The organism is Micromonospora humida (genome assembly GCF_016901255.1).
Lineage (GTDB): Bacteria > Actinomycetota > Actinomycetes > Mycobacteriales > Micromonosporaceae > Micromonospora > Micromonospora wenchangensis.
In genome coordinates this window covers 1-56,515 of record NZ_JAFEUC010000022.1, presented here as the reverse complement: position 1 = coordinate 56,515, position 56,515 = coordinate 1, and the positions used below count along the sequence as shown (strand labels likewise).

Here is a 56,515-nt window from a genome sequence, read left to right as displayed (position 1 = left end):
CCGCGACCTCCACCCGACCGTCGGCCGGGTCGCCGGCGGTGAGCAGCGGCAGCGAGTCGAGGGTGGCGTAGCCGCCGGCGTTGCCGATCGCGCAGGCCAGGATCGGGTCCGCGCCGTCGGAGAGCACCGCGTCGTCCACCTCCACCCGACCCCGCCAGTGCAGCGGCCGGCCCGCCTCGTCGGCGGCACCGAGCAGCGCCCCGTCCAGGGTCACCGAACCGCCGTCGTTGCGCAGCAGGTCGAGCCGGCGTACGCCGCCGTCGAGCACGGCCGCCGCCACCGCCGCCGGGTCCCGGGGCAGGCCGAGCTGCGCGGCCAGGTCCCGGTGCGGGCCACCCCGGGCCGGATCGAGCGGGAGTACGCCGATCGGCGGCAGGTCGGGCACCGTACGGTTGCCGGCCAGTTCGGCGGGACGGCGGCTGGGCGGTGGGGCGTACCGGCGGACGAGCCGACGCACGACGGCGCGCAACTGGGCGTCGCTGGCGACGGCGACGACCAGCCTGGTCTTGCTGTCCGGGTCGGGCCAGGCGAGGCCGTCGGGGCGGGCCGGGGCGTCCAGCCGGGCCAGCACCTCGTCGACCTCGGCGTCGGAGCGGGCGACGACGGTCTCCACCCGGGCACCCCGTGCGGTCAGCGCGTCCGCGCAGGCCAGCACCGGTACGCGCGGCGTCTCGCAGCGCTGTCCGTCCGGCGGCGCGGCCGGTTTGCCGGTGGCCTCGGGAGCACCGCCGCAGCAGGCGTCGCCGCTGCCGCAGCCCCCACCGGGAGCGTCCCGCTCGGAGCCGAGGGTGAGCAGCACCACGTCGTACACTCCGGGCCTCCTGCCTCGCGACGTGAACCCCTGCCGGCCACGCCGTTTCTACTTGTTAGCCTGACACCCCGGGCTCGCCAACCGGTCGCCACCTGGCACCCGAGCCTTCTGGAGGCGGAAAAGATGCCAGCGATCGTGCTCATCGGTGCTCAGTGGGGCGACGAGGGCAAGGGCAAGGTTACCGACCTGCTGGGTGAGCGGGTCGACTACGTCGTGCGCTACTCCGGCGGCAACAACGCCGGCCACACGGTGATCACGCCGGACGGGCAGAAGTACGCGCTGCACCTGATGCCGTCAGGCGCGCTCTCCCCGAGCGCGATGATTGTCATCGGCAACGGGGTGGTGGTCGACCCGAAGGTGCTGCTCGCCGAGATCGATGGGCTCGCCGAGCGGGGGGTGGACGTGTCCCGGCTGCGGATCTCCGGCGACGCGCACCTGATCATGCCGCACCACCGGGCGCTGGACCGGGTGGTGGAGCGCTACCTCGGCTCGGCCCGGATCGGCACCACCGGGCGCGGCATCGGCCCGGCGTACGGCGACAAGGTCGCCCGGATGGGCATCCGGCTCCAGGATCTGCTCGACCCGGGCATCCTGCGCAAGAAGCTGGAACTCGCGCTGCGTGAGAAGAACCAGCTGCTGTTCAAGGTCTACAACCGCAAGGCGATCGACGTCGAGGAGACCGTCGAGGAGTACCTGCGGTACGCGGAGCGGCTGCGGCCGTACATCGCCGAGACCCGGGTGATGCTCTGGGACGCCCTGGACCGGGGCGAGACGGTGCTGCTGGAGGGTGCCCAGGCCACCATGCTCGACATGGACCACGGCACGTACCCCTTCGTGACCTCGTCGAACCCGACGGCCGGCGGGGCGTGCGTGGGTGCCGGCATCCCGCCCACCGCGATCAACAGGGTGATCGCGGTGAGCAAGGCGTACACCACGCGGGTGGGTTCGGGCCCGTTCCCGACCGAGCTGTTCGACGACAACGGCCAGCACCTGCGCAAGGTCGGCCACGAGTACGGCACCACCACCGGCCGGGAACGCCGGTGCGGCTGGTTCGACGCCGTCGTGGCCCGGTACGCGTGCCGCCTCAACGGCGTCACCGACCTGGTCGTCACGAAGCTGGACGTGCTCACCGGCCTGTCCAAGGTCCCGCTCTGCGTCGGGTACGAGATCAACGGTGAGCGGTTCGACGACATGCCGATGACGCAGACCGACTTCCACCACGCCACCCCGATCTACGAAGAGCACGACGGTTGGTGGGAGGACATCAGCAAGGCGCGCACCGAGGACGAGCTGCCGGAGAACGCCCGCCGCTACATCGCCCGCATCGAGGAGATCACCGGCACCCGGGTCAGCGTGGTGGGCGTGGGCCCCGGCCGCGAGGAGAACGTCGTCCGCCACCCCCTCCTCCCCTAACCCCCCCCGCCTCCCTCCCCCGCTTCCCGCTCCCGCCGTGCCCCGGTGATCAAGAGGTTTGCGTCACGGATTCGCCGTCCGATGACGCGAACCTCTTGATCACCTGTGGAAATCCGGAGGTTGTCCACAGGGTTATCCACAGGGGTGGAAGTGGGGGTGGGCGGGGCGTGAGGGTGGCGGGGTGATGCCGCTCGAAATTCTCCGTCGGGTCGCCCTCGGGCAGGACGGCATGGTCACCATGTCGCAGGCCCTCGCGGCCGGGCTGACCCGGCACCATGTCCGGCAACTCTGCCGCTCCGGGCGGTGGAGGCGACTGTCCCGTGGTTGCTACGCCCCCGCCGGGCAGCCACCGGACGCGATCGCCCGGCGGGCCCGCATCCGGGCGGCGGTGACGAGCCTCGGCCCCGGAGCCTTCGCGGTCCTCGACAGCGCCCTCGCGCTGCACGACATCGCCGGGCCACGCCGATCCGCCGTCCACGTGTCGGTGCCGGTGGACCGGCCCCGGCCGCAACGGCACACCGACCCGATGCTCGTCGTCCACCAGTTCACCGTGGCCCCGGGCGACGTCGTCGACGTGGCCGGCATTCCCACGACCTCGCCGTTGCGCACGGTGACGGACATGATTCTCCGGCTCGACCGGTACCCGGCGGTGTCCGTGCTCGACTCGGCACTGAACCGGGGGCTCGTCACCCCGGAGGACCTGGCCACCGCTCCGGCGCTCGTCCGGGGCCGCCGGGGTGCCCCGGCGGCCCGCAGCCACCTCGCCGAGGTGGACGGTCGCGCCCAGTCACCGCTGGAGACCTGGTCGCGGCTGCGCTGCGTCGACGGCGGAGTCCCGCCCGACGTGCTGCAACAGGAGGTCCGGGACGGGGACGGTCACCTGCTCGGCATTGGTGACCTCGGGTGGCGGGCGGCGCGGTTGATCGCCGAGGCCGACGGGGCGGGCCCACACGGCACCCCGGAAGCCCTGTTCGCCGACCGCCGCCGGCAGAACCGCCTGGTCAACGCCGGTTGGCGGGTGCTCCGGTTCACCTGGTCCGACGCGCTGCGCCCGGACTACATCCCGCACACCGTCCGCCAGGCCATGGCCTTCGGCCACTCCCGCCCCTAGGCCCTCGGCTGCCCCGTCCCGGCACCGCCCTGTGTCTCGGCACCGCTCCGTCTCGGCATTGCCCCATCCCATCCCGCTCTGCCCAGTCTCGGCACAGCCCGGCCCGGCCCCGCCCCGGCATACCGCCCCGCCCCAGCTCAACCCGACTCCACCTCGCCTCACCCCTGACCCCTGACCCCTCGGACGGTGATCAAGAGGTTTGCGTCAGCTGACCAAGAGGTTTGCGTCAAAGTCGATCTTCAACGTGACGCAAACCTCTTGATCAGCGGGGCAGGGCGGGGCGGCACGGGGCGAGGGTGGGGCGAGGGCGGGGCGAGACGGGCAGGGTGGGATGGGATGGGGCGGGGGCGAGGGCAGGGGGGTGGTGGGGGTGGTGGGTAGGATTCGTCGCCGTGCGCGTACTTCTTCTGGGTGGTGGCGGGCGGGAGCATGCGCTCGCGCTCGGGTTGGTCGAGGACCCGGCGGTCGAGGCCCTGCTGGCGGCGCCCGGTAACCCGGGGATCGCGGGTGTGGCGGAGCTGCGGCAGGTCGATCCGGCCGATCCCGCCGCGGTGGCCGGGTTGGCGGTGGAGGTCGGTGCCGACCTGGTGGTGATCGGGCCGGAGGCCCCGCTGGTCGCGGGGGTCGCCGACGCGGTACGCGCCAAGGGCGTCCCCGTCTTCGGCCCGTCGGCCGCGGCGGCCCGGTTGGAGGGCTCCAAGACCTTCGCCAAGGAGATCATGACGGCGGCCGGGGTGCCGACCGCCCGCGCGTACACCTGCACGGACGCGGAGAGCGTCGGGCGGGCGCTCGACGAGTTCGGCACGCCGTACGTGGTGAAGAACGACGGGCTGGCCGCCGGCAAGGGCGTGGTGGTCACCGATGACCGGGACGTCGCGCTGCGGCACGCGCAGGAGTGCGGTCGGGTGGTGATCGAGGAGTACCTGTCCGGCCCCGAGGTCTCCCTGTTCGTGGTGACCGACGGTGAGGCGGCCCTGCCGCTGCTGCCGGCGCAGGACTTCAAGCGGGCCGGCGACGGCGACGCCGGCCCGAACACCGGCGGCATGGGGGCGTACGCGCCGCTGCCGTGGGCGCCGCCGGGTCTGGTCGACGAGGTGCTGGCCGACGTGGTCCACCCGACGCTCGCCGAGATGCGCCGCCGGGGCACCCCGTTCGCCGGGCTGCTCTACGTCGGGCTGGCGCTCACCGCCGCCGGCCCCCGGGTGATCGAGTTCAACGCCCGCTTCGGTGACCCGGAGACCCAGGTCGTGCTGGCGCTGCTGGAGACCCCGCTCGGCGGGCTGCTGCACGCCGCCGCGACGGGCACGCTGGCCGCGCATCCGCCGCTGCGGTGGCGGGACGGTGCGGCCGTCACCGTGGTGGTGGCCGCCGAGGGCTACCCGGCGACCCCACGTACCGGTGACGTGATCACCGGCGCCGACCACCCGGGCGTCATCCACGCCGGCACCGCCCGCCGGGCCGCCGACGGCGCGTTGCTCTCCGCCGGCGGCCGGGTCCTCTGCGGTACGGCCACCGGCCCGGACCTGACCGCCGCCCGGGACGCCGCCTACGCCCTGGTACGCGGCATCGAGCTGGCCGGCTCGCACCACCGCACCGACATCGCCGCCACCGCGATCGACGGCCGGATCACCGTCCCGGACTGACCACAGCCGGGGCGACTGCCGCAGCGCCCGCCCGACGCCGGGCGCGGCACGACACGGGAGCGGACGGCCACCCTCCCGGCCCGACCACCACCGCGATCAACGGCCCGCAGTGCCGGCCCCGGTCGGGTCGTGCCCCGTCGGGTCGGCGGTCAGAGCAGGGACAGGGCGGCGGCGATCACCCGTTGGGCGGTGGCGCTGAGGTCCTCGCCCTTGGCGTCGGTGCTGGTGATCGAGTATTCCACCCGGAACCGGCCGTCCCGGGTGGAGGCGACCCCGGCGAGGTAGCCGTACCGGGAACCGGTCTTGATCCACAGGGTTTCGCCGTCGGGCAGCGGGAACGCGGTGAGCCCGGCGCTGTAGCGGGCCGGCCCGCCGCCGATGTCCGGCACGCCCGGCAGGGTGAACATCGTGCCGAGCTGGGCCGGTGGCACCACCCGGCCGGCGAACAGCGCGGTGAGGAAGGTGTCCAGGTCGGTGAGACTGGAGATGATGTTGCCGGAGGCCGGGGTGAAGGTCTGGCTCCAGGTGGTGGCGTCGACGAGTTCGGTCCGGCCGTCCCGGTCGACGGCCTGGTAGCCGTGGGCGTGCGGGCCGCGGATGCGCGGGTCGTCGCCCGGTGCGTAGGTGTCCTTGAGGCCGAGCGGTTGGGCGATGCGCCGGTCCAGTTCCGTCGCGTACGGGTGGCCGGTGACCTTCTCGATGATCATCCCGGCGACGATGTAGCCCATGTTGGTGTAGTGCTGCTTCGTGCCGGGTTCGAACTCGCGGGGGTTGTCCAGGCCGAGCCGGACCAGCTGTTGCGGGGTCCACCTGTCGTACCGGTGGGCGAGCTGCCACTCGATGCCGTCCGGCATTCGTGGGCTGGGCAGGCCGCTGGTGTGGTCGAGCAGTTGCCGGACGCTGACCGTCGGGTAACCGGCGGGGAGCAGCCCCGGCAGGAGCCGCTGCACCGACGCGTCGAGGTCGATCCGGCCCTCGGCCATGAGTTGCAGCACCATGGCCGCGGTGAAGGCCTTGGTGACGCTGCCGACCCGGAACCGGGCGTGTGGCGGTACGGGTGCCTGGCTGCGCAGGTCCCGTACGCCGGTGGTGCCGGTCCAGCAGCCGTCGGGCGTGGTGATCCGGACCTGGGCGCTGGTGGCGTCGGCGTCGGGTAACCCGGCTATCGCCTGCGCGACGGGGGTCGGGTCGAGGGTGCCGGGCCGGCAGCCCGCAGCCCCGCGCCGGTCACCGGCGGAGGCGGGAGAGGGGGCGGCGACGGCGAGCGTCCCGGGGGCGGCGACGGCGAGCAGGGCACCGAGTGCCGTGGCGACGAGCACGACCGGTCGATTCATGATCTTCATGGCGTCGAGCCTGCCGGTGACGGGGCGCGACGACATCGGGGAGAGTCCCCCGCCACACCCCGATCGTCGGCTCGGGGAGACCACCCCGGGGAAGATCAGCCGTAGTAGCGGCGCAGTTCCCGGGTGAGCACCTTGCCGGTGGCGTTGCGGGGCAGGTACTTCACGAAGATCACGTCCCGGGGGACGGAGAACCGGGCCAGGTAGCGCCGGACGTACTCGCGTACCGCCTCCGGGTCCAGGGTCTCGCCGGGGTGCAGGGCGAGGAACGCGGCCAGCCGTTGCCCGTACTGCGGGTCCGGCACGCCGAGCACGGCCGCCTCGCGGACCTGCGGCAGCCGGGTGAGCAGATCCTCCAGCTCGGACGGGAACACGTTCTCCCCGCCGGAGACGATCATGTCGTCGGCGCGGCCGTCGACGAAGAGCAGTCCGTCGGCGTTGACCCGGCCGAGGTCGCCGGTGTCGAGCAGCCCGTCGTGGGTCTCCCGACGGGCCCCCGAGGTGTAACCCTCGAACAGCATCTCGTTGCCGACGAGGATCCGGCCGACCCGCCCGACCGGCACCGGCTTCCCGTCGTCGTCGACGATCTCCAGGCGGGTGCCGTGCGGGGGGCGACCGGCGGTGGTGGGGGCCTGGCGCAGCTCGGCGGGGCCGGCGATGGCGGCCCAGGAGACCTCCGTCGAGCCGTACAGGTTGTAGAGGACGTCGCCGTAGGTGTCCATGAACCGGGTGGTGAGGCCGCCGGGCAGCGCCGAGCCGCTGACCGCGACCACCGTCAGCGCCGGTCGCGGGTCCGGCGGCGGCACGTCGAGCAGACGCTGCACCATCACCGGTACGGCGAACAGTGCCTGGCAGCGGTGCGCCACGAGCGCGTCCAGCGTGGCGGCGGGGTCGAACCGGCGGTGCAGCACGATGGTGGCGCGCAGCGCGAAGGCGACCTGGAGTGCCGCGTACCCCCAGGTGTGGAAGATCGGGGCGGCGATCAGCACGGTGTCGTGGGTGTGCAGCGGGATGCGGTCGATGATGGACACCAGCGGGCCGAAGCCGTTCGGGACGGGCCGGCGGGCGCCCTTGGGTGTGCCGGTGGTGCCGGAGGTCAGCACGATGGTCCGGCCGTCGTGGGCGGGCGGGGTGAGCCGGTCGGCGGGGAGCGCGGCGGCGATCAGGGCGTCGAGGCCGGGTTCGTCGACCCGGTGCACCTCGGCGGGGACACCGAGGACCCGCTCGGCGAACTCGGTGTCGTGCACCAGCACCCGCAGCCGTTGTTCCTCGGCGACGGTGGCGAGCTGCGCGGCGGACAGTCCGGTGTTGACCAGCACCGCGTCGGCGCCGAGCAGGGTGGCGGCGACGATGCCCTCGATCAGCCCGTGGTGGTTGCGGCACAGCAGCCCTACCCGGTCCCCGGCCTGTACGCCGAGCACGCTGCGCATCGACCGGGCGAGCCGTTCGGCCCGGTCGAGCAGTTCCCGGTAGGTGAGTTCGTGGCCGTGCTCGTCGACGACGGCGACCCGGCCGGGGTCGCGGGCGGCGGCCTGCCGTAGTTCGCCGGCCATGCCCCAGCCCCACTGGCGCAGTGCGGCGAGTTGCGAGGCGACCCGGACGGGGTGCCCGGGGGTGAGCAGTCCCCGCCTGGTCAGTGTGGCCACGATGAACGGCAGGTCCATCCGGCGACCTCCTTCGGGGTGTGACGTGGGGCCGGCCGGGGCCCTCACCAGGGATTCCTTTCCGATCATGCGTCGTCGCCGGCCGACCGCCCAGTCGGTGTCGCCCGCGGTGGACGGGCGGTGACCGGGCGGTCGCCCGGTGGCGACGGTCAGCGGATCTGGACGCCGGAGATGGCGCGGGAGATGACCAGCCGTTGGATCTCGGAGGTGCCCTCGAAGATGGTGTAGATCTTGGAGTCCCGGTACCAGCGTTCGACCGGGTGGTCGCGCAGGAAGCCGGCCCCGCCGAGGAGCTGCACGGCCCGGTCGGTCACCGCGACGGCCACCTCGCCCGCCTTGAGCTTGGACATCGAGCCCTCGCCGGCGGTGAACGGCCGGTTGTTGCGGCCCATCCAGGCCGCCCGCCAGACCAGCAGCCGGGCGGCGTCGATCTCCATCTTCATGTCGGCCAGGGCGAACGCGACGGCCTGGTTCTCAATGATCGGCCGGCCGAACTGGACCCGGTCCCTGGCGTAGTCGAGGGCGTACTCGTAGGCGGCGCGGGCGACGCCGAGCGCCTGCGCGCCGACGGTCGGCCGGGACAGCTCGAAGGTGCGCATCGCGGCCTGGCCGCTGGCCCGTTGCCCGGACCGGGCGCGGGCCAGCCGCTCGTCCAGCGCGTCCTTGCCGCCGAGCAGGCAGCGTCCGGGCACCCGGACGTCGTCGAGGAAGACGTCGGCGGTGTGCGAGGCGCGCAGTCCCAGTTTCTTCAGTTTCCGGGTCGCGTGCAGCCCGGCTGTCCCCGGCGGTACGACGAACGCGGCCTGCCCGCGCGAGCCCAGCTCGGGCGCGACGGAGGCGGTGACCACGTGCACCCCGGCGATCCCGCCGTTGGTGGCGTACGCCTTCTGCCCGCTCAGCACCCACTCGTCGGTGGCCTCGTCGTGGACGGCGCGGGTACGCATGGCCGAGACGTCGGAGCCGGCCTCCGGTTCGGTGGTGCAGAACGCGGCGACGGCGGGGGCGTCGACGGTGCCGAAGCACTGCGGCACCCATTCGACCATCTGGTCGGGGGTGCCGGTGCCGTAGATGGCGGCGACGGCGAGCGAGCTGCCGAAGATGCTCAGCCCGATGCCGGCGTCGCCCCAGAAGAGTTCCTCACTGGCGATCGGCAGGGACAGCCCGGTGGGGTCGGCCCAGCAGGTGGCGAGGAACTCGAAGCCGTACAGGCCGATCTTCGCCGCCTCCTGGATGATCGGCCAGGGGGTCTCCTCCCGGGCGTCCCACTCGGCGGCGGCCGGGCGCACGACCTCGGCGGCGAAGCCGTGCACCCAGTCCCGCAGATCCCGCTGTTCCTCGTTCAGGTCGAGCGAGAACTCGGCCATCGTCAGGCCTTGGGGATGTCGAACAGGTTGGCGATGTTGGCGGCCAGGCCCAGGTCACCCTTGGCCTTGAGCTTGCCGGTCATGAACATCATCACCGGGTTGGCCCCGCCGGAGACGATCCTCAGGAACTCGACCGGGCCCATGGTGAGGCTGAGCTTCGGGTCGCGGGTGGGGGTCTCCGAGACGGTGCAGGTGCCGTTCTCGATGACGATCTCGTAGGTGTCGGCGCCACCGTCGGGGCGGCCGGTGATGTTCCAGTGGATGACCGCGTTGGTGGCGCCGGCGCGGTCGGCGCGGAAGATCTGCGGCATCCGGCTGAAGACCTCGCTGAGCACCTTGCCGCGCAGGTCGCCGGACATCACCTCGGCGATCTTGTCGTCCGGGGTGGACTTGACCAGCTGGGCGAACTCCTTCGGGCCGAAGTTGGCGAAGTTGGCCGGGTCGAAGTCAGTCATGGAAGTTGCACCTCTCGGGGCGGACCGGTTCTGGTTACTCTCGCGTAACCCTACGCACGAGTAGGTATGCTCGCAAGGGTGTCCAGCACGCCGAGCTTCAAGCGCCTCCCCCGCGCCGTACGCGAGCAGCAGATGCTCGACGCGGCCGTCAAGGTCTTCTCCCGGCGGGGGTTCCACGCCGCCAGCATGGACGAGATCGCCGAGGACGCGGGCATCTCCAAGCCGATGGTCTACGCCTACCTCGGCACCAAGGAGGAACTCTTCATCGCCTGCCTGCACCGGGAGACCGCCCGGATGATGTTGGCGATCGCCGGGGCCGCCGCCCCCGACCTCCCGCCCGACCAGCGGCTCTGGCGCGGCCTGCGGGCCTTCTTCGGCTTCGTCGGGGCGCACCGCGACGGCTGGGCGGTGCTCTACCGGCAGGCCCGGGGCTCCCAACCGTTCGCCGCCGAGCTGGCCGCGATGCGCGCCCGGCTGGTCGACGTGGTCGCCGGGATGCTCGACCACGCGCTGCGCGCCCGGGACCGGGAGGTCGCCGCGACCGAGCTGGAGGTCGTCGCGTACGCCCTGGTCGGCGCGAGCGAGTCGCTTGCCGACTGGCTCGCCGACCACCCGGAGGCCGAACCGGAGAAGACCGCCACCCGGATGATGAACGTCGGCTGGCTCGGCGCGGCCCAACTCCTCGACGGCGTCACCTGGCGACCCCCGGCGGACTGACTGCCCCCACTCTCCCGGCGCGGCTCACCGGTCCCGGCGCGGAGTGGTCAGCGGTTGGCGGCGGCGCGACGGCGGGCCCGCAGGCGCATCCAGCGGACCAGCTCCAACACCCCGGTGACGGCCAGCGAGAGCCCGACGCCGACGAGCAGTCCCCGGAGCGGATCGCGTTCGAAGGCCAGCCCACCGAAGTAGCCGAGCAGCCCGCAGTACAGGCTCCAGATCGCGGCGGCGACGGCGTCGAACACCAGGAAGCGCAGGAGCGGATACCGGACGGCCCCCATGGTCAGGGTGACGGCCGTCCGGCCGCCCGGCACGAAGCGGGAGGTGGTGAGGATCGAACCGCCCCGCCGGTCCACCGCCCGGCGGGCCCAGTCCGAGCCACTGCGGCGGCGGCTGCCGTCGGGCAGCCGGGCCAGCCGCTCCGCGCCGCCGCCCCGGCCTATGCCGTACGACACGTGGTCGCCGGCGAGCGCGCCGAGGGCCGCCACCGCGATCACGGCCACCAGGTTCGGGTGGCCGCTGGCCGCGAACACCCCGGCGGTGATCAGGACGGTTTCGCCGGGCACCGCCGGGAAGAACGCGTCGACCGCGGTCACCACGAAGATCACCAGGTACACCCAGGGCGAGGTGACGGTGTGGTGGAGCAGGTCGAGCACCGACTGCATGCCCTCATGCTCGACGCTGGGCCCCCGGCCGGGGGCCCAGTCGCCGGATCAGGCCACCCGGGGAACCGGCAGCGGACCGGCGGCTGACCTGCCGTGCTCCCGCTTGTCGGCGGCGGTGGGGCCGTGCGAGGTGAGCACCACCGGGGCGGCCAGCGCCTCGGACACCGCCGCCGGCCAGTCGGTCGGTGGGGCGTCGTACACCGGGCGGGTGGTCAGCAGGCGGGCGGTGAGGGCCGCCTGCCGCTCCAGGTCACCGGGTGGGCCGGGGCGCAACCGGTCGGTCCCGTCGTAGCGGCGGCACAGCTTCAGCGCCGGGCGGGCCGGGTCGGGGCGGGTCAGGTCGAGGTGGGTGAGGGCGAGGCCGTCCACCCCGCCGGCCACGTCCAGGGCGTACCGGTGGGCGACGGCGTCGAAGTGACCGAACCGGAACCGGCCCTGCCACGGGTTGGTCGGGTTGCGCGGGTCGGTCAGCGGCAGCGTCCGGTCCTCGGTGACCAGCGGACCGGGCCCGTGCCGGGTGGTCACCGTCCGCACCACCCCCAGCCGGTACGCCGACCCGGCCGCCCCCGCCTCGGCGAGCAGGTCCTCGGCGTTGGCGAAGGTGGTGGTGCTCCACGTGGTGTACGGGTGGAAGCCGTGCCACTCGTCCAGCAGCACCCCCTGCGCCCCCTCGAACACCACCGTCCCCGCCCGCAACACCCCGGCCAGGTACGACCGGTCGGCGATCGCCACCCGGTCGGCGAAGGCGGTGAACGCCGGCAGGCAGTCCGCCACCGGCGGGGCGTCCAGCGGGCCGAGTTCGGCGGTCAACCGGTCCCGCAGCACGGTGAGCCGGCGGCGCAGCAGCTCCCGGTCCCGGCAGTCGGCCACCCGGGGCGCCTCGTCGGGGTGGGCGAGCCCGTACCGGACGGACTCGCCCACCCCCAGCCCGCAGGAGCCGTGCCGGGCGGCCCCCCGGGCGATCTCCCGGAGCCGGTTGGCGGCCCGGTGGTACGGCGTGGCCAGCAGCGCCTCCCCGTCGACGGTCAGCCGGTCGAGGGCGTCGGGCACCCCGACCGAGGCCAGGTGGTCGGCCTCGGCGGCCAGCGCCAGCGGGTCCACCACCTGCTGCCGGGCCAGGTGGGTACGCACCCCCGGGCGGAACGTCCCCGCCCCGAACTGGGCGAACGTGTGGTGCCTGCCGTCGGGCAGCACCACGTTGTGGGCGGCCTGCGCACCCCCGTTGAACCGCACCACGGTGTGCACGTGGCGGGTCGCGCAGAGCCAGTCCACGACGGTGCCCTTGCCGGCGTCGCCGTAACCGAGGTCGACCACGATCACGTGCCGGCCGGGTTGTCCGGGGTCGGGGAGCGCGGTCACAGCCGGGTCACCCCACCGGCCCGGCGCGACGTGGCAGGCAGCGTGGAGACCTCGGCCCGCCGGCCGCCGCCCAGCGGGGCCAGCGCCTTGGACACGGTACGGCCGGCGGTGGAGCCGGCCCGGTCCAGGTCGCGCAGCCCCTCGTCCAGGTCGATGGCCTGCTCGCCGAGGCCGACGGTGAGCGCGATGGTCTCGCAGACCGCGTCCAGGTCGTCGAGGACGACGGCACGCTGTCCGAGCAGGTCCCGCCAGAAGTCGAGCACCGTGGCGTTGCCGGCGTAGTGGCTGCCGGCGGGGAGCAGGTAGTAGGTGTCCCAGCGGCGGGTCACCTCGTCGACGATCTGCCGCAGCGGCACGTCCTCGCCGAGGTCGTCGCCGATCAGCCGGCTCACCTCCCGCCGGCTCACCCGGGGGTACGCCAGCTCGTCGCCGATGATGAACAGGTAGCCGCGCCGCCCGCGCTTCTCCCAACTGTCGGTGACCGTGTGCCGGGCCATGAAGTACATCGCCAGCTCGTACGACTCGGTCATCTGACCGCCGCCGCCGCCCTCCAGCACGATCCGGCCGAGGTCGTCGTCCATCCGGTTGTCCGACTCGAACTGCCCCACCTGCAACGGCACCCGGTCGCAGGTGGCGTCGCCGATCGCGCCGAACAGCACCTGCGGGTCGCGGGCGTAGCCCTGGCGCAGCAGCAGCCCGAGCAGTTGCGGCAGCTTGGCCTGGAGGGTGCGGGGCACGTGCCCCATCGAGCCGGTCACGTCGAACAGCACCGCGATGGGTGTCGACTGCGGGTGCTCGGCCGAGTCCCGGCTCTCCCGCACCGCGCCGCGCGGGTCGAGCGCCGGGTGCACGGTCCGGGCCCCGCCGTCGCTGTAGGAGAAGGCGCTCTTGCCCTTCTTCTTCCGGTAGCGGTCGGCGGCGTCGTACACGTCGGTGGACCAGATTCCGCTGCCCATGGCAGCCTCCCTAGGGGTTGAGGGTGAACGGTCGGAAGGTGCGCGGCCCGTAGAGCCGGTCCAGCACCTCGTCGAGTTCGCCGAGCAGTCGCCAGGCGTCGTCGGGTCGGGCGGCCAGCGCCGGGCGGCGGCAGCCGTCGGCGAAGGCGCGCAGTTCACGGGGGGCGCGGTCGCCCATCAGCCAGCTCATGCACGTCGCGGCCATCGCCAGGTCGGTGCCGGGGCCGGCGGGCCGCCGCGCGGTGACCTCCGGCGGGTACCAGTCCTCGTGACCGGGGACCAGCGCCGGGACACTGCCGCCGTCGACTGCGGAGAAGCACCAGTCGACGAGCACCACGCCGTGCGCGTCCGGCTCGATCAGCACGTGCCGGGGGAGCACCGCGCCGTGCACCACGCCGGCCCGGTGGGCCAGGCCGAGGGCGACCAGCAGCCGCCGCCACATCCAGGCCGCGTCCCGGGCGTCCAACCCGTCGGGGTACGCCCGGCGTACCGCGTCGAGGTCGTGCAGCCCGGGTACGGCGGCGAGCACGCTGATCCGGCGTTCCGCCCCGCTGGCGGCGTCGCGGTGCCGGAAGCTGTCCACGAGCCGGGGCACGTACGGCAGGTGGCGCGGGTCGCCGCGGTCCTCGATCTGCCGCAGCGCGTACGCCTCGCGGGCCATCAGGTCGTTGTCGGCCGGGTCGCGGGGCAGCTTGAGCAGTCGGTCCGCGCCGACGTCGTAGAGGTCGGCGAGGTCACCGGCGTGGGCGAGCGCCCCGAGCCGGTATCCGCCGAGCACGACCGTCGCCGGGTCGGCTGTGCCGGTCGCCTGCCAGCGGGTGGTGACCTGGACGAAGGCGTCGGTGGCCGCGGCGCGTACCCGGGCGTCGAGCGTGCCCAGCCGGTCGGGGTGCAGGGCCGCGACCAGCTCGCGGTAGCGCCGGGCCGGGCTGTCGACGCCGAACAGGTCGGCGTCGGTGCGGGCCGCCGCGACCAGCCGGATCGCCTCGTCGGTCCTCACCGGATGGTCTCCTCCCGGGCGGGGCGCAGCAGCGCCGGGTGCAGAAGTCGGGCGTCGCCTGCCCGGTAGAGCCGGGCCCGGGGGCCGCCCCGGGCGCCGCCGCGTTCGGTGTTGCCGCCGGTGCTCTCGACGAAGCCGGGGACGGAGAGCACCTTGCGGTGGAAGTTGCCGGCGTGCAGCGGGTGCCCCCAGACCGTCTCGTAGACGCCGCGCAGCTCGGCGATGGTGAACTCGGGGCCGAGGAAGCGGGCGGCCAGCGGGGTGTACTCCAGCTTGGAGCGGGCCCGTTCCAACCCGTCGTCGACGATCCGGGCGTGGTCGAAGGCGAGCTCCCGGCTGGGCAGGGCGGTGACCGGCAGCCACCCGGCCTCGTCGGCGTCGCTGTCGGCGACCGGGTCGGGCAGGTCGGGGGCGAAGGCGAGGTGGGCGACGGAGACGATCCGCATCCGGGGGTCCCGGTCCGGTGCGCCGTAGCTGGCGAGCTGTTCGAGGTGGACGCGGCGCAGCCGGTCGCCGCCGAGGCCGGTCTCCTCGGCGAGTTCGCGGCGGGCCCCGGTGGCGAGGTCCTCGTCGGGCTGGACGAATCCGCCGGGCAGCGCCCAGTGCCCCTGGTAGGGGGGCTGGCCACGCCGGATCAGCAGCAGGTGCAGCGCGCCCTCGCGGATGGTCAGCGCCACCACGTCCACGGTGATCGCGGTCGCGGGGTAGGCGCTGGGGTCGTACCCGGCGAGGAAGTCCTGCTCGTTCACGGCGTCCCTCTCAGGTTGAGAATTACTCGATCTGAGAACAACCTAGCTCACGAAAAAGTGCTCCGCAACCGGTTGATCCGGCCCGGCACCCGACCGGTGCTGTGCGTCCTGTCACGCCGGCCGCCCGGCACCGGGCGGTGCCGGGCGGCGTCCGGCCTCAGCGGACGGTGCCCACCAGGTGCGGGCGGCCGGTCCGGGCGTCGTGCAGGGCGAAGTCCCAGCCCGGGACGGCGCTGAACGCCACCGTCGAGGGCAATGGCACCGGCAGCTTGAACGCCACCTCCACCGTGTACGCCTCCGGCAGCCGGCTCTCCAGCGCGGCCAGGCAGCGGGCCTTGCTCCACATGCCGTGCGCGATCGGCCGGGGGAAACCGAACAGCCGCGCCCCCAGCCGGGAGGTGTGGATCGGGTTGTGGTCCCCGGAGACCCGGGCATAGTCCGTACCCACCCGGGGGGTGACCCGCCAGTGCGCGGTGGCGGCCGGCGGCGCGGGCCGCTCACCCGGGTCGCGCCCGACGCCCCCGCCGGCCCCGCGCTCCCGGCCCAGGTACGTCGACACCCCGCGCCACACCTCCGCACCGTCGACCGAGCCGACGAGGACGACGTCGACCTGCCGACCCCGGGCGTGCGGCCGCAGATTCTCGGCGTACGCGACGAAGTCCCACGGCACGTCGGCCGGAACCGGCCGGTGGACGGTGATCCGGTTGCCCACGTGCACCACCCCGGCCAGCGGGAACGGGAACTCCGGCAGGGTCATCAACCGCAGTGCCAGCGGGAACCCCAGCACGTGCGGGTAGGTCGCCGGCAGCGTGTCGGCCAACCGGAAACCGCACACCCGGTCGTACCCGGCCAGGTGGGCCCGGTCCACGGTAACCCCGGCGACGGCCAGCTCGACCGGGGGCGCGGCGTCCGGGCGGCGGGAGCGGCCGATCCCGGGCAGCGCGTCGCGCAGCGCCCGCCGGCGGAGCGCGCCCGGTCGGGGGAGCCCCGGCAGCACCACCCGGGGCCGCGCCGCCGGCCCGCCGTCGTGGCCGCCCGACCGGCCCGTCAGATCCTCGGTGCGGTCCGTGCCGGCCGGGGGTGTCAGGTCCCGGGTGGCGTACGCCGACAGGTCGTGGGTCTCGTCGACGCTGCGGTCCGGGCCGGCGGCGCGGGCGGCGGCCAGCGCGGCAGGTGAGATGACCTCGGTCGGCCCCTCGATCAGGTCGCCGACCGACAGCTCGCCGTCGCCGGACTCCTCGGGTCGGTTCCTGCGCCGTGCCATCACGCCCCCAGCAGACTCTGGCCGCAGACCCGGACCACGTTACCGCTGACCGCCGCCGAGGCCGGCCACGCCAACCAGCCGATCGTCTCGGCGACATCCACCGGCAGGCCGCCCTGGGCCAGGCTGTTCATCCGGCGACCCGCCTCCCGGATGACCAGCGGGATGCGGGCGGTCAGCCGGGTCTCGATGAACCCGGGTGCGACCGCGTTGACGCTGATCCCCCGCCCGGCCAGCGCCGGGGCGAGCGCGTCGACCAGGCCGATCACCCCGGCCTTACTGGTCGCGTAGTTGGTCTGCCCCCGGTTGCCGGCGATCCCGGCGATCGACGAGACGGCGACCAGCCGGCCCCCCTCGGGGATCAACCCCCGCTCCAGCAGCACGTCGTTGATCCGCTCCTGGCTGGAGAGGTTGACGTCGAGCACCGCGTCCCACCGGTCGGCGTCCATCCGACCCAGCGTCCGGTCCCGGGTGATGCCGGCGTTGTGCACCACCACGTCGACCCGGCCGTGCCGGTCGGCCAGGTGGTCGGCGAGCCGGGTGGGGGCATCCGCGCCGGTCAGGTCGAGCTGTACGGCGGTGCCGCCGATCTCGTTGGCGACCGCCGCGAGGGCGTCGCCGGCCGCCGGGACGTCCAGCGCGACGACCTGCGCGCCGTCGCGGGCGAGCACCCGGGCCACCGCCGCGCCGATGCCCCGGGCCGCGCCGGTGACCAGCACCACCTGCCCGGCCAGCGGCCGGTCCCAGTCCGCCGGGACGGCGGCCGGCCCGGTGCCGACCCGGACCACCTGCCCCGAGACGTACGCGGAACGGCCGGAGAGCAGGAACCGCAGGGTCGCCTCCAGGCTGGTCGCGGTGCCGGCGTCCCCGTCCGGGGTGACGTACACCAGTTGGGCGGTGACACCCCGGCCGAACTCCTTGCCGATGCTGCGGGTCAGCCCCTCCAGGGCCCGCTGGGCGGTGGCCTCCCGGGCCGGGCCGCACTCGGCCGGCGGGGTGCCCAGCACGATCACCCGGCCGCTGGGCAGCACCGATCGGGCCTGCGGGTGGAAGAAGTCGTAGAGCTGGCGCAGACCGGTGGAGTCGGTGATGCCGGTGGCGTCGTAGACCAAGGCGCCGTTCCCCGGCAGCCGGCCCGTGGCCGGGTCCGGGGTACTGCTCGCCGGGGTGTCGCGCAACTCGACCCCGGCGTCCAGGAGCATCCGGCCCACCTGCACCGCCAGCCTCGATCCGCTGGCCGCGCCGAGCAGGACCGGGCCGGGCAGCAGCGGATCGCCGACGGCGTACCGGCGCAGTCGCGGTGGGTCGGGCAGCCCGAGGCGCTTGACCAGCGCGCGGCCGGCCCCCGATTGGACGAAGCTCGCGTACCTGTCGGTCATAGGCGTAGCCTACTGGCCAGTAGGTTGTGGGCAAGTCCTGAAACGGAGGCGGGATCGTGCAGAGCATCCGGCGGGTCGCGGTCATCGGCGGCAACCGCATCCCCTTCGCCCGGTCCAACTCCCGGTACGCCAGCGCGTCCAACGCCGACCTGCTCGGCGCCGCGCTGGACGGGCTGGTCGCCCGGTTCGGGCTGGCCGGGCAGCGGGTCGGCGAGGTGGTGGCCGGGGCGGTGCTCAAGCACTCGAAGGACTTCAACCTGACCCGGGAGGTGGTGCTCGGCTCGAAGCTGGACCCGCACACCCCCGCGTACGACATCCAGCAGGCGTGCGGCACCGGCCTGGAGGCGGCGATCCTGGTCGCCAACAAGATCGCTCTCGGGCAGCTCGACGTGGGCATCGCCGGTGGGGTCGACACCACCTCCGACGCGCCGCTGGCGATCAACGAGGACATGCGCCGCACCCTGCTGAAGCTCAACAGCGCCCGGACCCTCGGCGAGCGGCTGAGGATCGCCGCGAAGCTCCGCCCGCACCAGCCGTTCCGGCCCGAGTTGCCGCGTAACGCCGAGCCCCGCACCGGGCTGTCGATGGGCGAGCACGCCGCCCGGACGGCGCTGCGCTGGCAGATCGACAGGCAGTCCCAGGACGAGCTGGCGCTGCGTTCGCACCAGCGCCTCGCCGCCGCGTACGAGCGGGGGTTCTTCGACGACCTGATGACGCCGTACCTGGGGCTGACCCGGGACCAGAACCTCCGCCCCGACACCAGCCTGGACAAGCTCGGCGCGCTCCGGCCGGTCTTCGGCACCCGGGGCCCGGACGCCGATCAGGCCACCATGACCGCCGGCAACTCGTCCCCGCTGACCGACGGCGCGTCCACCGTGCTGCTCGCCTCCGAGCAGTGGGCGCGCGAGCACCAGCTCCCCGTGCTGGCCTGGTTCTCCTGGTCGGAGACGGCGGCGGTGGACTTCGTGCACGGCGACGAGGGGCTGCTGATGGCCCCGGCGTACGCGGTGCCCCGGATGCTGGACCGGGCCGGGCTGACCCTCCAGGACTTCGACTTCTACGAGATCCACGAGGCGTTCGCGTCGCAGGTGCTGGCCACCCTGGCGGCCTGGGAGTCGCCGGAGTTCGGCAAGGACCGGTTGGGGCGGGACGCCCCGCTGGGCGCGATCGACCGGGACCGGCTCAACGTCACCGGCTCGTCGCTGGCCGCCGGGCACCCGTTCGCCGCCACCGGTGGCCGGATCGTGGCCACGCTGGCCAAGCTGCTCGCCCAGAAGGGCAGCGGTCGGGGACTGATCTCGATCTGCGCGGCCGGCGGGCAGGGCGTGACCGCCATCCTGGAGCGCTGACCCCGGGCTCCACCACCCGGCGGCCGGGCCTCGGCATCGCCGCCGGGCGGCGGGATCGCCCCCCCATCGGGGGACGAACCACCCAAAGGCTCACTTTCACGTGCTGACCTCCACAGGATGAGGGCGATACTCGTCCCGTTCCAGGAGGTTTATGGTGAAACGCAGCCGTTGGCTTCTCGCCGTGCTCTCCAGCGCGGCCCTGGCCCTCCTGCCCGGGGCCGCCCCGTCGGCCGGTACGCCGGGCAGCACGGCCCGGACCGCCACGCTTGTCGACGACGCCTCCCGAGGGTCGGACGGCGACCGTTCCGGCTCCCCGGGGGCGGACGGCAACCGCTCCGGCCACGGCGGGCAGCCCACCGCCCGCGCCGCGCACAGCCGCACCCCGCAGCCGCCGCCCGACACACCGAGCCTGTGCCGGCCCGGCCTGCCGCCGGACGCCCCGCAGACCACCCGGTTCTACGACGACAACCGGCTGCTCGGGCCGGCCGTGCTGCCGACGGAGAGCCCGGTCGGCCCGCTGCTCGCCGGCTACCGGCGGTTCGGTGCGCAGACCGAAGCGCAGTGGGTCGGCAACTACACCGTGAACGGGGCCGGCACGACGCTGGTCTTCCCGCCCGAGAACGGCTTCTTCCTCGGCCCCGACGGCAAACCGGTGAAGCAACGGCAGACCATGCTGCCCGGCTACCGGCTCGACCGGTTCGGCTTCACCGGTGGCAGCTTCCTGGCCCCGCTCGGCACCCCGTTCAACTCCCGCTCCCTCGCCCCGCAGAGCCTGAACACCCCGCCCACGCCGCCGGCCACCACGCCCGCCGCGCCGCTGGCGAACTACCACACCTACTGCGTGCTGATGCCCTTCGACGTGGACTCCGGCCCGATCGCCCCCTGGTTCGCCCAGCCCGGCATGGGCACCCAGTTCCAGCTCAACCCGGCGTACGTGCCGGAGGCCGGCAACCTGCTCACCGTGCAGTGGCTCCTCGACCACCACGTCATCGTCGAGGAGTATCTCGGGGGGAGCACCCCGCCGTGCGCGGCCGACGCCGTGCCGCGTCAGGGTGGGCGGGGCGGCGGACCGCGTACCGCCCCGGTGTGCTGATCCGCCGCCCCGACCCGGTCGGCTCCTGCCGTGCCCGGCCCGGCCGTTCGGGCGACCGCCGGGCCGCCCGGCCTGTTGACGCACCCTGGAGGTCACCGTGGACCGGCACGAGCTGCGTAACGCCCTCTTCGCGACCGGGATCTCCCCGGACGCCTTCGAACTGGAAGGGGTGCACGAGCACGTCCCCCTGCCACCCGACTTCTGGTTCCTCCGCCGCTGCGCCGACGGGCGGTGGGAGATCGGGGCGTACGAACGCGGGGTGTACGACGTCCGCCTGACCTACGACACCGAGCAGGAGGCGTGCGCGGGGTTGTGGCGGGCACTGACCGGTCGGTCCGAGGACGCGGGCTGAGGCTCAGCCCGACCAGGGTGATCCACTCATCGGAGGCGAAACTGCGGGTCGCGCGGGCCGGGACACCGCAGTTTCGCCTCTCGGGAGTCGATCACCCCACCCCCGGCGGCCCGACCAGGGCGGCGGTCGTCGGGTAGGAGAGAATGAGGTACGTGACGACGATCCCGAACGTGCTCGCCCACCGGTACGCCTCACCCGAACTGGTCGCCCTCTGGTCCCCGGAGGAGAAGGTCCGGATGGAGCGGCGGCTCTGGCTCGCCGTGCTCCGCGCCCAGCGGGACCTCGGCGTGGCGGTGCCCGACGGCGTGGTCGAGGCGTACGAGCGGGTGGTCGACCAGGTCGACCTGGCCTCGATCGCCGAGCGGGAGCGGGTCACCCGGCACGACGTGAAGGCCCGGATCGAGGAGTTCAGCGCGCTCGCCGGGCACGAGCACGTGCACAAGGGGATGACCTCCCGCGACCTCACCGAGAACGTCGAGCAGCTCCAGGTCCGCGCCTCGCTGGAGCTGATCCGCGACCGGGTGGTCGCCGCGCTGGCCCGGCTGGCCTGGCTCGCCCACGAGCACTCCGGCCTGGTGCTGACCGGCCGCTCGCACAACGTCGCCGCGCAGGCCACCACGCTGGGCAAGCGCTTCGCCTCGGCGGCGGAGGAACTGCTCATCGCGTACGAGCGGCTGGAAGACCTGATCAACTGGTACCCGCTGCGCGGGATCAAGGGTCCGGTGGGCACGGCCGCCGATCAGCTCGACCTCTTCGACGGCGACGCCGCGAAGGTCGCCGAGCTGGAGCGTCGGGTGGCCGAGCATCTGGGCTTCTCCCGGGTGCTGGACAGCGTGGGCCAGGTCTATCCGCGGTCGATCGACATGGCGGTGCTCGCCGCGCTGGTGCAGGTGGCCGCCGCGCCGTCGTCGCTGGCCACCACGATCCGGCTGATGGTCGGTCAGGAGCTGGCGACCGAGGGCTTCAAGCCGGGCCAGGTCGGCTCCAGCGCGATGCCGCACAAGATGAACACCCGCTCGTCGGAGCGGGTGAACGGCTTCGCGGTGATCATCCGGGGTTACCTGTCGATGGTCGGCGAGCTGGCCGGCGACCAGTGGAACGAGGGGGACGTCTCCTGCTCGGTGGTCCGCCGGGTGGCCCTGCCGGACGCCTTCTTCGCCGCCGACGGGCTGTTCCAGACCTTCCTCACCGTGCTCGACGAGTTCGGGGCGTACCCGGCGGTGATCAGCCGGGAGCTGGAGCGCTTCCTGCCCTTCCTGGCCACCACCAGGATCCTGGTCGCGGCGGTACGCCGGGGCGTCGGCCGGGAGGTCGCGCACGAGGTGATCAAGGAGCACGCGGTCGCCGTGGCCCTCGCGATGCGCGAGAAGGGCGCCCCCGACAACGACCTGTTCGACCGGCTGGCCGCCGACTCCCGCCTCGGTCTCACCCGCAGCGAGATCGACACCCTGGTCGCCGACCCCGCCACCTTCACCGGTGCCGCCCAGGCCCAGGTGGACGCGATCACCCGCCGCATCACCACGGTCGTCACCGCTCACCCCGAAGCCGCCACCTACTCCCCACCCCCCATCCTCTAACCCCCCGTGCGCCCCGCGCGTTCCCCCGCCCGCCACGCCCACCCTTGCCCCGGTGATCAAGAGGTTTGCGTCACCAATGAAGATCGAATTGGCGTAAACCTCTTGATCACCGAGGTCACAAGGGGCGGTGGGCGGCAGGGACGTGGGTCAGGAGTCCCGGGTGGGGGTTTCGGCGGCGGAGGAGAGGTTGGGGGCGCTCGCCGGTTCGGCGATACCGCCGGGGGCCTCGGCGAACCCGGGGTCGTGTGCGGTCTCGGCAGCGACCAGGGGTTGGTCGTGCGGCATGACGTCGGGGACCTTGGGCACCACGATCACCGCCGTGCCGTAGGCGCAGATCTCCATCCACATCTCGCCGCAGTCCCGACTGTCGAAGCGCATCCCCACCACGGCGTTGGCGCCGATGCGCAGGGCCTCCTCGCCGAGCCGGGCCACCGAGTCGGTGCGCCAGCGGGTGAGGTTGTCCGGGGCCATCGGGTCGTACGCACCGCCGCGCAGGTTCTTGACCCCCTCGCGGTACGGGTTCCGGGTCCGCGCCATCGACGACACCACTTCGCCGAGGATCTGGCGGATCTCGTAGCCGGGCAGTTGATCCGTCGTCACGACCAGCACGGTTCCGATGCTGTCAGTAGCGCTACGGCGTCGAAGCGTGCCGTACGCACCTGGTCGGATGCTGCAAAACCAGGCGGCGCGGACGGCCGGCACGCGACCGGCCATCCGCACCGCCTGCGGTGGTAACCGTCAGACACCGGCCGTCGAGGTGATCCAGGCCCGGTTGTACGCGACGCTGCCGTAGTTCTGGATGCTCGACCCGTCGGCGGTGGAGGCGACCCCGACCTGCCGGCCGTTGTAGAACTGCGGGCCGCCCGAGTCGCCGCGCCACGCGTTGCCGTTGATCCGGGTGCTGCGGATCGCCTGGCCGCCGTACGCGTCGGTGGCGTTGGTGCTGGTCACCTGCACCGAGGCGGTCTTGAGCTGGCTGGACGCCCCGCAGCCGCTGTAGCAGGTCATGCCCCAGCCGTAGATGGTGTTGGTGGAGCCGACCGGCGGGTTGCTGCTGGCCAGGCTGACCGCGGTGGTGCTGACCGTGCTGGACAGCCGCAGCAGGGCGAGGTCGTTGCGGGTGTAGGAGGCGCTCACGGTGCGGGTGGTGCCGCCCGAGGCGTAGTAGACGCTGCCGACCCGGACGGACATGGTGCCGCTGACGCAGTGCCGGGCGGTGAGCACCCACTGGGCGGAGATGACGCTGCCGGAGCAGGTGAACGACCCGTTGCTGAAGACCGCAGCGGCCCAGGGGGCGGAGGAGACGGTGCTGCCGCCGATGATCGGTTGTGGGCCGGCCGGGGCGGCGGTGGCCCCGGAGGCGGCGACGAGGACACCGGCGAGGGCGGTGGTGAGCACCGCGAGCGTGGAGCGGAGACGCATCGGGGGGACTCCTTCGGGTCGGGCCCGGGGTGGCCGGGCGGGGGCCGGCGTCGGGGTGGGGGTGGCCCCTCGGGGACGCCGGCCAGACATCGATGTGTCTCGATGAGGCTAGGGGGTGGTGAGCGGCTTCACAAGGGTGCCATCGAGATCAACCAATGTGACAGGAATGACCGGGATCTGCTCGTCCCTGTTTGTCGGATACCGGTCGCAAATCTGGCGTTGAGCCGTGTATTGCCTGCTCAGATAGGGTGTGTCGGAGCGACGCGACGACAATCGGCAACAAATCCGTATCAGAGCGGCAACGAACGGATCTCGACCACACGTCCCGGCGACCGGTAACGTCGGTCACTGCCTGAACTGCGCCCGGCCGGTGCGTCCGGACCGGAATCTGCCAGGTACGCTGGCTGCGCTCGCCCGTAGTGGGCCGGCACCCAACTGCGTACACAGTCAGGAGTGCCCAGTGCCTCGCGTCGTCGTCGACGTCATGCTCAAGCCCGAGATCCTCGATCCTCAGGGCCAGGCCGTCGCAAACGCGCTGCCGCGGCTCGGCGTCGGTGACGTCGCCTCCGTCCGCATCGGCAGGCGGATCGAGATCGAGTTCACCGGCGAACCGGACCTGGACCGGGCCCGGGAGATCGCCGACAAGCTGCTCGCCAACCCCGTCATCGAGGACTTCACGGTCCGGGTCGAGGCCGACGAGACCGCGGACGCGAACTCGTGACCGCCCGCGTCGGAGTGGTGACCTTCCCCGGCTCGCTGGACGACGGGGACGCCGCCCGCGCCGTGCGGATCGCCGGCGCGGAGCCGGTCCGGCTCTGGCACGGTGACCCGGAGCTGCACGGGGTGGACGCCGTCGTCCTCCCCGGTGGCTTCTCCTACGGCGACTACCTGCGCTGCGGGGCCATCGCCCGGTTCGCCCCGGTGATGGAGACCCTGGTCGACGCCGCCCGGGGCGGCCTGCCGGTGCTCGGCATCTGCAACGGCTTCCAGATCCTCTGCGAGGCCCACCTGCTGCCCGGCGCGCTCACCCGCAACCAGCACCTGCACTTCCGCAACCGCGACCAGGTCCTGCGCATCGAGTCGGTCGGCACCGCCTGGACGAACACCTTCCAGCCCGGCCAGGAGATCCTCATCCCGGTCAAGAACGGCGAGGGCTGCTACGTGGCCGACACCGCCACCCTCGACGCGCTGGAGGCCGAGGGGCGGGTCGTCGCCCGCTACGTCGGCGGCAACCCGAACGGCTCGCAGCGGGACATCGCCGCGATCACCAACGCCGCCGGCAACGTGGTCGGCATCATGCCCCACCCCGAGCACGCGGTCGAGGCGCTCACCGGCCCCTCCCTGGACGGCCTCGGCTTCTTCACCTCGGTGCTCAAGCACCTGGTGGGGACGCCGGCGTGACGGTGCTCGGCGGCAACATCGGTCGGCTCCACCGCCCCACCGGCGGGTACGAGCGCAGCGAGGAGAGGTCATGACCACCCACCAGGACCCGGCGGTTCGGGCAGTCGCGGGCGTCGCCCCGGCGGAACCGCACGCGGCCGTCGCGCCGCCGGCCGACGCCGGTCGGCCCAGTGGTCCGACGCCGGCCACCGACTGGGCCGACGGCGTGGACACCGTGCAGCGGGCCGCCGGCACCGGCGACGAACTCCAGCCGTACGCCGAGCTGGGCCTGCGCGACGACGAGTACGACCGGATCCGGCACATCCTCGGCCGCCGCCCCACCCAGGCCGAGCTGGCCATGTACTCGATCATGTGGAGCGAGCACTGCTCGTACAAGTCGAGCAAGGTGCACCTGCGCCAGTTCGGCGAGAAGGCCCCGCCCAGCGACCGGCTGCTCGCCGGCATCGGGGAGAACGCGGGCGTCGTCCGGGTCTCCGACACGCTGGCCGTCACCTTCAAGGTCGAGTCGCACAACCACCCGAGCTTCGTCGAGCCCTACCAGGGCGCGGCGACCGGTGTCGGTGGCATCGTCCGGGACATCCTCGCGATGGGCGCCCGCCCGGTCGCGGTGATGGACCCGCTGCGGTTCGGTGCGGCCGACCACCCGGACACCGCCCGGGTGCTGCCCGGCGTGGTGGCCGGCGTCGGCGGCTACGGCAACTGCCTCGGTCTGCCCAACATCGGCGGTGAGCTGGTCTTCGACCCCTGCTACCAGGGTAACCCGCTGCTCAACGCGCTCTGCCTCGGCGTGCTGCCGGTCGACCGGTTGCAGAAGAAGGACGCCGCCGGCCCCGGCAACGTCGTGGTGCTGCTCGGCGCGAAGACCGGCCGGGACGGCATCGGCGGCGTGTCGGTGCTGGCCAGCGCCACCTTCGACGAGGGCAGCGAGCAGCGCCGTCCGTCGGTGCAGGTCGGTGACCCGTTCATCGAGAAGCTGTTGATCGAGGCGTGCCTGGAGCTGTACGACGCCGAGCTGGTCGTCGGCATCCAGGATCTCGGCGGCGCGGGCCTGACCTGCGCGCTCACCGAGACCGCCGCGTCCGCCGGCACCGGGATGCGGGTCTGGTTGGAGCGGGTCCCGCTGCGCGAGCCGTCGATGGAGCCGCACGAGATCCTGGCCAGCGAGTCCCAGGAGCGGATGCTGCTGGTCGTCACCCCGGACAAGCTGGAGGCGGTGCTCAAGACCGCCGAGAAGTGGGGCGTGCTCGCGACCGCGATCGGCGAGGTCACCCCGCCCGCGCCCGACGGCCGGCCGGGCCGGCTGCTGGTCACCTGGAACGACCACGTGGTCGTCGACGTGCCGCCGGGCTCGCTTGTCGACGACGGCCCGGTCTACGCCCGCCCGATGCGGGAGCCGGCCGACCTGATCCTGCTCCAGGCCGACCGGGCCGAGACGCTGCCCCGGCCGAGCAACCCGGAGGCGCTGCGGGAGACCCTGCTGCGCATGATCGCCTCGCCGAACCTGGCCGACAAGACCTGGGTCACCGAGCAGTACGACAGGTATGTGCTGGGTAACACCGTGCTGGCCCAGCCGGAGGACTCCGGTGTGATCCGGATCGACGAGCAGAGCGGCCTGGGTGTCGCCCTCTCCGTCGACGGCAACGGCCGGTACGCGCGCCTCGACCCCTACCAGGGGACGAAGCTGGCGCTCGCCGAGGCGTACCGGAACGTGGCGGTGACCGGCGCGAAGCCGATCGCCGTGACCAACTGCCTCAACTTCGGTTCGCCTGAGGACCCGGGAGTGATGTGGCAGTTCGCCGAGGCCGTCCGCGGCCTGGCGGACGGCTGCCTGGAGCTGGGCATCCCGGTGACCGGCGGCAACGTCAGCTTCTACAACCAGACCGGTGCCGCCGCCATCCACCCGACCCCGGTGGTCGGTGTGCTGGGTGTGCTGGACAACGTGGCCGACCGGGTGCCGATGGGCTTCGTCCCCCGGGCCAACGGCGACCACGACCAGGTCTACCTGCTCGGCGACACGCACGTGGAGCTGTCCGGCTCGGAGTGGGCCTGGGTGACGCACGAGCACCTCGGTGGTATGCCGCCGCAGGTCGACCTGGGCCGGGAGCGCCAGCTCGCCGAGCTGATGGCCGAGGCGGCCCGGGTGGGTCACCTCAGCTCCGCGCACGACCTGTCCGACGGCGGCCTGGCCCAGAGCCTGGTCGAGTCGAGCCTGCGTCGGGGTGTCGGGGTCCGGATCGGTGTGCCGGAGCGGTTCGCCGACGGTTCGCTGCCGTTCGTCTTCCTGTTCAGCGAGTCGGCCGGCCGGGCGCTGGTGACCGTGCCCCGGGGGCACGAGAAGGCGTTCACCGCGCTCTGCGACGAGCGGGGCGTGCCGTGGGAGCAGATCGGCGTGACCGACCCGGCGAGCGGTGCCCTGGACGTGCACGGCCAGTTCCGGATCGGCCTGGACGAGCTGCGGGCCGCGCACACCGCGACCCTGCCCCGGCTCTTCGGCGGCCCGGAGGCGGCCCAGGTGCAGGTCGAGGCGGTCCGGACGGGTACCACCACGATCGCGCCGGCCACCGCCACGCAGCCGGTGGACGTGCCGCAACGGCAGCAGCCGGCGGACGCGGACGACCCGGCAGCCGAGGCGGTGGCCGCTCCGACGACCGACGCCCCGGTGTCGGACGGGTCGACGTCGACCGGCCCGGTGTCGGACGACCCGGCGGCCCGCGCCGCCTCGTCGGACGACGCCGCAGGCTCCGCGCCGGCACCGGACGCCCCGGCGGGCTCCGCGCCGACGTCGGACGCTCCCGCGGGCCCGGCGACCGGGTCCACCCCGCAGGTCGACGCGGCGACCTCCGACGCCGGTGACGGTGACGGGCAGCGCCCGACGCCCGAGCAGCGCTGAGGCGGTGGCCTCGGCCGTCCACGTCCAGCCCGGGTCGGGTGCCCGCTTCGACTGGGGGCTGACCGGGGCGGCGGAACTCGGCCGGGTCTGTGCCGTACTGGTGGTGGTGGACGTCCTGTCGTTCACCACCGCCGTCGAGGTCGCGGTCGCCCGGGGGGTGCGGGTCCACCCGTTCCCCTGGGGTGAGCAGGCGGCCGACTACGCGCGACGGGTCGGTGCGGTGGCGGCGGTGGGCCGTCGGCAGACCACCACCGCCCACCCGTGGTCGCTGTCCCCGGCGGCCCTGGCCGGCGCACCCGTCGTCGGCGATCTGGTGCTGCCGTCGCCGAACGGCTCCGCGATCAGCGCCGCCGCCAGCGCCACCGGCCGGCCGGTGGTCGCGGCCTGCCTGCGCAACGCCAGCGCCGTCGGGCGGTGGCTGCACCACCAGGGGTACGGCACGACGGACGCCCCGGTCGGGGTGATCGCCGCCGGTGAACGCTGGCCGGACGGCACCCTGCGTCCCTCGGTGGAGGACCTGCTGGGCGCGGCCAGTGTGCTGGATGCCGTCTCCGGGGTGCCCGGTGGGCTGTCCGTGGAGGCGGCGATGGCGCTGGCCGCCCTGGCCAGCACCCCGGACGTGCCGGCGGCGGTACGCGGCTGCGTCTCCGGCCGGGAGTTGATCGAGAGCGGCTTCGCCGGGGACGTCGAGGCGGCCGTGCAGCGGGACGTCTCGACCGTGGTGCCGGTGCTCCGCCAGGGTGTCTTCTCGGCCGGCTGACCCGGCCCGCGAACGACGGTGGCCGCCCCGATGCGCATCGGGGCGGCCACCGTCGTTCGCTGTCGTCGGTCCGGATCAGTCGTCCAGCCAGTCGAGGCGGCGTCCGCCACGCTCCGGGGGCGGGCCGTCGGGCCGGGCCCGACCGGACGGGGGCTGCTGGTCGCGACCGGGCTGGCCCTGCTCGCCGTAGTAGCCACCCTGCTGCTGGTCGTAGCCCTGCTGGTCGTAGCCGCCGCCGCGCTGCTGCGGGGGTTCCTGGCCGTAGCCGCCCTGCTGCTGCTCGGCACCGTAGCCACCGGCCTGACCGTAGCCGCCCTGCGGGGCACCGTAGCCGGGCTGCTGGTCGTACCCGCCGCCGCGCTGGTCGTAGCCGCCCTGGTGGGCACCCGTGGGCTGGTCGTAGCCGCCCTGGTGGGCGCCACCCCGCTGGTCGTACCCGCCGCCGCGCTGGTCGTAGCCGCCCTGGTGGGCACCCGTCGGCTGGTCGTAGCCGCCGTGCTGGCCACCCTGGTGGGCACCGGGCTGCTGGTCGTAGCCGCCACGCTGGCCGCCGCCGTAACCCTGGTCCGGGCCGGCGTCGTACCCGGCCTGCTGGCCGTATCCGCCACCGGCGTAACCACCGGTCGGCTCGGCACCCCGACCGTAGCCACCCCGCTCGGACTGGCCGTAGCCGCCCGCGCCCGGCTGGCCGTACGCGTCCGGCTCCGGCTGGTAGGTGCTCGTCGGGTACGGGTCGGCAGCCGGCGCGTACGAGGTGCTGTCGCCGGTGTACCGGCCGGTGGGCTCGTCGTAGCGCTGCTCGCCGCCGAAGCCGCCGGCCTGCTCCTGCGCCGGGTAGCCGGCACCGGCGGTCGCGCCGTAGTCCCGGCCGCCGTAACCGCCACCGGAGGCGGGCGCGTTTCCGTAACCGCCACCCGACGCGGGGGCGTTGCCGTAGCCACCACCGGAGGCGGGCGCGTTGTCGTAGCCGCCGCCCGATGCGGGGGCGTTGCCGTAGCCACTCCCGGAGGACGGTGCGTTGCCGTAGCCGCCGCCGGCCGGGTTCGCCGCGCCGTACGCGCCTGCGGCGGCACCCGCCGCTCCGGCCGCGCCGTAGCCGCCGCCGGAGGCGGGTGCGGCGCCGTAGCCGCCCGGCTGGCCGCCGTAGCCGCCCGGGCCACCGGGCTCGTCGCCGTAGCCGCCGGCACCGGCCCAGCTGTCCTGCGGTGCGCCGTAGGGCTGCGGTGGCGCGGCGTACGGGTCCGGCGGGACGTCGTCGACGACCGGTCGCTGCAACATCGTCGGCGCGTCGCTCAGCGCGGAACTGCCGACCATCGTCGGGTCGGGGCCGGCACCGACCCGGTTGACCACCCGGGTCTGGTCGTCGGTGCCGCGTGGGCTCCGGGGGCCGGGGACGTCACCGGCCGCAGCGGCGCCGGCCGGTCCGTTCCCGTCGTCGTCGGCGTTCCTACGGCGGATCCAGAGCAGCACGATGGTGCCGACGCCGGCCGCCACCAGCAGACCGCCGAGCAGGATGATCAGGAAGGAGCCGAACCCGCTGTCGTCGTCCTGCGACGCGGCCTGCTGCTGCCCGCCGGTCGGTTCGGTGCTCTCCTCGGTGGTCTCCGCGGTCGTCTCGTCCGAGGGGGTCGGCTCGGCGGAGGTCGACGGGGTGGCGCTCGGGCTCACCTCGACCTTCAACGCCAGGCTGATCCGCTGGTTGCTCAGGCTCTGCCCGGCCCCCGCGCTGATCGGCTTGGTGGCGACGACGCCGTCCTTGCTGGCCCCGAGCACCATCGAGCCGGGCGCGATCGGGTTGGAGCTCGACCCGGTGATCCGGAAGTTGCCGCTGCCGTCGCTGGTGGTGTTGAACTGCTTGCCGGTCGAGTCCTCCAGCCCCACCACCGCGTTGGGCACCGCGTCGCCGGTGGCCGCCACGACCACCTTGCCGGAGATCGACTTGACGGTCGGCTTGTCCTGCGGCGGGGTGGTCTGCGGCGCGGCCTTGGCCACCAGGGTCACGGTCGTGCTGGCCGAGTTCTCGGCGCCGTTGGCGTCGACGGCCTTCACGGTGATCGTGGCGGACCCGCTCGACGCGTCGTCGGCGAGGGCGAAGCTGGCGCTGGAGCCGCCGCTCTGGTCGACCCTGTTGCGACTGCAGCCGTCGACGCAGCGGAGCTTGCCGTTGCTGGAGGTGACGGAGACGTCGACCGGGGAGCCGTCACCCACGGTGAGCGAGTAGTTGACCCGGGTAGTCTTCCCGGCCTCGACGGAACTCGGGGACGCCGACACGTTGTTGACGCTCGGAGCGGCGAAAGCGGGTGTGGCGGGGACGGTGAGCAGGGCGCCGGCCACCAGCGCTACGACCACACCGGCCCGCTGCGTCCAGGCACGTCGGTGTGTTGACACGTCCACCGCCTTCCGGTCTGACCTCCCCGGCGGGGGCCGGGGATCATCACGGTACGAATACGCCGTCGGCAACTATGCCTTGTCTGACCGGATCGGCGCGACCCAGGGGCCAGCGTGGCACTCCGCGGCCAGGGGTCGTATCGTCCCGTCGTGTCCTCTCCGCACATTAAGTCCGCCGCGGTGCTGGCGGCGCTGACGGCGCTCGATGAGGGGCGTATCCCCGAACGACAGGTGTACCGCGAGGCGGTCCGTGCCCTTCTGACCGCCCTCGCGGAGCGTGCCCCCGGCCGATCGGTGGAGGTGCGTGTCCCACCTTACGGTGCAGTTCAATGCGTGCCCGGGCCCCGACACACCCGGGGTACCCCGCCGAACGTGGTGGAGATGGCGCCGGACACCTGGCTGGCGCTTGCCACCGGACGGTTGTCGTGGGCGCAGGCGGTCACGGACGGTCGCGTACAGGTGAGCGGAAACCGGGCGGATCTCGCTGACCATCTGCCGCTCTAGCTGCACCGTTCCGCTCGACGGGGTGACGGGGTGGAGGCAGATCGTGACTTTCTGTATTGACTCGTGTTCGCGTACACTGTCAGGCGACGACAGTGGTCCAGGGCCGAAAGGTGCGGAGCAGCCCCCCGGCTCCGCCAGGCCAGTCCAGACCAGCATGAGGGAGCGGCAGTGCCCCGAGGCGATGGCCGGCTGAGCCACGACCTTGACCCCCAGCGACCCGGCCCCCAGGACGCGTGTGGCGTCTTCGGCGTCTGGGCCCCGGGTGAAGAGGTCGCCAATCTCACCTATTTCGGACTCTACGCACTCCAGCACCGGGGCCAGGAGGCCGCCGGCATCGCCGTGAGCGACGGCTCGGGAGTGGTGGTCTACAAGGACCTCGGCCTGGTGGCCCAGGTGTTCGACGAGCCGACCCTGAAGAGCCTGCGCGGCCACCTGGCCATCGGGCACGCGCGTTACTCCACCACCGGCGGCTCGACCTGGGAAAATGCCCAGCCGACCATCCGGTCGACCACCTCCGGCACCACGATCGCCCTGGCGCACAACGGCAACCTGGTCAACACCGCCGAGTTGCAGAAGGAGGTCGCCGAGCGCGGCCTGCTCGACGACGGGGCCACCAACGACACCTCACTGGTGACCATGCTGCTGGCCAGCCGCCCCGATCTGTCGGTGGAGGCCGCCGCGCTGGAGGTGCTGCCGCAGCTACGTGGCGCGTTCAGCTTCGTCTTCATGGACGAGTCGACCCTCTACGCCGCCCGCGACCCGCACGGCGTCCGCCCGCTGGTGCTCGGCCGGCTGGAACGCGGCTGGGTGGTGGCCAGCGAGACCGCCGCGCTGGACATCGTCGGCGCGAGCGTGGTCCGGGAGGTCGAGCCGGGCGAGCTGATCGCGATCGACGAGGAGGGCCTGCGCTCCAGCCGGTTCGCCGCGCCGGAGCCCAAGGGCTGCCTCTTCGAGTACGTCTACATCGCCCGCCCGGACGCCACCATCGCCGGCCGCAACGTGCACGCCGCCCGGGTGCAGATCGGCCGGCAACTCGCCAAGGAGCACCCGGTCGAGGCCGACCTGGTGATCCCGGTGCCCGAGTCGGGCACGCCGGCCGCCATCGGTTACGCCGAGGCGTCCGGCATCACCTACGGCGCCGGCCTGATGAAGAACCCGTACGTGGGGCGGACCTTCATCCAGCCGTCGCAGACCCTTCGCCAGCTCGGCGTGCGACTCAAGCTCAACCCGCTGCGGGAGAACGTGCGGGGCAAGCGGCTGGTCGTGGTCGACGACTCGATCGTGCGCGGCAACACCCAGCGGGCGATCGTCCGGATGCTCCGCGAGGCGGGCGCGCTGGAGGTCCACGTCCGGATCTCCTCCCCGCCGGTGAACTGGCCGTGCTTCTACGGCATCGACTTCGCCACCCGGGCCGAACTGCTGGCCAACGGGCTGGACAACGAGGGCATCCGGCGCTCGATCGGCGCCGACACCCTCGGTTACGTCTCGCTCCCCGGTCTCATCGCCGCGACCGAACAGCCCAGGAGCAGGCTCTGCCGGGCCTGTTTCGACGGGGAGTACCCGATCGACCTGCCGGCCGGGAACCTGATCGGCAAGCACGTGCTCGAAGGGGTGGGCCGGCGGGTCGCCGACGCCCCGGACACCTCCTCCGAGCACCACACACCGCTCGTCGCCACTCCGGGCGGCGCGACCGCCCACCGCCCGTAGCACACCGGGGTCGCCCGGCCACCGTCGGCGCGGCACCGAGAACCACAAAGGGGAGAACCGTGACCTACGTGTCCGAGCGCAGCGGCGCAGGAAGCAGCCCGAGCGGTGCCGGTGGCGACCGCCAGCCCTGGACGGCGGGGACCGGCCGCACCACCCGCAAACGCTCGGTCTCGTACGCCGACGCCGGGGTGTCGATCGAGGCGGGCGACCGGGCGGTCGAGCTGCTCAAGTCCAAGGTGAAGGAGACCCGGCGGCCTGAGGTCATGGGTGACCTGGGCGGCTTCGCCGGCCTGTTCCGGCTGGACACCAAGAAGTACAAGAACCCGATCCTGGCGTCCTCCACCGACGGGGTGGGCACCAAGCTGGTCATCGCCCAGCAGCTCGACATCCACGACACGATCGGCATCGACCTGGTCGCGATGGTCGTCGACGACCTGGTGGCGTGCGGGGCCGAGCCGCTGTTCCTGCTCGACTACATCGCCACCGGCGAGGTCGTGCCGGACCGGGTCGCCGAGATCGGCGCGGGCATCGCCGACGGCTGCCGGTACGCCGGCTGCGCGCTGCTCGGTGGCGAGACCGCCGAGCACCCGGGCGTGCTGCGTCCCGACGAGTACGACGTCTCCGCCACCGGGGTCGGCGTGGTCGAGGAGAGCGAGATCCTCAGCCCGGACCGGGTCGAGGTGGGCGACGTGGTGATCGCGATGCGCTCGTCCGGCCTGCACTCCAACGGCTACTCGCTGGTCCGGCACGTGCTGCTCGGTGCCGGCCGGATGCGGCTGGACGTGGTGATCGACGACTTCGGCCGGCAGCGCACGCTCGGCGAGGAGCTGCTCACCCCGACCAAGATCTACGCGCAGGACTGCCTGAAGCTGATCACCGAGGCGGAGGTGCGCTCGATCGCCCACGTCACCGGCGGCGGCATCCCCGGCAACCTGGTCCGGGTGCTGCCCGAGCACGTCGACGCGGTGGTCAACCGGGCCACCTGGAAGCCGCAGCCGATCTTCGACCTGATCCAGTCCAAGGGCCGGATCGAGGACTCGGAGATGGAGTCGACGTTCAACATGGGCATCGGCATGTTCGCCATCGTCTCCGCCGAGGACGCCGACCGCGCGCTGGCCACCCTCGCCGGCCGTGGCGTGGACGCCTGGCAGGCCGGCGAGATCATCGAGGGCACCGGCAACGTGCAGATGATCGGCCAGCACACCCGGGGCTGAGCGGCGTGGCCGCTCGGCCGGCTGCCTGGTCGGGGGTTCACCCGAGCGGCCGTCGCCGCCTAGCCTGAAGGACACTTCGGGCACGGGGGAGGAGGGTCGATGGCTGCTCGGTGCCGGTCCGTGACGGGCATGCGGGGGATCGCGGCGGTCCCGTCGTACGTGGTGATGCAGCCGACGACGCTGTGCAACCTGGACTGCGCGTACTGCTACCTGCCGCACCGGGCGGCCGACCGGCGGATGCCGGTGGCGGTTGCCGAGGCGGTCGCCGCCGCTGTCACCCCCTGGGCGGCGCGGGGCCGGTTCTCGGTGGTCTGGCACGGCGGCGAGCCGCTCGCCGCCGGCCGGGAGCACCTGGCGGCGCTGATCGCCGCGTTCCCCGCCGGGGTGGAACACCACGTGCAGACCAACGCCACCCTGATCGACGACGCCTGGTGCGCGTTCTTCGCCGCGCACGGGGTGCGGGTGAGCGTGAGCGTGGACGGCCCGGCCGCCCGTAACGGTGAGCGGGTGACCCGGGCCGGTCGGCCGGCGTACGACCGGATCGTCCGGGGGGTCGCGGCGCTGCGCCGGCACGGCCTGCCGTTCTCGGCGCTGGCGGTGGTGAGCCGGCCGACGCCGGGGCTCGCCACCGAGCTGTACGACTACTTCCTCGACCTGGGCTGTGACGTGCTCGGGCTGAACATCGAGGAGACCGAGGGGGTCAACACCCGCAGCAACGCACACGACGCGGCGGCGGTGACCGCGTTCTGGGCGGAGCTGGTGGCGGCCTGGCGGCGGGCGCCCCGGGTGCACCTGCGGGAGGTCGAGTGGTCGCTGCGGTACGCGGCGGCGGTGCTGGACGGTGCGGAGGGCGACCTGCTGCCCCGGCAGCTCGACCCGATCCCGACGATCGGGTACGACGGTTCGGTGACAGTGCTCTCCCCCGAGCTGGCCGGCTTCTCCGACGCCCGCTACGGCGACTTCAGCAGTGGCAACGTGCTGGCCACCCCGCTGGCCGAGATCCTGGCCGGGGCGGCGGGCACGGACTGGGTGGGTGAGTTCCTCACCGGCGTCGAGGCGTGCCGGTCGTCCTGCCCGTACTTCGGCTTCTGCGGCGGAGGGCACGCGGCCAACCGCTACTTCGAGCAGGGACGGTTCGACGGCACGGAAACCGAGCACTGCCGCAACAGCAAGATCCGCCTATTGGAGGGAGTGTTGGAGCATGCCCGAGACCACGAGTCACCGGCCCGCTGAGCGGGTCGGCACCGGCCCGGACCAGGTCGCCGACCGGGTGAGGGAGGCCGCTGGGGGGCTCTCCGCCCTGCTCCACGAGGCCGAGGCCGCCCGTCGTTCCCGCGCCGAGGTGTCGGGCGCGGAGGGTGCCGGCGCGGTCTGCGCCTGGAACCACTTCGAGAACATCCCGACGTTCTACAACTGGAACAACCGGCCGCGCTGAGCAGGGACGCCCGGCCTCGCCGTACGAGGACGGGTCATGGCCACCTCGATCAGGGACCGCGCCGACCGGCCGGAGTGTGCTCCGGGCTGGCGGGGTCCCTGATCGAGGTGATGATGCTGCTCTGGTCGGGCACATGCGTGAGCACGCGGAGAGTTGCCGCGTGCTCAGTGTGACCGGAGGTCAGCGGGTCGGAGGAGCCCAGGGGTCCGGGTCGTCGTCCGCATGATCCTCATCGTCGTCGTCGACATACTCTTTGTAGTCGTCGTCGAAGTGCTGCTCAGACTTCCCACCAGCACCCGCCAGTTCGCGCTGCAAGGCGGTGAGGTCGGTGTTCGGGGAGTGGTACTTCAACTCCCGCGCCACCTTCGTCTGCTTGGCCTTAGCACGGCCGCGCCCCATGGCTCGACCCCCTCGCACAGAATGCGGGGCAGCCCGAAGGCGGGCCCCGATGACGTCAGGCATCTCTCGTGGCTCTTACGGTACATGGGGATGCCACCGTTCGGCACCTCGGGTTACCGTCTGCCGGCCCTGCGCGTCGCAGTCACCCGGCAGTCACCGAGTGTACCCGGTAAGGGGTAAGCGCTGGACCGCCCGTGACGCCGGTCAAACTACTGAAAAAGCCGCGAAAAGCCATGCTACCGCGTGCCCCGCCCGCCGGTGGCCGGCAGCCGCACCGAACCGGACCGGTCCGGCCGGGGCGTCCCGGGCGCGGACCGTCGCCACGCCCGGGACACGCGCTCAGCCCAGGTGGATGGCGCGCAGCCGACCCACGTCGGCCATCCGGCGCTCGGCCAGCCGGTCGGCGGCCACCGCCGGGGGCACCCCCTCCTCGTCGGCCAGCCGGAGGATCTGCCGGGTGGTGTCGAAGATCCGGGTGGCCCGCAGCTTGGCCCGGTCGAAGTTGAAGCCCTCGATCTCGTCCGCGACCTGGATGACCCCGCCGGCGTTGACCACGTAGTCGGGGGCGTAGAGGATGCCCCGGTCGGCGAGGAGCTTCTCGATGCCGGAATGGGCGAGTTGGTTGTTGGCCGCGCCGGCGACCACCCGGGCCCGCAGGGCCGGCACGGTGTCGTCGTTCAGGGCGCCGCCCAGCGCGCACGGGGCGTACACGTCGATGTCGGCGGCGACCAGCGCGGCGGTGTCGGCGACCAGGGCGACCCCGGGGTGGTTGGTCCGCGCCCACTCCAGCGCCCGCGGGTCGACGTCGGTCGCCACCACCTCGGCCCCGTCGTCGACCAGGTGCCCGGTCAGGTGCCTGCCGACCTTGCCCAGCCCGGCCACCCCGACCCGTCGTCCGCGCAGGCTGGGGCTGCCCCAGACGTGCTCGGCGGCGGCCCGCATCCCCTGGAATACGCCCCAGGCGGTGAGGACCGAGGAGTCCCCCGCTCCGCCGTGTTCCACGCTGCGGCCGGTGACATACCGGGTCTCCCGCGCGATCACGTCCATGTCGGCCACGTAGGTGCCCACGTCGCAGGCGGTGTAGTAGCGCCCGCCCAGGGACTGCACGAACCGCCCGTACGCGCGCAGCAGCGCCTCGCTCTTGACCTGGTCCGGATCTCCCCAGATGACCGCCTTGCCGCCGCCCAGGTCCAGCCCCGCCAGCGCGTTCTTGTACGCCATCCCGCGCGAGAGGTCCAGCACGTCGGCCAGCGCCGCCTCCTCGCTGGCGTACGGGTAGAACCGGGTGCCGCCCAGCGCGGGACCCAGCGCGGTCGAGTAGATCCCGATGATCGCCTTGAGGCCGCTCTGCCTGTCCTGGCAGAAGACGACCTGTTCGTGACCGGCCGGTCCGGGGTCGTCGGTGCTCACGAATACGCCCATGGCTCGCTCCTGGTGTCGGTGTGCGCCCTTGTGGGGCACGGACCTTCTCGGCCGGCGGGGGTGCTGCCGGCGCTGGTCAGCCTAATATCGGTCGGGAACCGTGCCGTCGTCCACGTCGCGTGCGACCCGGTCGTCCGGGCGGCGTCCGCCGGCGGCGTTCCGGGCGTCGCCCGCCGGTCCGTCCGGTCACGTCCGCCAGCGGCTCCCCGGTCGCGTCCGACGGCGGCGGCACCGGTAGGAGGTTTCGTGGGAGGATCGCGCGGTGCCGTCGCTCTTCGCTTCTTACCTGCGCGTGTACGAGCCGCTGACCGCCTTCGACCGGGACCGTCAGTCGTACTGGCGGCGTTACGTGCGGGAGGGGCGGGCGGTGGCCCCGCTGGAGGGGCCGGGTCGGCAACGGAGCGCGGTCATCGCGGCGCTCGGCGCGGGCTGGACGCGACTGCCCGACCTGCCCGACGAGGCGTACGTGCTGGAGGTCGACGACGCGCTGCTGGTCTGCCCGTGGAACCTGCGGGTCCGGGTGGCCGAGGCGGCCCTGAGCGCCCGGGAAGGGGTGCCGTCGGTGATCGCCGACGCGTTCGTCCCGCCGGTCCTGGCCGGGCAGGCCAAGACCGTGGTGGAGGACTGGCGCAGCGGTGCCCGGGTGCTGGAGCACGGGGTGCCCCGGCTGCACGAGCAGATCGCCACCTGGGGCGTGCCACTGCGGTGGTTCGTGCTGGTCGAGGCGGGCGAGCGGGAGCTGGTCACCCGACCGGACCGGCGGGCGCTGCGCTACCGCACGGAGATCTCCAAGGCCCGTCGGCGGGCCTCGCGGGCGCTGGCGGTGCTCAGGAAGTCGATAGGTGCCGCGCCGATCACCGAGGCGGTCGAGGAGGCCGCCCGCTGGCTGGAGGAGTTCCACCCCCGGTCGGTGGTCGAGTTGGACTACGGCGGCCTGGTGCAACTGCTCTCCGACGAGACGTTGACCGCGGACGATTCGCCGGAGCTGGTGGCGGGCGGCCTGGCCGGGCTCTCCCGGGGCGAGACGGACGAGGCGTCGGCGGCGTACGACCGGCTGGTGGCGCGGTGGCGCGCGATCCAGTTGCTGGAGCGGTGCAATTAACCGCATATCGCCCATTCGCACTGTCAATTATGAGTCACACTCGTAGTTGACGCATCACGAACCGTGATCATGAGTCCGAATAAGGTACTTTCTGCCGTGTAAAAGTCAGATAAATCGGGCATGGTTCATCCGTCCGTCTAGGGACCTTCGGCCGTTCGGCCCATGTCGGACATCGGGGACTAGCCGGACCATGGGAGACGCGTCGGCCGGCGGGACCCCGGCCGATGTCTATCCATGTGGAGGAGTGACCGATGGCATCGCGAACGCACGAACCAGAGCCGCTACTCACGCCGGCCGAGGTGGCGTCGATGTTCCGTGTCGACCCGAAGACGGTGACCCGGTGGGCCAAGGCGGGGAAGCTCAGCGCGATCCGAACCCTGGGCGGACACCGTCGGTACCGTGAGTCGGAGGTGCGGGCGTTGCTACAGGGCCAGATCCCCCAGCAGCGCCAGGGGGACTGACCCGGTCAGAACGTTACGGACCTCAGGGGCGGGCGGACGTCGCAGCAGCGACGTACCACCGCCCCTGAGTCGTCTCCACCCATGGGCCACCCTTCCGGCAGGCCACCGGCCGGGCCGGTCACCCCGGCGGGCCGGTCAGGCTGACCCGGATGCCGATGGTGCCCGCTTCACCCCGGCGTAGCCGGCTGCCGAGCAGGGTCAACCGCCCCAGCAGCCGGTACTTGCGCTTGAGCAGGTCGCGAATCCGGCTGCTCTCCTGCGGGCCGCAGAGCACCGCGTGACCCGGCACCGCCTCACCCAGCGGACGGCCGCGCACGTCGCACGGGGCCACCGTCACCGTGCCGTCCCGCCTGATCCGCTTGACCTTGCCCGAGTCGGCGACCGTCCAGACCGCCAGCGTGTCGTCGTCACGGACCGCCCAGACCGGGGTGGACACCGCACGGCCGTCCTTGCGGAACGTCGTCAACAGGACGTACTTCTCCGCCGCCAGGCGGTCCAGGTCGGTCACGCCGCCCAGGATACGGCGGACGGAGGCGGATACCGTGCAGGTCGTGACCGGAGAACCTCGACTCGGCGACGTGTTCGGAGAACTGCTGCGCGACGCGTACGCGGTGCACACCGGAGTCGGCCCCCGGCCGCTGGTCGGCGGACGGCTGCCCCGACCGGTCATCGAGATCATCGAACGGGACGACGGACTGGTCAATGGGGCCCCCGCCGCGCACTACCTGGACGGGCCCGAACACTGGCAGCCGTACGACCACCGGGCCGTGGACCGGGCCCGGGGCGCCACCCTGGACGTCGGCGTCGGGGGCGGGCGGATCGCGCTGGTGCTCCAGGAGCGCGGCATCCCCGTCACCGGGCTGGACACCTCGCCGGGGGCGCTGCGGGTCAGCCGGCACCGGGGCGTGCGGGACCTCGTCCTCGGCACCGTCGACGAGCACGTCGCCGACGGCCGGCGTTACGACACGTTCCTGCTGCTCGGCAACAACCTGGGGCTGTTCGAGGGGCGGGAGCGGGCTCCGGCGTTCCTCGCCGCGCTGGCCGCCCTGGCCCGGCCCGGCGCGCAGGTCATCGCGCACGGCACCGACCCGTACGGCACCACCGACCCGGTGCACACCGGCTACCACGAGCGTAACCGGCAGCGGGGGCGGCTCGGCGGGCAGCTGCGGCTGCGGCTGCGCTACCGCGAACTCGGCACGCAGTGGTTCGACTACCTGGTCTGCTCCGCCGAGGAGCTGGCCGAACTGGTCCGGGGCACCTCGTGGCGGTTGACCGACGTGGACGACCGCGACGCCCCGTACTACCTGGCCACCCTGCGGTTGACCGGGCGGTGAGCGGGGGCCCGGTCGGGCCCCCGCGTCCGCGTCAGACCTGGACGGTCGGCGGGAGCGGCTCCGGGGGGAGGCCGCCGTCGCCGTCGACCACCTCGTCCGGGGTGCCGTCCTCGTCGATGTCGACCATGGTGATGTCGACCTTGCCGTCACCGTCGGTGTCGAACTGGAACAGGTCCGCCCGGCCGTCGCCGTCGGTGTCCACCACCCACACGTCGGTCTTGCCGTCGTTGTTGGTGTCGGCGCGGAGCAGGTCGACGCGCTCGTCGCCGCGCGTCTCCACGACCGCCGTGCCGTCGGTGGTGCCGCTGTCCACGGTCTCCGGTGCCTGGCTCATGTCGACTGGTTCCTTCCCTTGACGTTGGGCCGTCAGTACCCGGTGCGGCGGTCCCCCACGCATGCCGCCGGGAACGGTGCTGCATAGGGTCGCACCCATGAGCCAGCGGAGCGAGCGGCAGGGCGTGCCGGAGACCCCGCACGCCGCCGTACGCAGTGAGGGAGCGTCCATGAGTCGTCTTGTCGTCGTCGGGGCCGGCACGATGGGGCTCGGCATCGCCTACGTGGCGGCCGGCGCGGGCTACGCGGTCGAACTGGTCGAGGTGGACCGGGGGCGTGCCGAGGCCGCCGCCACCCGCCTCGACGAGCTGTGCGCACGGGCGGTGCAGCGCGGGAAGCTCGACGCCGACGCCGCCGCCGCGCAGCGGGACCGGATCACCCTGCGGGGGGCGCTCGCCGAGGTCGCCCCGGCACCGGAGGTGATCGTCGAGGCGGTGCCCGAGCGGCCAGACCTGAAGCGGTCGGTGCTCGCCGAGGCGGAACGGCTGCGCCCGGCGCTGCTGGGCAGCAACACCTCCAGCATCCCCATCGGCGAGCTGGCCGAGGGGCTGGCCCGGCCGGAGTCCTTCCTCGGGCTGCACTTCTTCAACCCGGTCTGGGCGATGACCCTGCTGGAAGTGGTGGTCGGCGCGGCCACCGCACCCGAGACCACCGCGGCGGCCGTCGCGCTCGCCGGCCGGCTGGGCAAGGACCCCGTCGTCGTACGCGACCTGCCCGGCTTCGCCACCTCCCGGCTCGGGGTGACCCTCGGCCTGGAGGCGATCCGGATGGTCGCCGACGGGGTGGCCGCACCGGCCGACGTGGACAAGGCGATGGTGCTCGGCTACCGGCACCCGGTCGGCCCGTTGGAGCTGACCGACCTCGTCGGGCTGGACGTGCGGCTGGACATCGCCCGTACCCTCCAGGCCGCCTACGGTGACCGGTTCGCCCCGCCGCCGCTGCTGGTCGAGATGGTCGCCGCCGGGAAACTCGGCAAGAAGTCCGGCCAGGGCTTCTACACGTGGAAGGACGGTCGCCGGCAGTGAGCGGGCTACGGGTGCAGGAGCTGCCCGACCGGGTGGTGGTGACGCTGGACCGGCCGGAGAAACGTAACGCCATCGACGCCGACCTGATCGGCGCGCTGCACGACGTCTGCGCCGGGCTGGAGGCCCGGCCCCGGCTGCTGCTGCTCACCGGCGGCACGGACGGGCTCTTCGCCGGTGGGGCCGACATCGGTCAGCTGCGTGAGCGGGGTCGGCTGGACGCCCTCGCCGCGATCAACTCGGCGGCCTTCGCCCGGCTCCGGGCCCTGCCCATGCCGAGCGTGGCCGCCGTGGACGGCCCCGCGTTGGGCGGTGGCGCTGAGCTGGCGTACGCCTGCGATCTGCGGGTGTGCACGGCGCGGGCGGTCTTCGGTCAGCCGGAGGTGCGGTTGGGCATCCTGGCCGGCGCGGGGGCGACCCACCGGTTGCCGGCCCTGGTCGGCGAGGGCCGGGCCAAGGAACTGCTCTTCACCGGCCGGCGGGTCGACGCCGACGAGGCGCTGCGGATCGGCCTGGTCAACCGGGTGGTGGCCGAGCCGGCCGAGCTGCTGCCCACCGCGCACGGGCTGCTCGACGAGATGGCCAAGGGTTCCGCACTGGCGTTGCGGCTGACCAAGCTCGCGGTGGACGCCCCGCCCGGTGCCCACCCGCAGCTCGACCTGGTCAGCCAGGCGGTGCTCTTCGAGGACGAGGAGAAGCACCGCCGGATGACCGACTTCCTGGAACGTCGCCGCCCCCGCTGAACGTCGGCGGGGGCGGCACCGCACCCGGTGCCGCCCCCGCCGGTGTCGCGTCAGTGCCGGATCGGCACGCCCGCGTCGGCCAGCGCCCTGATCAGTCCGGCGGACTCACCGAAGCCGATGACCAGCACCGCCTCCGGCTTGTAGTCCTTGATCTCGCCGGCCAGGCTGCCGAAGTCGACGGGCGGGGCCTTGGCGTCGGCCGGCGGCTCGTAGGTGAGCAGCCGCACCCGGTCGGTGCCGAAGCCGGCCCGTTCCAGCTCGGCGCGGACCGTCTCCTGCAGGCCCTCGCCGTAGGAGTCCTTGCGGGCCACCACCACGATCTTGTGCGGGCCGTCGCGGAGGATCACGTCGGCCAGCGCCCGGCCCTGGAGGCTGTCCGGCGGGGCGGTCCGGAAGTAGAGGCCCTTGTCGTCGGCCTGGCTCAACCCCGCGTCGGTGTTGGACGGCGAGAACAGGATCTTGCCGGCCGCCACCACGTCCGGCAGCACGGCGGCGGAGATTCCGGACGCGGCGGCCCCGATGATGACCTGGACCTTGTTCCTGACGTGCGAGGCCACGGTGGCCTTGGCGACGGCCGGGTTGGTGCCGTCGTCACCGTCGAACCAGGTCACCGGGTCGCCGAGCACCCCACCCGCGGCGTTGATCTCCTTGATCGCCAGCGCCACGCCGGCCGCCAGCGGTGGATTCGCCAGGGCCAGGTCACCGGTCTTGGGCAGCAGGCCACCGAGGATCAGCGGGGAGCCGTCGCTGCGGTCGTTGCGCCCGCCCCGCTGCTTCTTCGGCTTCGGCGCGGCCTTGGTGCTCACCCCGGACTCGTCGCCCGCACCGACGAACTCGGTCTTCGCGTCGTTGATCTTCTGGTTGTCGAAGTGCAGGGTCGCGTAGCTGGCGGTGGCCGGTTCACCGAGATCGGTGAACCCGGCCCGGTTCAGCGACGGGCCACGGTACTCGATGTCCTGACCGTCCCGGGCCAGGGTCAGGCAGCTCGCCGCGTCCGTGCAGCGCTGACCGTTGGTGGTCACCCCGACGATCTGCTTGGCGATGTCCGCCGGGTCGGTGCTGCCCGCGAGCTGGGCGGCGAGCGCGCTGATCATGACCGCGTCGTACGACTCCGCCGCATAGAGGTAGTCGGTCAACTTCGGGTCGATGGAGCGCAGCCGCTGCTTGAAGTCGTCGCTGAGCGGTGTGAGGGGGGTGGTGCCCTTCATGCCGTCGACGAGGTCGGCCCGGTCCTTCAGCTCGGCGGCGAAGGAGTTGAGCATGTTGCCGTCGGTGCCGTACAGGCGCACCTGCGGGGTGTCCGCTTCCTCGGGCTTGTCGTCGGTCGTCCCGCACGCGCTGACGGCGAGCAGCAACGACGCACAGGCCGCCAGGACGGCCGCGCGCGGGCCGCGGGTTACGAGCATGGTGGTCCTTCCTCCGGCGCAGGTCCGGTGCGCACCATAGCGTGCCGGCGGGGGCCGTGGGACCAGGGAGGCGGCCCTCGTCGCCGGCCCGACAGTGCAACGCACGCTCCGTCACGTCGTCCCGCCAGGTGGTCACCGTTTCCGGTGGCCGACCGCTTGACCTGGCGTCCTACTGTGCCGCAGGTGACCGACGTACCGGATCAGACGCTCGCCGACGCTACCGCCGTACTCCATTCGGCGCTGACCGGGGACGGCGCCGCCGTGGTCGGCACATTCGACGCCGTGGTGGACCGGTCGGGGCTCGCCGGTGCGTACACGGTCGCCTGGACCCTGGCCGCGACGATGGTCGGTGACCCGCCGCCGCCCGGCGCGTGCGCGCTGGACTTCCCCGGCATCGACGAGGCGGGGTACGACACCCGCTGGGTGGCCCGGTTCGTCAGCGCGTACGCCAACCACGACGCCGACACCGGCGAGGCGCTGTTCGGAGCGGCGGTCGCCGACGGGCAACTGCCGGACTGCCTGCTCACCCTCGCCGGCTCGGCGGTGGCGACGCTGCGCAGCCGGGCCGGCTGACCCGCCCGGCCCCACCGCCCGTCGGCGGCAGGGCCGGCGGCGCGGCTCAGTACGCGTGGTACGCCACCAGCGGCTCGTACTCGTAGCGCAGGTTGGTGAAGCGGACCTTGAAGTTCGCGCCGTCGCGCACGTTGGTGGCGACGGTGATCCAGTCCGACTTCGCCGGCAGATAGGTGAGGTAGTTGCACTTGTTGGTCTTGTCGATGAAGACCACGCACGCCTCGGTGCCGAACTCACTGCTGTTCTTGACGTTGACGTCCTTGCACCTGGTGCTCGCCTTGTACGGCCCGGCGTCCCCGCCCCACCCGCCGACCTGGAAGTACGACCGGACCGCCCCGCCGTAGCAGGTGGCGGCCGACGCGGAGAGGTTCGCCTCCCCGGCGGCCTGGGCGGGTGTGCCGAACCAGAGCAGGGGCAGGGTGGCGGTGAGCGCGGTCAGGCGGGCGGTCCGGGATGCCATGGTGGTGCCTCCAGGGAAGAGGGCGGACCCTGAGTCGTGGACAGGGTGCGGTGAGTGGCGATGATATCTGTCGATCTCTGATCCCGCTGTGACAGAACCGTGAACCCGCTGTGGTACCAGTGACGCATGTCCGAGGCGATGCTCAGCAAGGTGCGCAAGCTCTTGGCACAGGCCGAGGACCCGGCCTGCACCCCCGCCGAGTCGGCCGCGTTCACCGCCAAGGCCACCGAGCTGATCGCCCGGTACGGCGTCGACCGGGCCCTGCTGGCCGCCCGCGACCCCACCACCGACCCGGTCGGCGACCGGGTGGTCGACGTCGTCGCCCCGTACGCCCGGGACAAGGCCGGGCTGCTCGCGGCGGTGGCCGACCCGCTGCGCTGCCGCTGCGTACGCCGACCGGACGGCAGCGGGTTCGCGCTGCACCTGTTCGGCTTCGCCAGCGACCTGGAACGGGTCGACCTGCTGTTCACCTCGCTGCTCGTGCAGGCCGCACACGGTCTCGCCGGCACCGCCGTGCCGCCCGGTGAGCAGCCGGCCGCCTTCCGCCGCTCCTGGCTGGCCGGCTTCGCCCGGGTGGTCGCCGAACGGTTACGGGCCGCCGAGGCGGGCGCGGCGGCGGAACGCGACGCCCCGTCGGTGGCGCTGGTGCTGGCCGACCGCTCGGACCGGGTGGCCCGCCGGGTCGCCGAGGTCTACCCCCGGCTGCGTACCGCGCCGACCCGCCGGCTCGCCGGCTCCGGCTTCGGCGCGGGCGCGGCGGCCGGCCACCGGGCCGACCTCGGCGGCCCCGATCCGGTCGGTCGCCCGACCGGCCGGACGCCGCTGCGCGGTCCTCCCCGCTGACCGGCCCGGTCCTTCCGCGTGGCGCGCCCGCCCCTCAGAGCGGGTCGGGGGCGGTCCGGATGACGGTGTCCTGGTAGCGGCCGAGCAGTTCGTACCAGCCGGCGGTCAACGCCGCCCGGTAGCCCTCGGCGGCCTCACCGTGCCTGTCGAAGTGGCGGTGCTCCAGCTCGACGCGGGTCCGCCCGGACTCGTCCGGCAGGAACAGCACCTCCACCTCGCTGGCCCGCGCCGGATCGGGCACCGGCACCCGGTCGGGGCCGAGCTGCCAGGTGAACACGAGCCGACGCGGCGGGTCCCAGGTGAGCACCCGCCCCCAGTCGCCCCGGAAGCCGTACGGGCCGATCTCGTAGAGCATGCCGCCGGCCCGGGGTTCCATCCCCAACTCGGCCAGCGCCGCCGGCCCGGACCAGGTGTACTCACGGACCCACCAGTCGGCCAGCGAACCGGTGAAGACCGCGAACGCCTGCTCCGCCGGGGCGGGGACGAGGAGGGTGCAGCGCAGCGAGTACCGGTCGACGTCCTGATGGACGCCCTCCGGATCTGGCTTCTGCTGTCCCATAGGCCCGGACCATACCGGCTGGGGGTGCGCTGCGCAGCGCCATCTACCGGCTCATTCCGGTCAGTGGGCAGCGAGGCTCCTGGATGTCCCGGGATGGGCGGTCCACGGCGGTGATCGATGCCGGGCAGGCCCGGATACACGAAAACGGTGACCGCGTTTCCGCAGGTCACCGCTCTCTGTAGCCCGGCGAAAGGCTATGTGGCCAGGGGCGGGGTCGAACCGCCGACCTTCCGATTTTCAGTCGGACGCTCGTACCAACTGAGCTACCTGGCCTGGTGCTTCGGGACATGGTACCCGGAGGGCGGGGTCTCCGCCGACAGGGTGCCGCGTCCCGATACGCAGAACGCCGCGCATTGGTACACGCGGCGTCGGCGCTGGCGGTCCTGACGGGACTTGAACCCGCGACCTCCGCCTTGACAGGGCGGCGAGCACTCCAACTGCTCCACAGGACCTTGCTCTGTTGCCTCCGGCTGGGCCGGATCGTGCCCCCAACGGGATTCGAACCCGTGCTACCGCCTTGAAAGGGCGGCGTCCTGGGCCGCTAGACGATGAGGGCGGCCCCGCCATCATTGCACACTCGCAACTTCAAGCGGACTTGCTCCCATCCGGCCCCGCCGGAGGCATGAGAAGCATATGCCATGCCCCGGCGGTCGACCAAACCGGTATGCCCACCGGGTTGCGGCCCGGCAAAATAGCAGGTCAGCGAGGTGGAGCGATGCCGAAACGGCGCTTGAGGTCGCCGATGACCTGCGGAACGGCGCTCAGGGTGCGGCTCCGGTCACCCCCGCCGTCGTGCATCAGCACCACCGCACCGGGGCGGGAGGCACTCTTGATCCGTCCGGAGATCACCCCGGACGTGGGCTTCGCCCAGTCCTGGGGGTCGACGGTCCAGTGCAGCGACCGCATGCCGAGTTCCTTGGCGACCTGCACCACCTCCGGCGTCCACCGGCCACCGGGCTGCCGGTAGAACGGCACCTTCGCGCCCGGGACCGCCTTGGTGATGGCCTGGTTGGTGCGCACCAGGTCGGCCCGGATGTCGGCGACCGGCCGGCGGCCCAGATCGACGTCGTGGTGCCAGCTGTGGTTGCAGAGCTGGTGCCCCTCCCGGACGATCCGGGCCACCAGCTCCGGGTGCTTGCGCACCTGGGTGCCGACCACGCAGAACGTCGCCTTGACCTTGTTCGCCCGGAGCTGGTTGAGCACCCGGGGCGTCCAGGTCGGGTCGGGGCCGTCGTCGAAGGTCAACGCCACGGCGCGTACCCCGGTCGCCTTGCGCAGCCCGGCGGGCAGCGTCTTGGGCTTCGGCCGGAGCCGGGGCTTCGGCTTGGTGGTGGGCACCGGCCTCGGCGACGGGGTGTGGGCCGGCTCCGGTGCGGTGGTGGTCGGGGCGGGCGCCGCTGCCGGCCGGACGTTCCGGTGCTGGTCGCCGCAGCCGGCGACCAGCAGGAGCAGGCCGAGGGCGACCGCCAGAACGGGGCGTGAACGCATCGTCACTCCGGGGGATGGGGTACGCGGACGGCCCCGACGGTAGTTCACGAAAGCGAAATGTGTCAGGTCCGGTCGGCCCCCGTCGACTGGTCCAGCGAGTCCTGTACGGCCAGCGCGAGCGAGACCGCCTCGGCCAGGTCGACCGGGCGGACCACCCCGGCGGGCAGCGTGTCGGCCCGCCAGCCCGGTCCGGCGGCGAGCACCAGCAGCGGCCGGCGGGGCACCGCGAGCAGTGCGGACAGCTGCGCCGGGTCGGCGGTCGGCCGGGTGTGCGACCAGACCACCACGGCCGCCGGCCCGGTCCGGTTGACCGCCTCGACGAGCGCCGCCGCCGGCACCCGGGCCCCGAGCATCCGGTAGCTCACCCCCGCCTCGGCCAGCGCCGCGGCGAGCGCCTCCAGCGGCAGGGTGTGCTGCTCCTCGTCGGCGCAGGAGAGCAGGATGCGGGCCGGCCCGGTGGGCCGGCCGGCCCGGGCGACCGCCGCGAACGCCTCGGAGACGCACCGGGACACCAGGTGTTCCACGTCGATCAGGCCGGCGGTGGCGACGTGCCGTTCCCCGATGCCGGCCAGCACCGGCCGGAGCAGCCCCTCCCAGGTGGCGACGACCCCGTCGGTGGCCAGGGCGTCCGAGATCGTGTCGCTGATCACCGCCGAGTCCAGCCGCATGGCGGCGCGGGCCAGTCCCCGGGCGGCCGGACCGGCCCGGCCGACCGGGATGGTCTGCCCGCCGCCGTCGCGGCCGGTGCCCGCCCGCAGCCGGGAGGCGACCCCGGGACCGGGGACGACCGGACTCTGCTTCGCCCAGCGGGCCGCCTCCGCCGGGGTGACCCCTTCGGCGGTGAGCTTGCGCATGATCTCCAGGCGGGCCAGATCGGCGGGCGTGTAGCGCCGGTGGTGGCCGGGGACGTGCTCGCTGGGGCCGAGGCCGTAGCGCTGGTGCCAGGTGCGCAGCGTGGTGACCGCCACACCCAGCCGGCGTGCCACGGCCCCCGCGCTCAGCGGCTCATCGACCACCCGACCGCTCCGACGCGTGGTCCACCCGGTGGCCGGACGGGGTGGTGGGGGCGGCACGGGGACCACCGGTGGGGGCGTCGGAACCGGTCGGGGTCGGGTGGAGCAGCCGGCTCACCACCCCGCCGAGCCAGGGGGAGTACGTGCGCGGGTCGGCGTCGATCTGGGCCATCAACCGGGTCGGGTCGGCCCAGCGCAGCTCGGCCACCTCGTCCGGGTCGGGCCCGAGGGGGAGGTCGGCCGGCACGTCGGCCCGGAGCACGTGGTCGTACTCGAACTCGACCCGACCGGTGGCCGGGTCCTCGGCGTAGTAGAGGTAGACACCGACCTCGGTCAACGACACCGGCCCGGTGCCCAACTCCTCGGCGAGCCGGCGGTTCGCCGCCTCGGCCAGGGACTCGCCCGGCAGCGGGTGCCCGCAGCAGGAGTTGGCCCAGCGCAGCGGGAACCGGGTCTTGACCGCGGCCCGTTGTTGCAGGAGCACCCGGCCGTCCGGGTCGACCAGCAGCACCGAGAAGGCCCGGTGCAGCCGCCCGGGCGCCTGGTGGGCGGCGGCGACGGTGGCCTCGCCGAGCACCTGGCCGGTGTCGTCGACCAGCTCGACGAGGTGGCCCTCCCGGGATTTCACGCGGTCACCGACCCGCGCCGGTGATGCGGTTGGCGGCCAGCTTGCCGGAGATCAGCACCATCGGCACGCCCACGCCGGGCTGGGTGCCGGAACCGGTGAAGACGACGTTGGGCAGGCTGCGGTGCAGGTTGGACGGGCGGAACGGCCCGGTCTGGAAGAGGCTGTGCGCGGCGGCGAACGGCGTACCGGCGGCCATTCCCTGCTCCTCCCACTCGGCGGGGGTGATCGTACGCAACACCTCGATGCCGGCGCCGAACCCGACGTACCCGCGTTCCTCCAGCGTGGTGACGAGCTGGTCGGCGTAGCGCCGGCTCAGGTCACCCCGCCAGTCGAACGGGGCCCGGTCGAGGTTGGGCACCGGGGCCAGCACGTAGTAGGTGTGCCGGCCGGCCGGGGCGACCGACGGGTCGGTCCGGCTCGGGTTGGTGACCAGCAGCGACGGGTCGGTCATCAGCTCACCGCGCCCGATCACCTCGTCGAAGGTGCCCTTCCAGGACCGTCCGAAGTGGATGTTGTGATGAGCGATCTTCCCATACCCCTGCGTCGATCCGACGTGCAGGACGACGCAGGACGGCGAGTAGGTCAGCTTCCGCTGCCGGCCCTCGGGCAGCAGGTCGCGGTAGGCGACCGGCAGGTCCGGGTTGAGCACCACCACGTCGGCTCCGATCAGCTCGCCGTCGGCGGTGACCACGCCGGTGGCCCGGCCGTTGGCGGTCTCCACCCGGGCGACCGTGGTGTCGTACCGGATCTGGACGCCGTGCTTCTCGGCCGCGCCGGCCATCCCCTTGGAGACCGCGTGGATGCCGCCGCGCGGGAAGTAGACCCCGGCCACCGAGTCGAGGTACGCGATGACGCTGTAGATGGCCAGCGCGTCGTGCGGCGCGAGCCCGGCGTACATCGCCTGGAAGGAGAAGATCCGCTGGGTGCGCGGGTCGGAGAAGAACTGGTTGATCTTGGTTTGGAGGCGGCGGAACGCCCCGTTCGCCAGCAGTTTCAGCAGGTTGCCGGTGAGCAGGTCGGTCGGGGCGTCCAGGTTGCGGTCGATGAAGTCGGCCCGCTCCCAGTTCCACAGGTTGCGGGCGTAGTCGACGAACCGCAGGTAGCCGTCGGCCTCGCGCGGGCCGCAGACCCGGGAGATCTCGGCCGCCATCCGGGCGGTGTCGGTGATCACGTCCAGCGTGGAGCCGTCCGGGTAGTAGGCCCGGTAGGCGGGGTCCAGCGGGGTCAGGTCGAGCCAGTCGTGCAGCTCCTCGCCGACCGCACCCAGCGCCTCGGCGATCAGGTCGGGCATGGTGAGCACGGTGGGACCGGTGTCGAACTCGTACCCGTCGACGCTGAGCCGGCCGGCCCGGCCACCCGGCACCGGTTCGCGTTCCAGCACGGTCACCTGCCGGCCGCTGCCGGCCAGGTGCAGCGCGCACGCCAGCCCGCCCAGGCCAGCGCCCACGACCACCACCCGGTCCGTACGTCCCGTCACGGTCCGCACGCGACCACCTCCTTCACGAAGTTGCCCATCAAGCCCGCCGCGTGGTGGCGGCGGTGGCGAGACCGGTCAGCGCGGTGCGCGCGGTCTCGTCGATCGACGCGGTCTCCAGCGCGGCCAGCGCGTCGGCGACCCGGTCGGAGATCATGTGTTCCACCCGGGCGACCGCCCCGGTGTCGGCGACGAGGTCGGCCAGCCGGGCCAGCTCCCGGACGGAGGTGGGGTTGCCGGACCGCTCCAACGCCCGCCGCTGGCCGCCGGTGGCGAGCTGCCGGGCGAGCATCAGCAGCGTGGTCGGCTTGCCGGTACGCAGGTCGTCGCCGGCCGGCTTGCCGGTGGTGGCCGGGTCGCCGTAGACGCCGAGCAGGTCGTCGCGGAGCTGGAACGCCTCACCGACCGCCAGCCCGTACCGGGTGTACGCGGCGATCAGCGGCGCGTCGGCGTCGGTGCCGGCCAGGCAGGCGCCGAAGAGCAGCGGACGCTGCACCGTGTAGCTGGCGGTCTTGTAGCGGGCCACCCGCAGCGCCCGGTCCACCGACCAGTTCGCCGCGTCGTTCTCGCCGAGCACGTCGAGGTACTGCCCGGCGATGGTCTCGACCCGCATCTGGTCGTAGCAGCGCCGCACCTCCATGAGCCGGGACGGCGGCAGGGCGGCGTGGGCGAGCAGCCGGTCGGCCCAGACCAGGCAGAGGTCGCCGATGAGGACGGCGACCGACTCGCCGAACCGGTGCGGGTCACCGGTGTGGCCGGCGGTGACGTGCCGCTCGGCGGCGGCCCGGTGCGCGGTGGGCAGGCCGCGCCGGGTGTCGGAGGCGTCCATCACGTCGTCGTGCACCAGGGCGAAGGTGTGCAGGAGTTCCAGTGCGGCGAGCGCGGGCAGCACCGTGGGCAACGGCTCGTCGCCGCCCACCACCCCCCGCCAGCCCCAGTAGGCGAAGGTCGGGCGGACCCGCTTGCCGCCGGCCAGCACACAGTCGCGTGCCGTCGCGGCGAAACCGCCCATCGCTGCGTCGATCTCGGTCAGTGCGTCGACCTCCCGGGCGAGGAACGCCGACAACGTCTCGTCGACCCCGTTGACCAGGTCACGGGCGTAAGCGGCCAGTACGCCGCGGACCGGATCGTCCGTCGCTCCCGGCTGTTCCGGTGCGACGCGGAGCGCATTACCCGCAACTGCGTCGTTGGCCATGTGGGGGAGCGTACCCTAGGGTTACGAGTTGCGTCGATTGCTGCGTCGAATCCGAGGAGGCCCGGGTGGACACCGATCTCACCGCTGCCTACGCCCGCTCCCAGGAGCTGCACAAACACCACGGCCGCACCTACTATCTCGCCACCCGGCTGCTGCCCGCATGGAAACGGCGGCACGTGCACGCCCTGTACGGATTCACCCGCTACGCCGACGAGATCGTCGACCGCACCGAGGACCTGCCACCCGCCGAACGTGCCGCCCGCCTGGACGCCTGGGGTGCCCGCTTCGTCGCCGGACTGCACGGCGAACCGGTCGACGACCCGCTGCTGCCGGCGGTGCTGCACACCATCGCCGTGTTCGACCTGGACCGCGCCGACTTCGCGTCGTTCCTGCGCAGCATGGCGATGGACCTGACCGTCATGGCCTACCCGACCTACGACGACCTGCTCGACTACATGGAAGGCTCGGCGGCGGTCATCGGCACCATGATGCTGCCCATCCTCGGCAGCTCCGACCCGGTCGCCGCCCGCGAGCCGGCCCGGCAGCTCGGATTCGCCTTCCAGCTCACCAACTTCATCCGGGACGTCGCCGAGGACCTCGACCGGGGCCGCACCTACCTGCCCGACGAGGACCTGGCCAAGTTCAACGTCACCCGCGAGGACCTGCTCGCCGCGCGGGCCGCCGGCCGCAGCACCGACCGCATCCGCGACCTCGTCGAGTACGAGGTGACCCGCGCCCAGGCCCACTACGCCGCCGCCGCGCCGGGCATCACCCTGCTCGCCCCCGCCTCCCAGGCGTGCATGCGCACCGCCTACGCCCTCTACGGCGGAATCCTCGACGAGGTTGCCGCCCAGGACTACGACGTGTTCGCCCAGCGGGCCGTGGTGCCCCAGCGGCGACGGCTCGCGGTGGCGGCGAAGGCGCTGCTCACCCGTACCGGCACCCCGGTCGTGGTGCCCGGCCCGGCGGTGTCGTGAGCGGCCGTACGGCGGTCGTGCTGTTCACCCGCGACCTGCGGGTGCACGACCACCCGGCCCTGGCGACGGCCTGCGCCGCGTTCGACCGGGTGGTGCCGCTGTACGTCCTCGACCCGGCGCTGGCCGGCCACTCGCCCAACCGCAACCGTTTCCTGCACCAGTGCCTCGCCGAACTGCGGGACACCCTGCGCACGCTCGGCGGTGACCTGGTGATCCGCCGGGGCGACCCGGTGGCCGAGACGATCCGCCTCGCCCGCGAGGTCGACGCCGAGGGGATCGGGCTGTCCGCCGACGTCAGCCGCTACGCCCACCGCCGGGAACGCCGGCTGCGCGCCGAGTGCGACAGGCACCGGATGTTCCTGCGGCTGTTCCCCGGGGTGACCGTCGTCGAACCGGGGGAGCTGCGGCCCGGCGGCGGCGACCACTACCGGGTGTTCACCCCGTACCACCGGGTCTGGTCGGGGGCGCGGTGGCGGGAGGAGCTGGCCGCGCCCCGGCGGGTCACGCTGCCCGCCGGGATCGCCGTCGGTCGGCTGCCGGCGGCACCGCAGGGGGAGTCGCCGGACGCCGCGGTCGGCGGCGAGTCCGTCGGGCGGCGCCGGCTCACGCAGTGGTTGCCCACCCTTTCCCGGTACGACGACATCCACGACGACCTGGCCGCCGACGAGACCTCCCGACTCAGCCCGTACCTGCGGTTCGGCTGCCTGTCCCCGCTGACGGTGGCGAACCGGGCCGACGACCGGGGGCACCCGTTCGTCAGGCAGCTCTGCTGGCGGGACTTCTACCACCAGGTCACCGCCGCCTTCCCGGAGATCGCGGCGAAGGCGTACCGGCGCGGGGCCACCGAGGACTGGCGGTACGACGCGGCGGCACTGGACGCCTGGACCGACGGCCGCACCGGCATGCCGATCGTGGACGCCGGCATGCGCCAACTGCACGCCGAGGGCTGGATGCACAACCGGGCCCGGCTGATCACCGCCGGCTACCTGACCAAGGTGCTCGGCCTCGACTGGCGGCCCGGCCTCGCGGTCTTCTCCCGCTGGCTGCTCGACGGCGACGTGCCCGACAACTCCGGCAACTGGCAGTGGGTGGCCGGCACCGGCAACGACAGCCGCCCCTACCGGGGACTCAACCCCGTCCGCCAGGCCGAACGCTACGACCCCGACGGCGGGTACGTGCGCCGCTGGGTGCCCGAGCTGGCGACGGTCGCCGGCAAGGCCGTGCACCAGCCGTGGCGGCTTCCCACCGAGGTCCGCCGCACCCTCGACTACCCGCCGCCGCTGGAGGTGCCCGGCGCCGACCCGGTCTGGCTGCGCTGACCCGGCCGGCTTGCGCCGACCCGGCCCGGCTTGCGTTGGCCTGGCCCGGCTGCGTTGGCCCGGCCGGGCGCACTTGGGCGGGAATTCCGGGGTGGAGCGGTGGCCGGGGGCGGGGCCGTGCGGAATGCTGGCGGGATGGCAGAGCCGGAACTGGTGGACGTGGACGTGGTCGTGGTCGGGCTCGGCGTGGGCGGCGAGGAGGTGGCCGGGCGGCTCGCCGAGGCCGGCCTGAGCGTCGTCGGCGTCGAACGGGACCTGGTCGGCGGGGAGTGCCCGTACTGGGGCTGCATCCCCAGCAAGATGATGATCCGGGCGGCGAACGCCCTGGCCGAGGCGCGTCGGGTCGACGGGCTGGCCGGCTCGGCGCAGGTCCGGGCCGACTGGGCCCCGGTGGCGAAACGCATCCGGGAGGAGGCCACCGACACCTGGAACGACCGGGCCGCCGTGGACCGGTTCACCGGCAAGGGCGGCCGCTTCCTGCGCGGCAGCGGCCGGCTGGACGGCCCCGGCCGGGTCCGGGTCGGCGACCAGGTGTTCCAGGCCCGGCACGGCATCGTCCTCGGCACCGGCACCCGCCCCTCGATCGCACCGATCGACGGGCTGGCCGACACCCCGTACTGGACCAACCACCAGGCGATCGAGGTGGCTGAGCTGCCGGCGAGCCTGCTGGTCCTCGGTGGTGGGGCGATCGGGGTCGAGCTGGCGCAGGTCTTCGCCCGGTTCGGGGTCCGGGTGACCGTGCTGGAGGCGTCCGGCCGGATCCTCGCCCTGGAGGAACCGGAGTCGTCCGAGGTGGCCGCCGCCGCGCTGCGCGCCGACGGGGTGCAGATCGCCACCGACGTGAAGGCCGAGCGGATCGACCACGACGGCGACACGTTCACCGTGCACGCCGGCGACCGGTCGTTCGCCGCCGACCAGCTCCTGGTGGTCACCGGCCGCCGGGCCCACCTGGACGAGCTGGGGCTGGACACCGTCGGGATCGACGCCGGGCAGCGCTACCTGCCGGTGGACGACCGGATGCACGTCACCGACGGGATCTGGGCGGTCGGCGACGTCACCGGCGAGGGCGCGTTCACCCACATCGCCATGTACCAGGCGTCGATCGTGGTCGCCGACGTGCTCGACCGGGTCCGGCGGGCCGGGGCCGGCCCCGACGCCAGCGGCACCGCCAGCGTGGTCGGTGGCGCGATGGGCGCGGCCAGCGCGGTCGGAGGCTCGATGGGCGCGGCCGGCCCGAGTGGTGCCGCCGGCACCGTGCCCCGGGCCGACTACCGGGCGCTGCCCCGGGTCACCTTCACCGACCCCGAGGTGGGCGCGGTCGGGCTCACCGAACGGCAGGCCCGCGAGCGGGGCATCAACGTGCAGGTCGGGTTCACCGAGCTGTCGTCGTCCACCCGGGGCTGGATCCACAAGAGCGAGCCGGGCGGCTTCATCAAGGTGATCGCCGACGCCGACCAGGGGGTGCTGATCGGTGCGACCTCGGTCGGCCCGGCCGGCGGCGAGGTGCTCTCGGCGCTGGTGGTGGCGGTGCACGCGGCCGTACCGGTCAGCCAGCTTCGGCACATGATCTACGCGTACCCGACGTTCCACCGGGCCATCCAGAGCGCCCTGGACGACCTGAGCTGAGCCACCGCGCCGCCCGGCTCCGGCCGGGCGGCGCGTCTCGTGTTTTGACCGTTGTGTGGGCAGGGTGGTCTGGCGGTGTGGTGTGGGTGTTCGTGGTGGTGTGGGGGTGGGGTGTTATTTGCCCTTGTGGATGGCGTTGCGGCGGATGACGGGGTAGCG

54 protein-coding genes and 3 tRNA genes (1 of these 57 cut by a window edge) are annotated in these 56,515 nt (G+C 73.3%); 27 read left to right on the top strand and 30 right to left on the bottom strand.

Translation table 11 applies throughout. The features are described from left to right. On the bottom strand, positions 1-811 hold the 5' portion of the coding sequence (locus tag JQX11_RS30965) for a diacylglycerol kinase family protein (RefSeq protein WP_204928464.1). It extends 203 nt beyond the left edge of the window; 811 of the gene's 1,014 nt are visible here — the first part of the coding sequence; it begins with the start codon at positions 809-811; its stop codon lies beyond the left edge, outside the window. Positions 812-934: 123 nt separating this feature from the next. On the opposite strand from JQX11_RS30965, the gene JQX11_RS30960 reads away from it, so the two are divergent. The 3 genes from JQX11_RS30960 (at position 935) to purD (ending at position 4,978) form a co-directional block, all read left to right on the top strand. Further along, complete coding sequence (locus tag JQX11_RS30960; protein WP_204928463.1) at positions 935-2,224, top strand: adenylosuccinate synthase; 1,290 nt, start codon at positions 935-937, stop codon at positions 2,222-2,224. A gap of 184 nt (positions 2,225-2,408) precedes the next feature. Continuing rightward, a complete protein-coding gene (locus tag JQX11_RS30955; protein WP_204928462.1) occupies positions 2,409-3,335 on the top strand; it encodes a type IV toxin-antitoxin system AbiEi family antitoxin domain-containing protein in 927 nt (308 codons plus the stop codon). A gap of 392 nt (positions 3,336-3,727) precedes the next feature. Continuing rightward, complete coding sequence (purD, locus tag JQX11_RS30950; RefSeq protein WP_204928461.1) at positions 3,728-4,978, top strand: phosphoribosylamine--glycine ligase; 1,251 nt, start codon at positions 3,728-3,730, stop codon at positions 4,976-4,978. Between the two features lie 149 nt (positions 4,979-5,127). On the opposite strand, the gene JQX11_RS30945 is transcribed toward purD, so the two are convergent. From JQX11_RS30945 to JQX11_RS30930, 4 genes are all read right to left on the bottom strand, one after another. Then, positions 5,128-6,321: a serine hydrolase domain-containing protein gene (locus JQX11_RS30945; protein ID WP_204928460.1), complete on the bottom strand. Its 1,194-nt coding sequence runs from the start codon at positions 6,319-6,321 to the stop codon at positions 5,128-5,130. A 95-nt stretch (positions 6,322-6,416) separates the two neighbouring features. After that, complete coding sequence (locus tag JQX11_RS30940) at positions 6,417-7,982, bottom strand: AMP-binding protein (protein ID WP_204928459.1); 1,566 nt, start codon at positions 7,980-7,982, stop codon at positions 6,417-6,419. 149 nt (positions 7,983-8,131) lie between these two features. After that, positions 8,132-9,346: an acyl-CoA dehydrogenase family protein gene (locus tag JQX11_RS30935; RefSeq protein WP_204928458.1), complete on the bottom strand. Its 1,215-nt coding sequence runs from the start codon at positions 9,344-9,346 to the stop codon at positions 8,132-8,134. 2 nt (positions 9,347-9,348) lie between these two features. Then, positions 9,349-9,801, bottom strand: coding sequence for an SCP2 sterol-binding domain-containing protein (locus JQX11_RS30930; RefSeq protein ID WP_204928457.1), 453 nt, complete (start codon positions 9,799-9,801; stop codon positions 9,349-9,351). Positions 9,802-9,879: 78 nt separating this feature from the next. Between JQX11_RS30930 and JQX11_RS30925 the strand changes: the two genes are divergently transcribed. Further along, positions 9,880-10,518, top strand: coding sequence for a TetR/AcrR family transcriptional regulator (locus JQX11_RS30925; protein WP_204928456.1), 639 nt, complete (start codon positions 9,880-9,882; stop codon positions 10,516-10,518). A gap of 47 nt (positions 10,519-10,565) precedes the next feature. Here the strand turns inward: JQX11_RS30925 and JQX11_RS30920 are convergent, their stop codons facing one another. The 7 genes from JQX11_RS30920 to JQX11_RS30890 form a co-directional block, all read right to left on the bottom strand. Then, a complete protein-coding gene (locus JQX11_RS30920) occupies positions 10,566-11,183 on the bottom strand; it encodes a DedA family protein (RefSeq protein WP_204928455.1) in 618 nt (205 codons plus the stop codon). A 48-nt stretch (positions 11,184-11,231) separates the two neighbouring features. Then, the gene (locus tag JQX11_RS30915; protein WP_307826455.1) at positions 11,232-12,542 is read right to left on the bottom strand and encodes an adenylosuccinate synthetase; all 1,311 of its coding nucleotides are present in this window, start codon (positions 12,540-12,542) and stop codon (positions 11,232-11,234) included. Continuing rightward, positions 12,539-13,498, bottom strand: a complete 960-nt coding sequence (locus tag JQX11_RS30910) for a hypothetical protein (protein ID WP_204928454.1) — start codon at positions 13,496-13,498, stop codon at positions 12,539-12,541. Before JQX11_RS30910 ends, JQX11_RS30915 begins: the two co-directional genes overlap by 4 nt. A gap of 10 nt (positions 13,499-13,508) precedes the next feature. Further along, complete coding sequence (locus JQX11_RS30905; protein WP_204928453.1) at positions 13,509-14,498, bottom strand: serine/threonine-protein kinase; 990 nt, start codon at positions 14,496-14,498, stop codon at positions 13,509-13,511. Continuing rightward, a complete protein-coding gene (locus JQX11_RS30900; RefSeq protein ID WP_204928452.1) occupies positions 14,495-15,247 on the bottom strand; it encodes an NUDIX hydrolase in 753 nt (250 codons plus the stop codon). Before JQX11_RS30900 ends, JQX11_RS30905 begins: the two co-directional genes overlap by 4 nt. Positions 15,248-15,404: 157 nt before the next feature. Further along, on the bottom strand, positions 15,405-16,511 hold the full coding sequence (locus JQX11_RS30895) for a MaoC/PaaZ C-terminal domain-containing protein (protein ID WP_204928451.1): 1,107 nt from the start codon (positions 16,509-16,511) through the stop codon (positions 15,405-15,407). Further along, positions 16,511-17,887, bottom strand: a complete 1,377-nt coding sequence (locus JQX11_RS30890) for a 3-oxoacyl-ACP reductase (RefSeq protein WP_204928450.1) — start codon at positions 17,885-17,887, stop codon at positions 16,511-16,513. Before JQX11_RS30890 ends, JQX11_RS30895 begins: the two co-directional genes overlap by 1 nt. A 56-nt stretch (positions 17,888-17,943) precedes the next feature. Between JQX11_RS30890 and JQX11_RS30885 the strand changes: the two genes are divergently transcribed. From JQX11_RS30885 to purB, 4 genes are all read left to right on the top strand, one after another. Then, the gene (locus tag JQX11_RS30885) at positions 17,944-19,236 is read left to right on the top strand and encodes an acetyl-CoA C-acetyltransferase (protein WP_204928449.1); all 1,293 of its coding nucleotides are present in this window, start codon (positions 17,944-17,946) and stop codon (positions 19,234-19,236) included. A 154-nt stretch (positions 19,237-19,390) separates the two neighbouring features. Then, on the top strand, positions 19,391-20,329 hold the full coding sequence (locus tag JQX11_RS33540; protein WP_204928448.1) for a TNT domain-containing protein: 939 nt from the start codon (positions 19,391-19,393) through the stop codon (positions 20,327-20,329). A gap of 97 nt (positions 20,330-20,426) precedes the next feature. Next, positions 20,427-20,681 (top strand): hypothetical protein, encoded by a 255-nt coding sequence (locus JQX11_RS30875; protein WP_204928447.1) that lies wholly within the window; start codon positions 20,427-20,429, stop codon positions 20,679-20,681. 152 nt (positions 20,682-20,833) lie between these two features. Then, positions 20,834-22,258 carry an adenylosuccinate lyase gene (gene purB, locus JQX11_RS30870; RefSeq protein WP_204928446.1) on the top strand — a complete coding sequence of 475 codons (1,425 nt, stop codon included), beginning with the start codon at positions 20,834-20,836 and terminating at the stop codon, positions 22,256-22,258. Positions 22,259-22,405: 147 nt separating this feature from the next. Here purB and JQX11_RS30865 read toward each other — a convergent pair whose 3' ends face one another. After that, positions 22,406-22,972 (bottom strand): YbjQ family protein, encoded by a 567-nt coding sequence (locus JQX11_RS30865; RefSeq protein ID WP_204928445.1) that lies wholly within the window; start codon positions 22,970-22,972, stop codon positions 22,406-22,408. 24 nt (positions 22,973-22,996) lie between these two features. After that, the gene (locus tag JQX11_RS30860; RefSeq protein WP_088641950.1) at positions 22,997-23,680 is read right to left on the bottom strand and encodes a S1 family peptidase; all 684 of its coding nucleotides are present in this window, start codon (positions 23,678-23,680) and stop codon (positions 22,997-22,999) included. Positions 23,681-24,140: 460 nt separating this feature from the next. Between JQX11_RS30860 and purS the strand changes: the two genes are divergently transcribed. From purS to JQX11_RS30840, 4 genes are all read left to right on the top strand, one after another. Further along, positions 24,141-24,401: a phosphoribosylformylglycinamidine synthase subunit PurS gene (purS, locus tag JQX11_RS30855; protein ID WP_088641951.1), complete on the top strand. Its 261-nt coding sequence runs from the start codon at positions 24,141-24,143 to the stop codon at positions 24,399-24,401. Further along, positions 24,398-25,081 carry a phosphoribosylformylglycinamidine synthase subunit PurQ gene (purQ, locus tag JQX11_RS30850; RefSeq protein WP_204928444.1) on the top strand — a complete coding sequence of 228 codons (684 nt, stop codon included), beginning with the start codon at positions 24,398-24,400 and terminating at the stop codon, positions 25,079-25,081. Before purS ends, purQ begins: the two co-directional genes overlap by 4 nt. A gap of 70 nt (positions 25,082-25,151) precedes the next feature. Further along, entirely contained in the window at positions 25,152-27,971 is a 2,820-nt protein-coding gene (gene purL / locus JQX11_RS30845; RefSeq protein ID WP_204928443.1) for a phosphoribosylformylglycinamidine synthase subunit PurL, read from the top strand. A gap of 4 nt (positions 27,972-27,975) precedes the next feature. Continuing rightward, positions 27,976-28,731: a 2-phosphosulfolactate phosphatase gene (locus JQX11_RS30840; protein WP_204928442.1), complete on the top strand. Its 756-nt coding sequence runs from the start codon at positions 27,976-27,978 to the stop codon at positions 28,729-28,731. A 75-nt stretch (positions 28,732-28,806) separates the two neighbouring features. Here the strand turns inward: JQX11_RS30840 and JQX11_RS30835 are convergent, their stop codons facing one another. After that, entirely contained in the window at positions 28,807-31,119 is a 2,313-nt protein-coding gene (locus JQX11_RS30835) for a carboxypeptidase regulatory-like domain-containing protein (protein WP_307826453.1), read from the bottom strand. Positions 31,120-31,269: 150 nt separating this feature from the next. Here JQX11_RS30835 and JQX11_RS30830 point away from each other — a divergent pair, with 150 nt between their 5' ends. From JQX11_RS30830 to amcA, 5 genes are all read left to right on the top strand, one after another. After that, a complete protein-coding gene (locus JQX11_RS30830; RefSeq protein WP_204928440.1) occupies positions 31,270-31,623 on the top strand; it encodes a sterol carrier family protein in 354 nt (117 codons plus the stop codon). A 168-nt stretch (positions 31,624-31,791) separates the two neighbouring features. Continuing rightward, on the top strand, positions 31,792-33,330 hold the full coding sequence (gene purF / locus JQX11_RS30825) for an amidophosphoribosyltransferase (RefSeq protein WP_204928439.1): 1,539 nt from the start codon (positions 31,792-31,794) through the stop codon (positions 33,328-33,330). 59 nt (positions 33,331-33,389) lie between these two features. After that, positions 33,390-34,544: a phosphoribosylformylglycinamidine cyclo-ligase gene (purM, locus tag JQX11_RS30820; protein WP_204928438.1), complete on the top strand. Its 1,155-nt coding sequence runs from the start codon at positions 33,390-33,392 to the stop codon at positions 34,542-34,544. A 129-nt stretch (positions 34,545-34,673) separates the two neighbouring features. Beyond that, positions 34,674-35,777 (top strand): cyclophane-forming radical SAM peptide maturase AmcB, encoded by a 1,104-nt coding sequence (gene amcB / locus JQX11_RS30815; RefSeq protein WP_307826459.1) that lies wholly within the window; start codon positions 34,674-34,676, stop codon positions 35,775-35,777. Beyond that, complete coding sequence (gene amcA / locus JQX11_RS30810; protein WP_204928436.1) at positions 35,746-35,979, top strand: multiple cyclophane-containing RiPP AmcA; 234 nt, start codon at positions 35,746-35,748, stop codon at positions 35,977-35,979. The genes amcB and amcA overlap by 32 nt, the downstream gene beginning before the upstream one ends. 180 nt (positions 35,980-36,159) lie before the next feature. Here the strand turns inward: amcA and JQX11_RS30805 are convergent, their stop codons facing one another. Together JQX11_RS30805 and JQX11_RS30800 are read right to left on the bottom strand one after the other, a co-directional pair. Further along, positions 36,160-36,378 (bottom strand): DUF3073 domain-containing protein, encoded by a 219-nt coding sequence (locus JQX11_RS30805; protein ID WP_088641959.1) that lies wholly within the window; start codon positions 36,376-36,378, stop codon positions 36,160-36,162. Between the two features lie 339 nt (positions 36,379-36,717). Continuing rightward, the gene (locus tag JQX11_RS30800) at positions 36,718-37,800 is read right to left on the bottom strand and encodes a Glu/Leu/Phe/Val family dehydrogenase (protein ID WP_204928435.1); all 1,083 of its coding nucleotides are present in this window, start codon (positions 37,798-37,800) and stop codon (positions 36,718-36,720) included. A 262-nt stretch (positions 37,801-38,062) separates the two neighbouring features. Here JQX11_RS30800 and JQX11_RS30795 point away from each other — a divergent pair, with 262 nt between their 5' ends. After that, the gene (locus tag JQX11_RS30795) at positions 38,063-38,902 is read left to right on the top strand and encodes a DUF8083 family protein (protein WP_204928434.1); all 840 of its coding nucleotides are present in this window, start codon (positions 38,063-38,065) and stop codon (positions 38,900-38,902) included. 251 nt (positions 38,903-39,153) lie between these two features. Continuing rightward, complete coding sequence (locus JQX11_RS30790) at positions 39,154-39,363, top strand: BldC family transcriptional regulator (RefSeq protein WP_007073996.1); 210 nt, start codon at positions 39,154-39,156, stop codon at positions 39,361-39,363. 118 nt (positions 39,364-39,481) lie between these two features. Here JQX11_RS30790 and JQX11_RS30785 read toward each other — a convergent pair whose 3' ends face one another. After that, positions 39,482-39,871: a PPOX class F420-dependent oxidoreductase gene (locus tag JQX11_RS30785; protein WP_204928433.1), complete on the bottom strand. Its 390-nt coding sequence runs from the start codon at positions 39,869-39,871 to the stop codon at positions 39,482-39,484. Positions 39,872-39,914: 43 nt separating this feature from the next. Here JQX11_RS30785 and JQX11_RS30780 point away from each other — a divergent pair, with 43 nt between their 5' ends. Then, positions 39,915-40,697 carry a class I SAM-dependent methyltransferase gene (locus JQX11_RS30780; protein ID WP_204928432.1) on the top strand — a complete coding sequence of 261 codons (783 nt, stop codon included), beginning with the start codon at positions 39,915-39,917 and terminating at the stop codon, positions 40,695-40,697. A gap of 31 nt (positions 40,698-40,728) precedes the next feature. Here JQX11_RS30780 and JQX11_RS30775 read toward each other — a convergent pair whose 3' ends face one another. Further along, entirely contained in the window at positions 40,729-41,031 is a 303-nt protein-coding gene (locus JQX11_RS30775) for a hypothetical protein (protein ID WP_204928431.1), read from the bottom strand. Positions 41,032-41,200: 169 nt separating this feature from the next. Here JQX11_RS30775 and JQX11_RS30770 point away from each other — a divergent pair, with 169 nt between their 5' ends. Together JQX11_RS30770 and JQX11_RS30765 are read left to right on the top strand one after the other, a co-directional pair. Continuing rightward, positions 41,201-42,055 carry a 3-hydroxyacyl-CoA dehydrogenase family protein gene (locus JQX11_RS30770; RefSeq protein ID WP_204928491.1) on the top strand — a complete coding sequence of 285 codons (855 nt, stop codon included), beginning with the start codon at positions 41,201-41,203 and terminating at the stop codon, positions 42,053-42,055. Beyond that, positions 42,052-42,795, top strand: a complete 744-nt coding sequence (locus JQX11_RS30765; RefSeq protein WP_204928430.1) for an enoyl-CoA hydratase/isomerase family protein — start codon at positions 42,052-42,054, stop codon at positions 42,793-42,795. Before JQX11_RS30770 ends, JQX11_RS30765 begins: the two co-directional genes overlap by 4 nt. 50 nt (positions 42,796-42,845) lie before the next feature. Here JQX11_RS30765 and JQX11_RS30760 read toward each other — a convergent pair whose 3' ends face one another. Beyond that, positions 42,846-44,201 (bottom strand): ABC transporter substrate-binding protein, encoded by a 1,356-nt coding sequence (locus JQX11_RS30760; RefSeq protein ID WP_204928429.1) that lies wholly within the window; start codon positions 44,199-44,201, stop codon positions 42,846-42,848. A gap of 183 nt (positions 44,202-44,384) precedes the next feature. On the opposite strand from JQX11_RS30760, the gene JQX11_RS30755 reads away from it, so the two are divergent. After that, on the top strand, positions 44,385-44,774 hold the full coding sequence (locus tag JQX11_RS30755) for a hypothetical protein (RefSeq protein ID WP_204928428.1): 390 nt from the start codon (positions 44,385-44,387) through the stop codon (positions 44,772-44,774). Between the two features lie 46 nt (positions 44,775-44,820). Here JQX11_RS30755 and JQX11_RS30750 read toward each other — a convergent pair whose 3' ends face one another. Continuing rightward, positions 44,821-45,234 (bottom strand): hypothetical protein, encoded by a 414-nt coding sequence (locus JQX11_RS30750; RefSeq protein WP_204928427.1) that lies wholly within the window; start codon positions 45,232-45,234, stop codon positions 44,821-44,823. Between the two features lie 126 nt (positions 45,235-45,360). On the opposite strand from JQX11_RS30750, the gene JQX11_RS30745 reads away from it, so the two are divergent. Further along, positions 45,361-46,077 carry a DUF2786 domain-containing protein gene (locus tag JQX11_RS30745; RefSeq protein WP_204928426.1) on the top strand — a complete coding sequence of 239 codons (717 nt, stop codon included), beginning with the start codon at positions 45,361-45,363 and terminating at the stop codon, positions 46,075-46,077. A 34-nt stretch (positions 46,078-46,111) separates the two neighbouring features. Here JQX11_RS30745 and JQX11_RS30740 read toward each other — a convergent pair whose 3' ends face one another. From JQX11_RS30740 to JQX11_RS30700, 9 genes are all read right to left on the bottom strand, one after another. After that, a complete protein-coding gene (locus JQX11_RS30740) occupies positions 46,112-46,636 on the bottom strand; it encodes an SRPBCC family protein (RefSeq protein ID WP_204928425.1) in 525 nt (174 codons plus the stop codon). A 199-nt stretch (positions 46,637-46,835) separates the two neighbouring features. After that, positions 46,836-46,909: transfer RNA gene (locus JQX11_RS30735), tRNA-Phe, on the bottom strand. Between the two features lie 102 nt (positions 46,910-47,011). Further along, positions 47,012-47,088: transfer RNA gene (locus JQX11_RS30730), tRNA-Asp, on the bottom strand. 31 nt (positions 47,089-47,119) lie between these two features. Beyond that, positions 47,120-47,192, bottom strand: a tRNA-Glu gene (locus tag JQX11_RS30725). A 143-nt stretch (positions 47,193-47,335) separates the two neighbouring features. Next, positions 47,336-48,124 (bottom strand): polysaccharide deacetylase family protein, encoded by a 789-nt coding sequence (locus JQX11_RS30720; protein WP_204928424.1) that lies wholly within the window; start codon positions 48,122-48,124, stop codon positions 47,336-47,338. Positions 48,125-48,186: 62 nt separating this feature from the next. After that, positions 48,187-49,140 carry a MerR family transcriptional regulator gene (locus tag JQX11_RS30715; protein ID WP_204928423.1) on the bottom strand — a complete coding sequence of 318 codons (954 nt, stop codon included), beginning with the start codon at positions 49,138-49,140 and terminating at the stop codon, positions 48,187-48,189. Further along, on the bottom strand, positions 49,130-49,765 hold the full coding sequence (gene idi / locus JQX11_RS30710) for an isopentenyl-diphosphate Delta-isomerase (protein ID WP_204928422.1): 636 nt from the start codon (positions 49,763-49,765) through the stop codon (positions 49,130-49,132). Before idi ends, JQX11_RS30715 begins: the two co-directional genes overlap by 11 nt. A gap of 4 nt (positions 49,766-49,769) precedes the next feature. Continuing rightward, the gene (crtI, locus tag JQX11_RS30705) at positions 49,770-51,251 is read right to left on the bottom strand and encodes a phytoene desaturase family protein (protein ID WP_204928421.1); all 1,482 of its coding nucleotides are present in this window, start codon (positions 51,249-51,251) and stop codon (positions 49,770-49,772) included. A gap of 28 nt (positions 51,252-51,279) precedes the next feature. Next, complete coding sequence (locus JQX11_RS30700) at positions 51,280-52,434, bottom strand: polyprenyl synthetase family protein (protein WP_204928420.1); 1,155 nt, start codon at positions 52,432-52,434, stop codon at positions 51,280-51,282. 65 nt (positions 52,435-52,499) lie between these two features. Between JQX11_RS30700 and JQX11_RS30695 the strand changes: the two genes are divergently transcribed. The 3 genes from JQX11_RS30695 (at position 52,500) to JQX11_RS30685 (ending at position 56,356) form a co-directional block, all read left to right on the top strand. After that, entirely contained in the window at positions 52,500-53,411 is a 912-nt protein-coding gene (locus JQX11_RS30695; RefSeq protein WP_204928419.1) for a phytoene/squalene synthase family protein, read from the top strand. Further along, on the top strand, positions 53,408-54,730 hold the full coding sequence (locus JQX11_RS30690; RefSeq protein ID WP_204928418.1) for a cryptochrome/photolyase family protein: 1,323 nt from the start codon (positions 53,408-53,410) through the stop codon (positions 54,728-54,730). Before JQX11_RS30695 ends, JQX11_RS30690 begins: the two co-directional genes overlap by 4 nt. A gap of 135 nt (positions 54,731-54,865) precedes the next feature. Beyond that, a complete protein-coding gene (locus tag JQX11_RS30685; protein WP_204928417.1) occupies positions 54,866-56,356 on the top strand; it encodes a dihydrolipoyl dehydrogenase family protein in 1,491 nt (496 codons plus the stop codon). Positions 56,357-56,515 lie beyond the last annotated feature (159 nt).

What these genes read in the sequence shown, in the direction of transcription:
- purL (WP_204928443.1), top strand. Translation starts at nt 25,152, where the DNA reads ATGACCACCCACCAGGACCCGGCGGTTCGGGCAGTCGCGGGCGTCGCC.
- JQX11_RS30920 (WP_204928455.1), bottom strand. Translation starts at nt 11,183, where the DNA reads ATGCAGTCGGTGCTCGACCTGCTCCACCACACCGTCACCTCGCCCTGG.
- JQX11_RS30700 (WP_204928420.1), bottom strand. Translation starts at nt 52,434, where the DNA reads ATGGCCAACGACGCAGTTGCGGGTAATGCGCTCCGCGTCGCACCGGAA.
- JQX11_RS30930 (WP_204928457.1), bottom strand. Translation starts at nt 9,801, where the DNA reads ATGACTGACTTCGACCCGGCCAACTTCGCCAACTTCGGCCCGAAGGAG.
- JQX11_RS30805 (WP_088641959.1), bottom strand. Translation starts at nt 36,378, where the DNA reads ATGGGGCGCGGCCGTGCTAAGGCCAAGCAGACGAAGGTGGCGCGGGAG.
- JQX11_RS30775 (WP_204928431.1), bottom strand. Translation starts at nt 41,031, where the DNA reads ATGAGCCAGGCACCGGAGACCGTGGACAGCGGCACCACCGACGGCACG.
- JQX11_RS30865 (WP_204928445.1), bottom strand. Translation starts at nt 22,972, where the DNA reads ATGGCCGGTCGCGTGCCGGCCGTCCGCGCCGCCTGGTTTTGCAGCATC.
- JQX11_RS30955 (WP_204928462.1), top strand. Translation starts at nt 2,409, where the DNA reads ATGCCGCTCGAAATTCTCCGTCGGGTCGCCCTCGGGCAGGACGGCATG.
- JQX11_RS30960 (WP_204928463.1), top strand. Translation starts at nt 935, where the DNA reads ATGCCAGCGATCGTGCTCATCGGTGCTCAGTGGGGCGACGAGGGCAAG.
- JQX11_RS30720 (WP_204928424.1), bottom strand. Translation starts at nt 48,124, where the DNA reads ATGCGTTCACGCCCCGTTCTGGCGGTCGCCCTCGGCCTGCTCCTGCTG.
- amcA (WP_204928436.1), top strand. Translation starts at nt 35,746, where the DNA reads ATGCCCGAGACCACGAGTCACCGGCCCGCTGAGCGGGTCGGCACCGGC.
- JQX11_RS30790 (WP_007073996.1), top strand. Translation starts at nt 39,154, where the DNA reads ATGGCATCGCGAACGCACGAACCAGAGCCGCTACTCACGCCGGCCGAG.
- JQX11_RS30770 (WP_204928491.1), top strand. Translation starts at nt 41,201, where the DNA reads ATGAGTCGTCTTGTCGTCGTCGGGGCCGGCACGATGGGGCTCGGCATC.
- JQX11_RS30945 (WP_204928460.1), bottom strand. Translation starts at nt 6,321, where the DNA reads ATGAAGATCATGAATCGACCGGTCGTGCTCGTCGCCACGGCACTCGGT.
- JQX11_RS30750 (WP_204928427.1), bottom strand. Translation starts at nt 45,234, where the DNA reads ATGGCATCCCGGACCGCCCGCCTGACCGCGCTCACCGCCACCCTGCCC.
- JQX11_RS30895 (WP_204928451.1), bottom strand. Translation starts at nt 16,511, where the DNA reads ATGGCACGGCGCAGGAACCGACCCGAGGAGTCCGGCGACGGCGAGCTG.
- JQX11_RS30940 (WP_204928459.1), bottom strand. Translation starts at nt 7,982, where the DNA reads ATGGACCTGCCGTTCATCGTGGCCACACTGACCAGGCGGGGACTGCTC.
- JQX11_RS30860 (WP_088641950.1), bottom strand. Translation starts at nt 23,680, where the DNA reads ATGCGTCTCCGCTCCACGCTCGCGGTGCTCACCACCGCCCTCGCCGGT.
- amcB (WP_307826459.1), top strand. Translation starts at nt 34,674, where the DNA reads ATGCGGGGGATCGCGGCGGTCCCGTCGTACGTGGTGATGCAGCCGACG.
- JQX11_RS30745 (WP_204928426.1), top strand. Translation starts at nt 45,361, where the DNA reads ATGTCCGAGGCGATGCTCAGCAAGGTGCGCAAGCTCTTGGCACAGGCC.
- JQX11_RS30685 (WP_204928417.1), top strand. Translation starts at nt 54,866, where the DNA reads ATGGCAGAGCCGGAACTGGTGGACGTGGACGTGGTCGTGGTCGGGCTC.
- JQX11_RS30800 (WP_204928435.1), bottom strand. Translation starts at nt 37,800, where the DNA reads ATGGGCGTATTCGTGAGCACCGACGACCCCGGACCGGCCGGTCACGAA.
- JQX11_RS30935 (WP_204928458.1), bottom strand. Translation starts at nt 9,346, where the DNA reads ATGGCCGAGTTCTCGCTCGACCTGAACGAGGAACAGCGGGATCTGCGG.
- JQX11_RS30760 (WP_204928429.1), bottom strand. Translation starts at nt 44,201, where the DNA reads ATGCTCGTAACCCGCGGCCCGCGCGCGGCCGTCCTGGCGGCCTGTGCG.
- JQX11_RS30910 (WP_204928454.1), bottom strand. Translation starts at nt 13,498, where the DNA reads ATGGGCAGCGGAATCTGGTCCACCGACGTGTACGACGCCGCCGACCGC.
- JQX11_RS30890 (WP_204928450.1), bottom strand. Translation starts at nt 17,887, where the DNA reads ATGACCGACAGGTACGCGAGCTTCGTCCAATCGGGGGCCGGCCGCGCG.
- JQX11_RS30740 (WP_204928425.1), bottom strand. Translation starts at nt 46,636, where the DNA reads ATGGGACAGCAGAAGCCAGATCCGGAGGGCGTCCATCAGGACGTCGAC.